Consider the following 57,671-nt stretch of genomic DNA (forward strand, 5'->3'; position numbering starts at 1 on the left):
GCCATCTTAAACCACCTTCACTTTCATATATACTTTTTCAACGGAATCCACAGGTTGGACCTGAATCTCGATCAGAATACTGTCAGTTTCATTGCCCTGAGCAACAGTGATATCTGTTTTGGAATCGAAATTTTGAATCGCCCCAATATCCTGAAGCTGCTTCAGATAAGTGACACATTGGGATCGGAACAGGCTACGCCCATCTTCGTTATTGTTCACTTTGCCGATATAATAGGACTCGAAAATCCGTTTCATATCGTTAGCGATACCATCGAGAACACGGACAACACGGTTTTTGGCAAAATGACGTGCTTTATCCGGTGTCACCGAACGGAACGTATTTACATCCTGCTCCACCACCGCGCGGTTGCTACTCGCCGTAAAGACAAACTCGCCATTACGCAATGCTGCTTCTGTCTCGCTATGTGTCAATCTGCCATTCACATCCACGGCATCGTCATACGCACGGAACGTCAGGGATTCATTCAGGTTAGCACCCGCTGTTGCACCGGCAGTCCATGCTACGGTTTGTTTCGGCGTAAGGACGGTACCGTCTGCGAGCACAACACCATTTTTGACACTGATAATGCCTTCATGGTCTGCAGCCGGATAATCCGACAGAACCAGTTGCACCTTCTTGCCCTCGGTATCACGCAAACGCTTGATGTAGGCTGTGTAGACTGACTTGAGTGTGGCATCATCTGAAATCAGTCCAACGGTGTTGAAATCAAGTACCTCCAGTTTGCTCAGGAAATCGGCATGCTCCTGGTTCGTAGATGTACCATCCTCTCCATTTGTTAGTGGAAGTGAAGCTGTAGCTGTGAGTGCACCTTCACCAGTAAATGTGACGTATGCGTTGGATTCCAGAGCTTCGATGGTGGATGAAGTTTGTTTGTGCACTTCTTTACCCGCAAGCAAAGTGGAGACATCCAATTGTTCCGGTTCGTTGATATTCGCGGAGATTACAACAGCCAGATCGTTACCGCGTACGCCGCCGTGTTGGGCTGTTACTGTCAGTTTGTCCAAGGTTGCCTTGGCTTTGGTACCTGCATTGGGTCGGTAAAGAAGCAAGGTCTGCGCCCGTTTCAATGCCTCGCGAATCAGCAGTAATTGCGGTGCTGTCCAGTCATAGCCCAACTTTGCTTGTACATCTTCACCTGCTTGTACCGTCAGGATTGTGCCAGCTTGTCCCCATGACAATGGAAGGGCCAATGCCACCGTTCCCCGCTCCCCTACCGTACCCGGCAATGAGCCCTCTGATGCAAAATTCATATATACGCCGGGGCGTACCTTGTTTTGTGTCGTCCATGTTCCTCCAGCCATTATTGTGCCTCCCCATTCATAAATTGTTGGATATGTTGCTGTGCTTCTTGCAAGGTATATGTTTGTTGTTCCAGCAAAACTGCTGCCAAAATATCTTTCTCGATCCGGCTAAGTTGCCGGGATTCGGCGAACTGTGCTTTGCTGTATTTCTGGTTGTTTTTCTGTTGAGTTTCCGTTTTTTTAGGGTCCGGTTCTTTTTTCGTAAACATCGCCAATGCGCCTCCTATTCCATTCATACAATCCCCTCATTCAGTTAGTTAAGTTCAACAAAGAATAGCTATATTGACTCCTCCAAGGACAGGATAACCATCGTTACATTGAACTCATATCGTTATTCTCTTGTAGCTTTAAGTGCGGTAGGTCGATGTTCCAGTTGTTGCATGGTAGCGGCGGACTCCGACACTTTGGTGGTTCGCATGGTATAGTACACCAGCATTCGCGGAGTATCGTTCTCCGTCTCCCAACGCATCTCCGTTGCACGATAGGGTGTGCCTTCCACGTCGATGGTTTCCAAAGCTTCGAACAACTCGTCCGGTAGGGTGGCTGGGATATTCTTTGGATCGAGCCACCGGATTTCAAAGGCGTGAGATTGCACGAAGCGATCGCTGCGTTCCCGGGTGAGTTGAGCGGACAGCAAGCGGTAGGAGATGCCTTTTTCGGCAGGAGTCGAGTTACCACCTACTGATGCTGGGTGGATCGGAATGTTAGGGAAATGTTGTGTGAGCGTGTTTGCGATGGCAGTGGTTAGTTGGTTTGTGGTCATGGTTCACCTCCTTCTACTTTTTAATAAATACTAGCTATTCAAGAGGGCAGAAAAACAGCGCTCCATATTGGGAACGCTTGCTACAAAATAATTTGATAAGTTCATGCAGCTTCCAAAGCTTCCGCACTTTCTCATGACTCTCAGCCAGTGAATGTTACTTGACGTCTTGTGATCAGCATCTACTAACATTTGCTTCGACATCGCAAGTCGGTTTAGGAAGTTGGTATCGCCTTCACACTTTACCTAGCGTTCATTAACACCTATTATCTTTTTAAATTAACCTCTCCAATGAAATATGTCTTAATCCCTTACACCGTCAACGTTTGGAAATAGACATGATTAACGATGAAGTTATGTTGTGGTTCCCCAAATAACGTATGGTCCATTTAATGATCACAAACTGTAAGCACTTTTCCATCATCTTTAATGGCTGTAGGGGACGCTTTGTTAAACTTGTCAGGAGCAGAACCTACCACTTTTAGCAGTTTAAACTCCAGTGCAGGAAGCATCGTAAACCTAATTCAGACTGTCTTCCATAAAATCAACCGTTACTCTTCAACAGTTTGAAGGATTGCACGTCTTACTCGGACACCTCGTTAGAAACAATCCTAGTTACTGCATTAATGTATAATTCCGTTTGTAACTGTGTATGACGTCCTCAGAAGGTTTTGATAGACATAGGTATCCAATCAGCAGCAAAAGGGCAACGAACAGTAAGTTAAACAAAGACGTGCCGCTTCCAGTTAAAAATCCTTGGTTACGCCAGTGCAGCCAGAGCCCCTAATCTCATTTTCATCAATTCACCCACCACATCTCCTTACTCCTTTTTCTATTTATCAGTCTAATCATTATGCAAGCAACAACCTACCACCAACGTTATAAGCTGGTCTTACGTCTTCTCCGCTGTAAAGTCTTGAGCATCTAATAGCAAATACGACCGTCCCGCCTATATCGAAGTTAGACGGGATGGAAATTAATGTGTTTGTAGCAGAGGTTGAATCTGCAATGTATGTGATTGACCTGTTGGTAAAGTCTATATAAACAGACTTAATGTATGTTGTAAAATTATTCGTTGCAGAAGTAATCTCGACAACAACCCCGGCTTTATCCTTAATAATTAAAGCTGTTCTCCAGTTTTGATACGCATATAAAGTTGTTGCGTAAGAAAATGACACAGTGGTTGCGTTTGTTGCAAACATTGCATATTTTGTTCCAGCCCTAATGGTTGCTAAAGGATAATCAATAACCTGACCCACATTTAAAGTAATACTGCCTCTTGATTCTTGCAAAGATAAAGAAGTTGGAGTGCTAAATGCTTGTATCTTAGCGGCCAACTGCGCCCATGTATCAGATGTGGATGCACTTCCACCCCTAGCGTTAATGGCATCCACGACACTCTGCTTTGCATTAACGCCAGATTGAAAAACGTCAGGACTCCACGCTGTCCATGCTGTACCATTATTTGTACGTTGCTGATACGTGTTACCGAAAAGATCCATGGCTATTTGTTTGATATGGCTTCCACTCATCGATATTACTTGAATATACCACCATGCACCTACTGCAGTTGTGGGTGCATTAGTAATATTCTCACCTGCATAAAACCCTGTAACTATAAGGTTGTTAATATTCTGATTTGAGATATTTAATGTTACCCCATTATCATTTGTTAGTTTGTGTTTTTGCCACGAATCTCCATTATTAACAATATTGTATAAAACCGGAGTAAAAGTTGCTCCAGCCGTAGTGGCTACAGCTCCTGTATCAAACATGTAAACTTCCGGTCCAGCACCACCTGTGTAACGCATATAAATTCCTCGTGCACCCAAATTAGTGTGATCATTCTCATATTTAAAATTTGAACCATCAAGAAAACAATTACTCCCATATAAGACCGAACCATTTGAAGAGCCAGAAATCGTTCCCCACTGATTCATAATCAATCGTCCTGTCATAGCTCCGCCTGTACGCGACAAGCTTGCTGCTTTAGCTGCTGTCAAAGCATCCCTTACTGCCTTCTCCGTCGCCGCCACCGTCTCGGACGTACCGTCCGTCTTACTGGACAACTGCACCTTCCCTTTCTGCGTCAAAGACGCATCGGGAATATCCATCTGACTCACAGCTTCACGAAGCATATCCAAATCCGCCTGCGTCGCAACACCAGCATCAATCTTTTCAAAAATTCCATTAATACTCTCCCGGGTCACATTCTCGTTCCCCAAAGGTAGAGGTAACTTCAATCGATCCGTTTCTTGTGGCATTACGCCCACACCTCCAGTTCATTCCACGTCAAGGACGCGGCATCCAGTTCATCCCACGTTTTTTGTCTTTTGTCCAGATCGTCCCAGATCAGATAGCGATACTCATATTCCACGGACATATGGGCCGGTTTCAATTCTTCGATTGCCCGTTTCAGGTCATCGATATTGGGCGGGATGCCCATCGTATCCACAAAGCTCACCGTAAAACTCCACGCTTCCGGTTGAAAAGTCACATCCACCTTGCCCCCGGCATACGCCTCAGCCACATTTGCAACCAGCCTGCCAGAGAACTTCCCGGCACCACGCAGCTTCGATTCCACCACCGCACGCCTCTGTTCCACAGGTTTGAGACGATCCGTCTCAATGCCAAGCTCCTGCTCCCAGAAGTCCAGCCCCCATGTCGCTGTACGGACAAAAAACTGCTCCAACGTCTCATCCAGCGCCTGGTACAGTAGATCCATCTCGTTGCCTTTGGCCTGCATATCTGCCTGCATCACGCGTGAAGTCTCATAATACCTTGGCAAATACGAGAACAACTCCCGCCCTTTCTCACTCGTCAGTCCAACATCTACAATAGAAGGAGCACTCATGCCCTGTCCCCTCCCTTCCTTGCACATCAACATGGAGCGTCTCGCTTACCAGATCCAACCCGGATCGGCGCATTTCTCCCAATCTTTCTTGGTCTCCGCACTCCAAAACTGCTTCCTCATCCACCATTTGCCCAACACTACTCATACACATCCACCGTCCCCAGCACGGCGACCTGACTCGCGGTCATCTCAATATTCCGGTCGCTCACACCGTTCACGGTAAGCTCCGAATAGTCGATAATCGGTGGAATGTCCAGCAGAATCGCGGCAATGCGGGTATAACGAACGAGTGGATCTGCAAAAGCCAACTGCTTCAAATACGCGGTCACCCCGCGTTCGATCAATGCCCGCACATCAGCCAGTGTCGCATCACTTGCCAGCGTCAGCTTCACCTGAATGTTCATCGGCACTTCCTCGGCTGGCATCACTGCTACCACCGGCCCTGCCGGCGCAACACCTTCACCCTGTCCATCCTGCGTAGGATCTACGTACTTCTGCACGGCCGCTACCAAATCGGTACCCGCAGCGCGCTTTTCCGTGTCCAGCAGATACAGTCCCACCGTGCCTGGCCCCTGCCATAAAGGAATGACACGCGTTGCACCTACACCTGGTACTTCACTGGCCCATTGCACATATTGCGACTTGTTGCCACTGGTCCCCTGATTGCGGACTTTGGCATAAAAACGTTCCAACAACGCCGTGTCTGCCTCAATATCCGCACCGCCTTTAATCACCTCAACATTGGTAACAGAAGTCACGCCACTTACAGGTGTAGACAGCACAGTTATCGTGCCCACAGGCACATTGCTCTCTTTTCCGGCAACAAGCGCTCGTACACTTACCACCCCGGAGCCCTCTGCATCCAGTTCCAAACGTCCCACTGTCTCATATTCGAGCGAAGCTTCAGCAGACACTTCATCCGCGAGCGTAGCCACGACAGTTCCCGCAGGTACCACTTTCCCCGGCGTACCCGTAAACCTCACCGCACCTTGTGCCGCCACCCCAGCCCGCCGAGTAATGCCGTGCTCTCCCGCCCGCAGATCCAGCTCTTCCGAACGAAAATTCGGATCACTGCTCGCAGCCGTACTTGCAAACCCCCGCCGCAATAATTCCTGCGCCCACAATGCTGCCTCCGAGAGCATAAACGCAACCGGAGCCTCCGCATCCCACAAGAACGAACCCTCCGACTTATCCAGATCCGCGGGCAGACGATCCAGCATGCGCTGCATAATCTCTTCCTCCGTCTGGTCCTCCAAATAACGCGGAATCTCAGCCATCCCGTCAGATCACCTCACTTTCCAGAATAAACATCTCTTCCTGCACACTCGCCACCCGACACGAGAACATGCACTGCTCCCGATTCCAATCAAACGTAAACTGGTCTACTGAATCCGTGCGTGGATCAGCCAGCAACGTCTCCGTCACCATCCGGCTAATCTCACTTTCCATCACTCCCCGGCTGTCACCCTGCCCCACCAGATCCTCCAGCTCCGAACCATAGTTTCTAGAATAGATCACATGTCTGTAACGTGGCGTTTTCACGGCCTTAATGCACCACTGCACCCAGGCTTCGTGTGCACCCGCCGCAGCTACTTTGCCACTCGGGGTCAATACAAAATCCCCTGCATCGTAATCAAATCGCCAGCTCCGTCCAAAGCGTACCTCTTCCGAAGCCGCCCCCGACAGATCGTCCTCATCTCCCCAGACCACGCCCGTTTCCGGGAACAAACTAGGCATGTGCACTCACCACCTTACACAGCACCACAATGTCGTTACCGCCATTCACGCGCATCGCCAGCACACGATCTCCCGCTTTCAGACCTTTGCCAAGAGACAACACCGTTTCTTCCACTTCCTCTTCTTGCAAAAGAAACCGTCCCGTGCCCGTCGTTCCGCCGTTTGCCACGTCAGGTATACCGGAAATCGCGCCAGCAGCCTCGCGCTCCGGCAGTCCAAGCGTGCCCGGCAACTCAGCCACGAGATAATCCTGCACTTCGTGCTTGAAATCATCCAGCTTCACGCCGGATGAGGTCATCGTACCCAGTACCGCGCCCAGCCCGCTCACGGCCTGACGAGAATGTGTACTCATCGCACCCCGCATGACGTCGGCAAAATGCCCATACGGATCATCTTTATTCAAGGTAATACCTCCTTTTCACCAGCTCGGCTGTCCCCAGTTCCAACGTCATCATTCCAGGTCCGGCAGACAGATCACGGCTAACCGACATGACGATTAGCTTCAGTCCTTCTAACAACACTGCGTCCCCAGCGCGGATCGTATTTACATCCGGTGCGGATATCGTAAAGGTCTCCTGAATGCCCGTCAGATGACTTTTCGCCAGTTTTTTCGCGGCGGTTGTCGATTTCACCTGATCGTCCTCTACCAGCTTTTGTAATGTGCCCAGTTCTTCCACACGATCCTGCTCAATCGCAAGCACTTTGGAAGGAACTTCTTTGCCACTCGGTGACTCCGACGCCGCCATGACTTTAACTTTGGTAACCGCCCCTTCGAGCGTACGCATCTGGGTCAGATCAATCAGTCGATCCAGCTCATACACCTTCGCATTACTTCCGACCTTGAAGAGCTGCAACCCACCGGGCGTCATCCGTGGATGGTACATGTCCCCGCCGGACTTTGCCGTTTCTTTCAGATCAGCAAACATCATCGAAAAGATCGTCTGTGACCGATACACGGCTTTGCCCAGCTTTGTCTTGGTTTCCGGCAATGTAGCGTATGGAATCTTCCACTCTTTGGCGTAGGTTTTGAGTCGTTGCGTAGCCGTCTGATCTTTGGGCAGCAGGAACTCATCCTCCGACTTTTCCAGATAAATCATCCGGTCGTACACCGTGAGAGACAGCCGCTTGGTGCCGCTGTTCGAACTTTCCACCTCCCAGATGACCGCAGGATGCAACAGATGAACCATGGATTTTTCGCCAAAAGGAATCCCGCTAATCCGCACCGCCATACCCGGTGAGATTGAAGGCAGACCGGAAGATGCAGACACCGCCAGCCGGATGTTCGCCTGATAGGCGATCTGGTCGAGCGAATCCTTCAGCGTAATCGTCTCAACCAACTTGGTAATATCATATTTATCATCGACAATGACCTTGTAGGTCATGGCATCACCAGCTTTTGCCCCGGCTTGATCCGGTTTGGATCACTGCCAATGATTTTCGTATTGAGCTTGTAAATCTCGTTCCATTTGGAACTATTTCCGAGTTCAAGCTTAGCTATTTTGGACAAAGAATCCCCGGCTTTGACGGTGTACGTCTTGCTACTTTTTTTCAGATCGGTACGTGAACCGGACTTGCTCGCGGCTGCCCCTGAACCCACCTTCTCCACTTTGGAATCCCGCCAGGTTCGCAGGGTCAGGTCGAAATAAATATCTCCCGTCTCCCCGCCGCGAAAGCTCGAATTAAGCGAAACAAGAAATACAGGAACGTTCACTCCGGTTTCGGAGATGATGAAACGCAGTGGCTTTTTGGAGATGAGAAAAGTGTTCAACACATTCATCGCCACGCGTGGATCCAGAAAATATTTTTCATCCATGCAATAGGACGGATCATATCGTTTCGGAAAAAAAGAAGAGAAGGTGATCTCCTTCACCTTCTCCCCTTGTGCAAAATCAAACTCGCCATGCTCCAACATATTGACCGTTTCATATCCCTTAGATCTGGAAATATTAACTTCTTCAGGGTTTACCGGAAATTGAAATGGAGTATTGCCATCCTTCAACGTAAATGACATTTTGTTAGGACCAACTTTATCTTCAAGTACAGACATATCTGCAGCCTCCTTTCTGCTTAGGCCATAATTGTTTTGCGATTTTGCATCGCGCGGCGGAACTCATCAGAGATACGTTGCCCCACCTGATGAGAAACTGCGTCATAATCAATAGCGTTCTCCCGAACGGTCACTTGTACCGTACCCGGTGCAATATTCACAGCAATCTGGTTCGTCGTTTCCGTTTTGAAATCCTTAAGGTAACCTGCCAGACTGCTCATCTGTTCTTCGGAAATACGCACTGTGAGCGGCGAAGCTTTCTCATTGGGTTGACCCGCGTTATTCATTGCTACCGCTTGGGATTGCATCATACTTGTTCCCATAAGACCCGCAGCCGTCGGTGAACCAAATCGATTGTTCATGTAGGCTTCTGGACCGGTGATCGATAGAACTGCCGGCCTGTATGGAGGCGGCATCTGAGGTGCTATCGGTGGAGGGGGTGGTGTCTGCGTTGCTACAGGTGTTGAGGGTGACGTTATGACCGCTGCGGCTGGGGCGGTCTGCTCTTCCTTTTTAGAACCGAAACCAAAAAAACCTGCAACCCCATTGAACAAATTCGCCGTTTTCTCCGCCACGTAACTCGCTCCCTCAGAAGCAAATTTTGCTACTTTTGAGATATCTTCCGCGTTGTTTTTTAGGAATCCACCTACCTTGTCACCCAGCCAACCGCCTGCCTTTTCACCCAGCCAACCGCCTATTGAACCGCCCAGCATGTTCCCAACCACCGGAATTGGAATTACACTGCCAAGTACGGTACCAATAGCTGTTCCTACTGCATTACCAGCAACCGAACCCACCGCACGAGCACGATCCTCAGGTGGGGCGCTTGCAAGTTCTTTAATATTGTTATACATACGGAGTGGTGCGAACAATTTTCCCGCTCCTTTAACGAGGTTGCCACCAAGCTTGCTTATGATGCCAGACCCACTACTGCCTCCTGCCCCACTTCCGCTTCCACCTCCACCAAAGAGACCTTTTACATCGCCCCACAATCCATCGAATCCACCGATCAAATCGGACCCTGCGGACGAGAAATCATTCACAAACTTTGCCCCACGTTTTGTAACCTTGAACGCCTTTTTCAATTTATTCCCCGGTGTGGCAGGTGTTGTGATTTCTTTCCATAGCTTCTTCCCACTATTTCTTGCATCAAAGACTTTCCCCACACCAGATGAGATTGATTTCCCACGATCAAACATACCTTTCATCTTCTGCAAAAAAGTTTTCGGTTTCTCCTCTTTTCCTCCTGCTGCAATATTAAGAGAATCCAGTTTGGCACTAAGCTTAAGAATTGATATCGTATTCGTATTTAAAGCATCCATCAGTGGCTGAGAATTTACATTAACGGATACTCCTGAGATTTGATGTCTGACTTTAAACTGTACTTTGGCTGTAGCGTGCAACAGCTTAGAACGAATCTGTTTCATTTTCCCAATCAAACCATGGAGTACTGGAGTAGCTTGATCATTAAGACCAATCGTTGGTGTGATTCTCAATCGACTCAAGCGTACAGCGGTACTATAGATACTTTCCAGTCTGCGCCCAGTCATTCTCAGCTCATTGTTTACTTTGATCAGTCCCTGATAGCGAACCCGGTTTAATCGGTCAGTGGATCGCTGGATCTGATCCAGATAACGAAGGGTTGTCCGCATTTCTGCATTAGATTTGGATAGACCTACAATCATTTCTGCCATTTCTTCACCTCCTGCCCTTTTTCGTTATCGATTCATTTGCGAAGTTATCGCTGACATTTCCTCTTCCGAGAACGCAATTAACAGCGAGCGCTCCCCGCGTGGCAAAGACCAGAACTCTCCGGGCCGGAGATGATGACGGACCCACATGTGATACAGGAACGTGGTCATCCCGCCGGAGTGAATCAGTTTTTTAGGTCTTCAATCTCCACACCAAAGCCGGACAGCTCCAGCACTTTATCCCCTACAGCATCCAGTTCACCAGCCAGCAACATACGACGTACTGCCTGTTCGCCACCAGACAGCTTCATACGGCCAGTAATGCGGGTGTCTCCCCAGCCGGACAATTCCAGGCTGCGGACTTTTAATTTCACGGTTGCTTCGGAAATGAGTAGCGCGTTAAATGTTTCGGTATCCACCTTTTCCTCGGTGCGGCCTTTGGTCGTTTTACGAATCGTACAGCGTTCGCGAATGTGGTCCACTTTGGAGGACGTCAGTCCACGCAAGGTCAACAGCAGATCCAGACGCTGAATGCGCACATTCTCCTCTGGCAAACGTTCTGCTGCTTCAAACAACTGATCCAAAATCTGTTCTTCGGACATATTTTCATTCATACTCATCGGGGGTAATCTCCTTCTCATTTCACAAATGGGTTTAACTATGCAAGCTTCCAAGCCTGTAGAGACAACAAAGAGACCGAGATCAGCTCGGCCCGCATTGGTATCCATATGATATGAAGTAACTATGCAATCACGCTTGAGCAAACTAGCTCAATCACGTGCCTATTTCAAAGTTTAGTTCGCTACAATTGGATTCAGCAATTCAAATCCTTCAAATGTAAAGCCCGTTTCCTCCGGTACTTCCTCACCCGCTGTCCAGTTGGCAAGCTGGATTTTGTCCACCATGCAACCTCTCAGCAATACACTCTCATGTCCATATGATTCTGGGTCGTTCAGCTTGGAAATGATCTCGAATTTGGTGAAGCCGCGCTGGATCATATCGGAAGTGACTTTGTAGCCCGTCATCGTGCCTGTTCCTTTTTTCGCGCCGTTTTTGTGCACCTTCCAGTCGTTACCGACCAGGTTCAGCTCACGCTTTTCAATCTCCACACTCGCTTCCAACTTGTTAATGTTCGTCTGCCACACACCATCGATATGCAACTGACCATGGGTACCGAGAATTACTCTTGACGCATCCAACATATATTTTCCTCCTTGGGTTCGTTGAACTAATAAATATTACACGGTATAACTCCGCAGTCAGAACAATCTTCCGATCGCTGTTATCCCCAGATTTTTTTGATTCCTTTTCATAATAAAGGGAAAATCCGGTGGATAAAGGCGAGCGCTTCGCTTCTTCAGATTTTTTCTGCCCTCTCCGTTATCGTGTAAACCATCAGTTCAACGTGTAGTAATTATTCTAGAAAACGGTTCTTTCCTTTCACACAACCTTATTGCACGTAAAATGTACCAAACAACTGCTCCATCACATCCGTCAGCTTCACATTCCATTGCAGGAATACTTGATCTGCTTCCGGTTTGAGAACTGGTGCAGCACCGTAATAAGCCGGGTCGAGAATGACATCATAACCGTCAGCTTCAATCACATTACTCTGTGCGAGCAACGCCAAATAGGCCTTCATGGCACTAATCAGTGCCTGACGACCCTCTTCAGTATTGTTCACTTTACCGATATACGTATCTTCCGCGGAGCGCTGCAAATCCGTGTTGATCGCGTCCAACACACGAATGGAACGGATTTTTTTCCAAGCATTATTCTGTCCAGCGGCCGGAGTTACCAGTGTGTTTACACCGCGAAGTGCTTTCACCTGACGTCCATCATGGAAGAAAATAAATACGCCATTCTGTACTGCCTGCTCCTGTTCTGCACGCGTCCAGCGACGTGTCACATCATCGAACGGAGTAGCTGCATAGGTTGTGGATTGGTTCAGACGTTGTCCGGCGATCAGTCCCGCAACATAGGCGGATGTTTCCGCCGAGCTGTAGAATGCATCTCCAAGGCGAACGCCTGTACCAACATTAATCACACCTTCATGATTGAGCGTAAGCGAACGTGCTGCCGCTTTTTGTGCTGCTGTAGCAGAGGTATCGTCCGCTGCGGAACCGCCAAATACCGCTACCACCGGTTTACCTTCACTACGCACACGTTTCACCCATGCCGCAAAACTCGCAAGCAGGGGTGCATCAGCCGCCTGATCCAAAGCCAAGACGTCGAATTGCTCTCCTTCCAGCGCACCTTGTACAGCAATGTATTCTGCATTGGTCAGGTCATCGTTGCCACTTACGCCACCTTTGAATGCCGCACCCGCAACGGTAGCAACAACGCCAGTACCATCGCCAATCGCCTGAGCCGTTACCCAGACATTTTGTTCATCTGCGTTAATCTCTTTTGCCAGAGAAGCTGCCGTAATATCCGCTGTCAGGAGCGCATACAACATCCGATTACCTTCGAAGAGACGCACTTCATGCTTCGTATTATCAATCACACCTGGCTGGATGGTGACGTAGAATCCATTTGCACGATCCCCCGGATACTTCGCATCCAGTTGCAGCACATTGGCATCACTGCTGTCCTTCAAGGTAAGCGTGGCTACTTTGGCCGCGGCACTTGCTACCCGATAAGCGAGCAACTTCTTCGGCCCACCCAACAGGGCGAGCTTCAAGGACGTATAAACCGTACCGTTGTCCAGCACATTCGACGCATAAATACGTTCAATCGCCGCTTCGCTCCCTACTTCAACAAAAGTCCCCACAGGACCCCAGTTGGCCTTGACTGGCACAACGACGGTTCCCCGCGTACCCGCTTGAATGGCCGAAGATGCTGCCGCCTGAAAATTCATATATAAGCCCGGAAGGACCGGACGATTCGTTTGCTCCCAATTTCCGCCTGCCATTATCCCTTCACCTTCACTTTCATAAATTGGTTAATTCGTTCCTGCGTTTCTTCAATGGAAAACGTCTCTTGCGCCGCTTCGTACAGCGCACCGTACAGCACCTCTGCCTTAACGGCAAAGAGGGCTTCTGCATGATTCATCAATTCTGCCCGTGTATACCGCGGGGCTGTCTGTTTACTTTTTTTCACTGAGCTTGCCATTGCCATCTCACCTCATTTGTTGGACTACTAATTTCGTGAAACGATGATCTTTAAGCTTGATCTATGAATTTTTGATCCTATGAACCTATGAATTTGAAGCTATAATGTTGAAGCTATATCAATCATCTCAAAGCTATAATCTGGAACCACTCTTAAAAGTGCATGTTCAAAAAGATCGGTTTTCAGTACCGAGAAGATGGGATGAAGTTAGAAATGGAGTAGCAGAGCGTAGGGAAAACTACGTGAGCAACTACAATGTTTCCAAAGGAAACATACTTCGTAAGCTTATGCTTATTTCTCTGAATTCCATATTCGATGCTGATGATGCCGTTAGGCATCCTTTGTAATCAAAAGCGGGCTTTTTGAACAACCTCTAATAGAAGGTTCCTCTCGACTAACGTTTACTCCATACCTTTGCTATGGTGAATCTCACGAATGAAAGGTACATTCGTACCCGGACGACGAATCCGCTGTTGCAACGTCAGGCGAATCTGACCATTCAAATACGCATCCGTCTGTAAATCTGCCGTGACTTCATCCACTGTGATATATCGCGTGTTACCTTGGTGCTCTTCGCCACCCGTTTCAGTGATGGCAAGACGAGATTGCACTGCAAGTTGCCGGACCAACCGAGTAACGGTCTGGTGTGTTAACATCGAATGATCGGTGAGCACATGCCCAATCCACTGTTGTCGAACCTCCAATGCCGAAGTGCCCGCCACAGACGTGCTGCATCCGGCCAATCGCCATAACACAGACGGCATCTCATATCCTCCAGGCCAGACATCACCATATACCGACCAGTTCGAACCAAGTTCCGACTGTGTCCAGTCTTGAAGCGCAGCTAACCACGCGTCCCCTGTTTCAGCGAGGACAACTCCCGAGTCTTCGGGAATATACACTCCGAACCGCAGACTGCGCGTAAACATTCCAGACCCTGCATCCACCCGGTCACTATCTGAAGAACCCAAATAGATGCAAGTGAAGGCCTCACCTGCTTCATCCACCAGTCTTACCTGGTGCAACCCTTCGATTAGAAGGGCTGACCAAGCTTCCACCTGTTCAGCGCCACCATCTTCCGGACGAGCGTATGGGGAGATTTTGATGATCCGTCGGTATCCCGCCCAGGCAGACTTCGGCACTTCTTCGGCAAACGCAACCACGGCACAAGGCCCGGCCAACACTTCTCCTGACGCAGGTACATCTAGCACACGATCGTTCCAATCTGGAACAAGTACCGCAAGCTTCTGTTTCAGCGTTTTTTTAATGAACTTACTCATTTTACTGGTGCTCATGGCAGTGCTAATCTCATTTCTCATAGACACATTCATTTCGCCCCCTTTGGCTGCAAGTTTGAGATCTGCCCACACCGTGCAGCGACAATGCAGCAGCAGTAGACTCCCCCTTTTAACTCAGAGTCGTATTCCGACCGAACCAGTACCGGGACTAATTCACCGCATCAAAAAGACCGGCCACCTGGCCGGTCTGTACATTAGCGTATGTGCTTTCGGTGCGTCCCTTGTTATTGATCCGATAATACAATCTTACACCCTTTCATTCCTAGCGCGGATGGTGTTCCGTACGACTTCGGTTCGATTAAGGGAGACGTTCGGGTGGAAAAAAGACGATTCTGGAATCATCATTTTAAAGAATACCTAAGTAAGCTTTAAGATCAAATAATTGATAAATTTATCCAAATATATTAATATTTTATTATCAAATTCATTGTCTCTTACGTAAAAGAAGGAGAAATACCTATGAGTAAAACATTCAAGATCACTTCACTTGTCATCTTAGCATTTATACTCGGGATATCCTGCTGGGCTTACTTCGCACTGCTTGGTAATCCGCTCAAGAAAAATGATGCTGAACAACAGGTAACCACTTACCTGATTGAACAGAAAGGTTACTCACCCGAACAGCTTATCAAAGTACAAGGTACTTACTCCTCAAAAAGTTCTGAAGCACCTTACGGTGCCTCAGTAACATTCGCGGATGAACTCGAAGCGAAGTACCAATATATCATTTTTAACAACGGCAAGATTAAGCAGTACAGTCATACCAGTGATGATCCCAAACATGAGGAGCCCATGGTGAGATAACAGTTTAGTTCAGCGTAACCTGCGGGTTCAACGTAATCTCAAATGCACGGCCCCAGATGAAATCGGGATTCCCATATTCCAGCAGCGCATTGCTATACGTCGCATAGGACAATTCCTCATCACAGATCTGCTTAATCGCCACATTGCCTGTCTGGAAGGCTGTTTTATTCGCAAGTGCCGTTGTGTAAGTTTGCATCAAATCACGGAGCAATGTTTGCAAATGAACATAGTCTTCCTCTGAGTTGAACAGCAACATATTTTGATCCGAAAGTGTAGCCACGTTGGTATACAACGCATGTGCTCGGGAATACGTGCGGATGTCCGCAATCGCTACCGCTTTGTAGTAATAATCCTTCAGGAAACGCTTAAACAACAGCGAGCCATGCGCATTCATAGCATCTCGCAACTTATGCTCATGCTTCTCTGTTGTGATCAATGCGTACCTCGACTGCCCCATACCTACAGCAATACCGATCTTGTTACCTGGTGTATTCCATGCACTATAACCCAGAACCCGTCCGGTATATGGACTGTTGAGCAATGCTTCGGCAACATCAACATTGGCTGGTCCTTTACCCACAAAATCAATCAATACCGAAGGCAGACCTTGCTCACTATTCAGCGTCAATCGCTCCAACGCAGCCTGCACCTGATCCAGAGCCGTAATGGCAATAATCTCAATGTCGATGCTTGTGTTCTCTCCAGAATTTCCCGGATGACCCTTGGTCATACGATCCAGTTCGGAGGTCATGTCAAACGGGACAACTTGATCGGCTGCTACAGCCACTAGCTGTTCATTTTCCAAGCCAGCACCCGCATCCGTCACCACCTCCGGTTCAGGATATGCCGAATCCGCTACAAGCACACCACCTACAATATCCACATGACGAACCACATTCTCGTGTACATCCATGTATTCATACGTGTTAATGATGGAGTTTCCGTGAGGACCAAAATATTTCACTGCGTAACGTGTCCTCGCCCCGCCTCGGAACAACTGGTTAGCCATGCGAGCAACCAAAGCGTGCCCCAGACCATCCGCATCCGGCAAGACGATAGCACGATCCGGATTTTGTCCATTGGTTCCACCCAGCCATTCATTGATCCGCGCTTCTACATATTTGATTTCATTGATCTGAACACCCTGCGTGTTAGCATCGTCGACTCCAACTGCAAGGAAATCGATATAACCTGTGCGAGCCAGCTGATCCAGAATGTACAGATTTGTTTTGAATTTATGCTGTCTTGTATTGTAATACTGTTCTTTATCAAAATAGGTCGTTGTCCCATATTCCACTCCATCCGGGGACAGGTTATAACCTTCGATAATATCCTCAAACTCAGTGTATGTCTGACGTGGCTGCTGCATCAATGCACGGGACTCATTATATGCATCAAGCGCCAAGCCATCTGCAAACGAGGTTGTAGCCAAACGCATGATGGTGTCCATTACAAATACGGGTTTGCGTGGATATTTCTGCTTGATCACGCGAATCACATCCAACAAACGCGTAGTCTCATCATCGTATTCTGGATAGGCGCCTCCTCCATCTTCACGGAGTTGACGACTGCCAATCAGACCGCCATAAGCGAGCATATCGGATGAGATAATGAATCCGTCGACCTTGGCAGCATGTTTCAGAATAAAGTCGTGAATCTTGGACGGTTTGCCATAAACCGGCGTGGAGGTGCCGAGCAGCGTTGTGCCATCTACGGTTTTCTCCGAGTCCAGACGATTCTTAATATCACTCAGGTTCGGTGTAACGATATGGATACCGGCTGCTTTCCCTTGCACAATCACATCATCCAGATTCGCTGGACGATCATCCAGTGGAACATACAATACTGTTTTCATATCACGTAGCCTCCTGTTATCTATATAAGTTGAACTACAGAATATTTACACTTGCCACTTCGATGACAGAACAACCTTCCGATCGCTGTTATCCCCGGATTTTCTTGATCCACTTATATAAAGGTAGAAATCCGTGGATAAAGGCGCAGTGTATGCTTACGAAGTAGCTTTCTTGCAGAAAGCTTTTAGCTCCGCTTCTTCAGGTTATTTCTGTCCTCTTCGTTCTCGTGTAAATCGTTAGTTCAACTTATATATCTAGTCTTTAATACCCGATCAGGGCAAGGATGCAATCACCGAATTAAAAAACCGGCACCCTGGCCGGCTGTACGTTAGCGTATGAGCTGTCGGTGTGTCTTCCTTGCTGCTGATCCGATAATACCATTTTACCGCCTTTCCCCACTCGTGCTGATGGTAATCGGGATGAATTACGCCTGAATGTAGTCGTGTCCGGGGCGGACAATTGTCGGTTTTAATCTGGATAAAACTAATGTGTGCATTTCAATTCAAGCGAGCTATACGATGATGGATTTTAGAATGATGGGTGGCAGTGTCCAAAAAGCTTGAAGTCCCAGCCCGCTAATTCCGGCGAATGGATAGATGATTTTCTAAAGAACACAGGACGTCTTATTTGGCATTCAGGTCCTCTTTTTAAATGATAAGGAACATCAGACACGTTATTTCCTAAATGCCCTGACAAAACCGCCGAAAACAGCTGTTTATTCTAATATAGCGTGTATCAGGTTCCTCAGATTTCTGTAGACGCTTCAAATCCTAGAATAAGACGCCTCCGATTCGTTAGCTCTCACGCCTCTAGGCTTTGCTCCAGTAGCTTGGAATATTAACGCTAGGACACCAAAAAGCACCTGCCAGCTTTGGCAAGTGCTCTTCATTTTGATTCTATATCGTTGGTTCCATATCCTTCGTTTTATATCGTTTGTTCCATATTGTTGGCTACATCTCACGCGATGATATAACGAAAGTTCTCCCACGTTTCCGGTACGGGCTCCCCGTTCTTGGCATGATGATAGAAGCTGAACGGAAATTTAAATACATGACCTCCGTACCAGTCACGAGAGCGTCTATCGGTGAGCCAGTATTCCAGTTCATGAGGGAGCGCCACTGATCGTTCCGCCCGTTCTAGTGGCAGCAGGTCTACGGGTGATTGCAATGTCGGCATCTCCTGTTCAATATCCACATCTCGGCTTAAGCGTAATGCCTTCACCATGGTAAGGAAAGGCGGAATGCCTTTGTGGAATAATGCCGGATAACCCAGTTCATATAATATGTTAAGCGCATGTCCGTAGGTGAGCATATGACCAATCAGGTCATGATGCGCCTCCGCGTGATAGATAGTCTGGAAAGCCCCAAGTTCATCCAGAATCAAACGTGACAACTGAACTGGATCCTCAATCTCGGGGAAACCATCGCTTTTTTCAAGCTTAAGACTGCGAATTTCTTTCATCGTTGTGTTCATCCAGGATCTTCCCGGGATGGTTCGATCGAATGAATCGATCAGTTCAACCAGCCGACCAATATCCTCCGTAGTGCCCCATCCATCCAGTTCACGAATGGCTTTCAGACTGATTGCCCCGTAGATGGCCTGGTGTCCAACCCAGTGCAGTTCTCCAATCGTTCGATCCAATGCGTCCGTAATACACGCTTCGGCATTTTCCCTGGGCATCATCTCACCAATCGGAGAAGTCTGACCAGGGCTGATTCCATGCTGGCGAAGCATGGCTTTTGCTTCGGCGGTAACACTGCCGGCGGCGAGGGCAGTGAGACGATTTTCCCGCAACCAAAAATATGCCGCAATCGCACCCGCCCCATAATGGGCGTGCCACAGATCTCCTGTACGTTCCCGACTGGAAACGATAATCGCTAGTCCTTCTTCCAACAAACGTCGATCCAAGCTTGCCACCACCCTTCATCATCTGTAAGCCTGACAGAACAACCTTCCAATCACTGTTATCCCCAGATTTTTTTTCGATCCCCTTTCCTAAGGGAAAATCCGGTGATAAATGTGAGATTATGCTTACGAAGTAGCTTTCTTTCAGAAAGCTTTCAGCTTCGCTTTTTCAGGTTTTTTCTGTCCTCTCCGTTATTGTGTAATTTAGTTCAACTTATATATCCTAATTAATAAATAAAGCGTTTACTTCTATAACATGATGGAAATGCTCCACATATGCCCGTTTTGCCCCGGAATACAAACTTTAGCCAATTCGAAGCTTGCCCACGCCATGGATGGATACTTCCAGCGGATAGATCTCTGCTTTTTGCGTAGAGAAAAACCACGTCCGATCCTTCTTCACCACAATAAATAGTCCATGTACATCTCCTACAGGAGCAAAAGTTTCACTAACCTCACCCCAGCGAGTGAGTCCAATCTGTTGAAGCTCATTCACCACAGACAGAACATCATCCGTCACTAGGCCAATCTCACACACCTGTAATATATCTTGAGTCGAGAAGTCATGGTCACTCTCGTTCTGAATACGATGATGAGCAATCAGCTCAATAATATTGCCTGCCGGATCTTCAAAATAGAGAGAATGAGAGTTCCAGTTAGTAGAGTACGTCTCATCCCGATCTCCTTCTCTGCTTAAAACAACACGTGATGCAGCCCACTGCTTCGCTTGCTTGAACCGATTCGTTGGAATCGACCAGGCCACATGATAAAAGGGCTCACGACCTGTTTCACACGGTTTGAAAATCATCTTTGTCCCTCCAACCTCTAGGTTGAAGGCCTGATCTGTCGCATTGGACACCTCCATTCCCAACGTATCACGATAAAAATGCTTGAGGTCCTCCAGCCGTGTTGTATATAACTGTAATTCTTCAATCATCATACGGTCTTCTCCTGCATCTCCTCCCACTGACTCCACGGCACCATGCCGAGTTCAGGCTTCGCTTCATCCGGGAGCATGGCGATCAATTCAAGCAAATGACCATCCGGATCGTTAAAATATACAGATACCGCAGGCATCCAGCCGAAGACGTACAGTTCACCGATATCATCATTCAGGAAGTTCTGTGTCTTGATCCCTTTGTTCTCCAAGTGAGCCACGGCATGTTTCATATCCTCCAGAGATACATGAAAAGCAAAGTGCTGACGCTGCACCTCGGAAGGTTCCTTTTGCCACAATCCCAGCATGGCATTGCCTTTTCCACCAATCCAGTAGAAGGAGTTCCCGCGTTCTTTCTGCCCATAGGCATGGGGTAAACCCAGGACCGTTTCATAGAAATGATGGGATCTCTCCAGATCCGTCACGTTTAGATGTGTTTCAAATATGCCTTTAATCATAATGCTCAACCTCTTTTCCTTTTCCCATTTTATCTTCCTTGGTTCTCAACTCATGGATGAATTCCGCGCATTCGTTAACGTCTGGGCCAGATTTAAAAACGATCCAATGACCCGCTGCACCCGGTCCTCTATATCCTGACTGCCTTCGTACTCCTCATATCCGTCAAATGTCGCTTCGAATCGTCTGCGCTGCGCACCCCCAATGGATATCCACTCTTGGGCATTGATACCATGCAGATTGCGAACAATCGCTTGCAGTTGTAAAAGCGAACTTACTCCCACCGCTCCGCCAGAGGAGCTGATGGACAGGACGGGCTTGCCGCTGAAATGAGCCTGACTCAGGTGATCCAGCGCATTTTTGAGCACACCACTTATACTGCCATGATACTCTGGTGTAGACAGGATGATCGCATCAGCCGCGAGCATACGTGTATTCAGGTCTGCCAGATGTTCATGATCCGCTTGTTTTTCATCTGGTGCATAGAATGGAAGTGGTGTCTGATACAGATCAAACAGGCTGGCCTGATGTCCCTGACCTCGAATAATCTCCACAGCATACTCTCCCAGACGTGTACTGGTTGCATTGTTCCGATTACTGCCTGCCAAAATAACGATATTCATAAAGTCACTCTCCTTGGTTTTCAAATAATTTAAACTCTCATGTTTCAACCGATCTGTTATTTCTACTCTTATCTTACCTTTCTTTTGCATCCAAATCGTCAGCAGATAGACTTAACTTGAAATACCAAAAAACTCAACCTTTAGGTTGAGTTTATACGACTTAAGTATGAACATATGTCGGAATTGGTCAGATGACCCAGCCATTTCTTACGGCATGAAGAGCCGCTTGTGTCCGATCCGCCAGTCCCAGTTTGTCGAGCAGATGACTGACATGTGTTTTGACCGTTTTTTCGGTGATGACCAATTGAACTGCAATTTCCTTGTTGCTCAATCCTTGAGCAATCAGCCCCAAAACCTCTTGTTCACGGCGAGTGAGCATATCCAGACCACCTAGGGATGCTTCAGTGGATTTCTTCGTCTGCTTAAGCTCTTGGAATTGACTGTCTGTTGACCGATCTGTCTGTATATGCTGTGGTTGGTGTTCATTTATAGACCAATCGGATGAAGCCATCACATGCATCAATTGACCTGCTGCGGCGGGATGCAATTCTACCTGACCTGCATACACATTGCGAATGGCTACAGCCAGATCCTCCGGTTCAATATCCTTGAGCAGATATCCTTTAACTCCTGCACGCACAGCAGGAACGACATGATCCTGATCGGAAAACGATGTGAGCACAATGATTCGCGTTGCTGGCAATAACGTGCGCAGCCGTCTTGCTGTTTCAATTCCGTCCATGACCGGCATATGCAGATCCATTAGTACCACGTCAGGTTTTAACGCTTCCGCCTGAGCCAGTGCTTCCTGTCCGTTCGATGCTTCGCCCACAACCTTCATGTCTTGCTGTGTCGTCAAAAAAACGTGCAGCCCCCGTCTCACCATCGCATGATCATCTGCGAGCAAAATCGTAATCGGCATCTCTTCTTCCCCCTGACTTTATACAGATTCGAACGGAAGTGGAATGACTGCCGTTACTGTCGTTCCCTTGCGGGAAGAACTCACTATTTCTAAGCTGCCTCCGAGCGATTGAGCCCGTTCCTTCATAATGGACAGGCCAAGGGAGCTTCCAGACGACGCTTTTGGCCTGTTCGCACCACCTTTTCCCTGATCTGTGACGGTGAACACCACTTCATGATTACTTAACTTGAGGGTGACCTCAGCAGAAGGAACATCCGCGTGTTTCCGTACATTATTCAGCGCTTCCTGTCCGATTCGCCACAATGCTTCTTCTATTTTACGTGGTAAAGACCGCATTCCCGTCCGATTCATCACCACTTGAAGACCCTGGCTGGTGCCATATTCCTGTAGCGCATGGAGCAGCCCTGCTTCCAGTCCCGCGGGACGGAGCTGCATAATCAATGCGCGCATTTCCTTGAGAGCCTCCTGAGACAAAGCCCGAATATCCTTCATCGCTTCCGCTGCTGGGTGCAACTGCTCGGAGCCGGATAACATACTTTCCGCGCCTTTAGCAGTTAACGATAGTGAAAATAAAATCTGATTAACCGAATCATGCAGATCGCGAGCCAACCGGTTTCTCTCTTCCATTCGTGCAAGTTCGCGGCGATTCTCCGCCAGCTTCAGACTCTCCCATGAGGCCGCAATATGTTCGGCCAATGCCTCCAGCACTTCACGGTCTGCCTGCGCAGGACCTGATGTTCCTATTCCGATCACCAGAATTCCCGTTTCCCCTGGCGTATGGTACGGAAGTGGAGCAGCAATTCCCGAGGCAATGGAATTCGTAGTCTGGTCAGGCTTGCACAGGGTAAATATCTCAGCGATCTCTGTCCCAGACAGAGATGTTACACGATGACTATTGATTACATGGTTTATGTGGCTCGTCACTTCGGAAGATAACGGAGTACTTGATAACGTTCGAACCGTATCATTTGCATAGGCTGCCTGCAAAACGAACATTCCGCTTTTCTGCTGAATGATTGTAGCAAAAGGCCAATCATAATGCTGCCCAAGCAGCTGTACAACTTTTAAACAAAAAGCATCCGAATTGCTGCACTCGTTCACTGCAAGACCCAAAGCCGTGCTGAACTCTCCCAGCTTGGCATACAGATCAGCTCGTCGCTGCTCCGCACGATACAATCTCATCCGTTCTACCGCACTACCAATCTGGTACGCCACGCCCTGTAAAAGTGCCAGTTCACTGTCGCTGAAATGTTCCTTGGCTGGCGCAGCCACGTTGAGCAGGCCGAGCATCTTCTCACCTGACCTTAACGGAACGGTTGCATGGTGGGTAATATCATGAGTATCTCCCCATCGGAATTCCACCGCATCCTCCAGCCGTTTACAGTTAATGATGTTGACCGCATGATTGAGCTGACCGTCCTTGAAGCGGTTCACACACCAGCAGGTACCCGTTCGCATGGGCTCTTTATCTTCACGCAGTAATGCCGGTGGCAGATTGTAATCCGAAACACAGGTATAGTCTCCACGTTCATTAATCAGAAACATCCAGCCTGCCGTTAATCCGGTCAACTCCAGTAATTTGCCGACCACGGTATCCAGCATTAAGTTCAGATCATTGGACGTATTGAGCGTTTCCGCGATTGTCTTCAACGTGACCATTTCCTGCATTCCGACTTCTTCCGACATGGCAGACTTCTCTCCTTTGGGTAGGGCGAGTCTGGAAACTCCGAAGGAGGCAGATTTTGCCGAATTTTCGTTCCAAGCAAGGAAATTTTTCGCAGGGCGTGCCGGGGCACGTCAAGGAAAAGTGACGCAGCAGGGGGCGAAAAGGCGGTAAAAGATGCACTTCAGCGAGTTTTCAGACACGACCTAATGCCAACTGTGGTTTGTTCAACTATTGTAACCAATCCACCTTGGATATTAAAGGATCAACTTCTTCAATCGCTCACTCAGCCCAGCTTCTGTCGCTCTTTGCGGGACACAGACAAAGGCTCCATATTAATCAGACCTCGATCTGACAGAGCCAACGCCATTTTGTAGAAAGCACGTGTACGAATCTTCGTATACGTATCCTTGCTGACAGGTGGATCAAACACATGGTTATACACTTTATAATCAAACACATCATCGTCTTTCAGATATCGTTCACAGACGAGTACACGTTCCTTTTCACTCAGCCGGGACACAACAAAATCAATCGTATCGCAGTATGCCTGACGCGCGCGCTGCACGTCCACATTGTAGATTGCCGTTCTCGCCGTGGAATCCCCCGTCACATTGGTTGCACCGTGGAAACGCTCGGCATAACTTGCCGTCACCATAACCTCTCGTTCTTCAAATGCAATCGTTTTATAGATTCGGTATTTTTCCAGCGCAGCTTCAACAGCTGTTTGCGTTTTGCGTCGGTCCAATTCGGGCAGCATCAATTCCATATTTATCTTCCTCCTTTAGTATTCTTTATAAAATAAATTTCTAATAGTTTCGCATGATCACTCCGATGACAGAACAACCTTGTTAAACATGCAACCACTTCATCTTTAACACTTTCATTTCTCAACTCATATCACTCATTCAATGGTTCACATGAAATTGTTTTGCAATCGTAAACGATGACAAAACGCTCTTATTCATAGAGTTGTCCAGTTTCCTAAAAAAGTAACGACATTTTTTTCAATTTCCCCCTGTTGCCTTTTGGAATCACTCCAAACCGCTATAATCCGGGGAATTCCACTTTTCAGAAGGTGATTACAAAACACACGCTCTGCCTCAACTTTACATTTTGTTCGTATAGTGTTCGTATTTCTATTTGAGGATACCACTTTCTGGAGATCGGAGTAAACCTTCATTTTGGTTCATTTTGACGATAAAATAAAACCTTCGCTCTCATTTCCTATGCCTTTTGGCATAATTGTTTCATATCTCTTTACCTAATGGTATATATACGGTATAGTACTGTTTAATTAATGAACTTCCGTATAAGTCATTTGATTTTTATAAAGAAGCTACCGAGATTTTTAGGGAAGGGACTTAGGTGTGTATCACGCGCATACGCAGTGAAGGAGACGGAATCGATTCTGAAGAAGCGAAGCGTTCGCCTTTATCCCCGGATTTCTCCCTTTAGAGAGGGAAATAGGAAATCTGGGGATAACAGCGATCAAAAGAACGATCCGAATCCGAAACGGGCATTGAACGCACACCTACCTCCCCCATCCAACTGTCTTCTTTATAACTCAAGCACTTGTACGAATCGAAGGAGTTGGCATAATTGTGGAGCACGCTTTTGGTCCTTATATGAAACAACTGCGCGAGCAACAGGGATACAGCATCAATCAGCTCGCCGAAGCAGCCGGAATAAGCAACTCACAGATATCACGTATTGAGAACGGGGTCCGGGGTGTACCGAAACCAGCGACCATCCGCAAGATTTCAGATGCACTCTCGGTGCCTTATACAGAGATGATGAAGCAAGCCGGTTATATTGAACCAGGGAGTGCTGCTGAACTTCAGGACGTACCGGGATGGGCTACATACAAAGACCGTCGTGATTTCAAAAAGATGCTGGAGGACGATGATGATCTGATGTTTGACGGCATTCCACTCGATGAAGAGGACAAGAAACGAATCAAGGATGTGCTGACAGGTCTGTTCTGGGAAGCCAAACAGATGAACAAACGCAAAAAGACAGACGAATCGGACAATCGCCCATGAGGCACGACCCACTGAATTTAATGAGGCAGCAGGTGAGATCATATGGATGACATCGTAACAAAGCTGATTCGAAAACACCGGACCAACTGCCCGTTCAGCATTGCCCGCGCGGTTGGAATACAGATTCGTTTCACCAATTTGGGGAAGTCCACCAAGGGAATGTACTTTTGTAAGCTCCGGCGCAGGTTTATCGTCATACACAATGATTTGCCGCCGGAGTGGCAACGGTTCGTGTGCGCCCATGAGCTTGGACACGACCGACTTCATAAAGGGATTAATCGATTCTTTCTGGAGGAACATTCCTATTTTGCTCCAGGCAAGCTGGAAAGACAGGCTAACCGTTTTGCCATTCAATTGCTGACCTCCGGAGTGATGCCTGAACCGGATGAATCTTTGGAGAAATTTTGTTTGCGTACCGGACTGCCGCGTGAAGCGCAGCATTTTTTTTACACTCTTTAAGAACATACGTTCTTTCCGAAGATTATATTTTCCATCAGCAGATTTACATGTCACTTTCAGGTTACTTATTTTTACGTAATTCGCGAGATTTCCTAATAATAGTCTGTTAAAATACTATTTGAGCTGTGTAAACGCTCAAGTAGATTATTATTTTGGGAGGTTTCGGAATCATATGAAAATCTGGAAGAATTACGTTTCACTTCTGCTAACGGTCTGTTTGCTGTTTGGCAGTGTAGGTATTGCCGCAGCTGCAACGGACACCACTCCGGGCACAGGTAAACACATTACCATTCTACATACGAATGATACGCATGCCCGTGCAGTTGAGTCTTCACCTGCTATGGGTTTTGCCAAAGTAGCTGGAATCGCTGACAAATATCGTAGCGAAAACCCGAACACACTCTTGCTTGATGCTGGAGATGCTGTGCATGGTACAACATTTGCCACTCTTGTGAATGGTGAGAGCATCGTGAAAGTCATGAATGAAATGGGATACCAAGCCATCGTACCGGGTAACCACGAATTCAACTACGGTTCAGATCGCCTGATCGAACTGGCAGACATGATGAACTTCCCCATGCTGAGTGCCAACGTGAAGAAAAAAGACGGAACACGTCTCTTCGATCCTTACCTCATTAAAGAGGTGGATGGCGTTAAAATTGGTATCATCGCTTTGACTACACCGGAAACGTTGTACAAAACGAATCCAAAAAACGTAGAAGGTCTTGATATTACAGATCCATCTGCAGAAGCCAAAGTTCTGGTAAACGAAATCCGCAGCAAAGTAGATGTTGTTGTGGTATTGGGACACCTTGGACAAGACGCGTCCAGCACGGATACTAGCTTTAAAGTTGTTAAAGAAGTTCCTGGCATCGACGTATTCATCGATGGTCACAGCCACACTGTACTGCAAGATGGCCTTGTATCCGATAACGGAACATTGATTGCAAGCGCAGGAGAATACACCAACTATGTAGGTGTCATCGATCTATGGGTAGATGGTGGTAAAGTAACAAAGAAACAAGCAACATTAATTGATGAAACGGAAGCAAAAGACATCAAACCAAATGAGAAAGTCGCGACTCTCGTGAACTCCATTCAAAAAGAACAAGAACCTATTTTGAAAGAAGAAGTAGCCAATACAGCTATTCTGCTGGATGGTAAACGTGAACAGGTACGTGCAGGTGAAACTAACCTGGGTGACCTGCTTGCAGATGCCATTCGTGATGTCAGCAAAGCCGATATTGCACTGACTAACGGTGGTGGTATCCGTGCTTCCATCGAAAAAGGGATCGTAACCAAAGGTGATATCATCACAGTGCTTCCTTTTGGTAACCAAGTAGTAACCCTTGAAGTGAAAGGGTCCGATATTCTGGCAGCCCTTGAAGTCGGTGTAGCTTCCTACCCTGAACCAAGCGGTGGATTCCCGCAAGTATCTGGTATCAAGTTCAAAATCGACACTTCCGCTGCAGAAGGTAGCCTCGTACATTCCGTAACTGTTGGCGATAAAGCCCTTGATCCGGAAGCAACGTATACACTGGCAACGAATGATTTCACAGCTGTTGGTGGTGACGAATACACCATGTTTGCGAAATATCCAACTACGGGTATGTATGGCGCGCTGGACGAAGCGTTGATCAATTACATGCAGAAGCTTGGCGCTGTAGACATCAAAACAGATGGTCGGATCAGTGAAGCGGTAAAACCTGCAGTAGAGCCGGAAACTCCGGCAACAGAAACACCAGCTCCAACCAAGCCAAAACCAGAAACACCAAAACCGGAAAAACCGTCTAAACCAACACCAAGCAAACCAGCTCCAGCCAAACTGCATGTTGTGAAATCCGGAGATTCCCTGTACTCTATCTCCAAACAATACGGCACTACTTGGCAGGCATTGCAAAAGCTGAACAATATCAAAAATCCACACTGGATTTATCCAGGTCAACAATTGAAATTGCCTGCAGCTTCTTAAGCTCAGCAAAGCAAAGTGCATATAGTCATGATCGCTTATAAGGCGCAACAACATAACGAATCTATCTTGTCATAACCAAAAGGGTGTTCCCAAAGCCAGATTACTGGTTAAGGGGACACCCTTTTGTATCTCCGTTCTTTAACATCAATCCACATCAGATACTTGAACATTTCCTGTGGACATATCCTGCTGATCCTGACAATCATCTGAGGCAAAAATAAACCCCAGCCAGGCCTTTACGGACCAACTTCATCATGTACCTTCCACACCGAACTATATAAAAACTCTCCGGAATTACCGTTTTCATGCGGTTATTGTACTTTTATTTCGACATCTCTATCTTCTCAAAATTGCATACTTGCACATAGATCCGCCTGCGTATGATCATCTTCAAATCCTTAATCATAAAATCATTTGTATACTAAATACGTATGTCCAAATATAGTTATTTCGTATGATATCACTCATAAAATCCTACCAAATTGCATGCCTATAGCCCTCTTTTTCATGCTCACATTGGAATCTCAGCAATCAAAATCATCTACCGCATCATATTCGGTACTATTATATGAACTCATATAATTAGCGAATCCCTTAGGAAGTGAGCTGTTCCTTCACGTAACGCACAGCCTCCTGTGCAGTCAACCCGATTCGTTTCGATTCACCTGATGCTGCAAGTGCGTGTGATCCCAGTTCGACCTGTCCTTCGGCTGCTCCTCGGCCAATAACGATCTGCACAGGCAATCCGATCAGCTCCGCATCCTTGAATTTCACACCCGGACGTTCATCCCGGTCATCAACCAGTACAGAGTAACCGCCATCGATCAATTGTTGTTCCAGTTCAAGGGTAAGCTGGCGTTGCTGCTCATCCTTCCAACTTACTGTAATCAGATGCACATCATATGGCGCCACAGCGGCCGGCCAACGAATGCCATCATCTCCTGCATACTGCTCAGCTATAGCGGCCATCAGGCGGGATACGCCAATGCCGTAACATCCCATGACTGGCGCACACTGGCGACCATTACGATCCAGGAATGAAGCGCCCATGGCATCACTATATTTCGTCCCCAATTTGAAAATATGTCCAACCTCAATACCTTTGGTAAACACAAGTGGAGATCCACATGTTGGACAAGCATCCCCTTCCGCAGCAAAGCGGATTCGTTCTACTCGCTCCAATGCAAAATCAATGCCTGGGCGTACACCGGAAACATGCACATCCACCTCATTGGCTCCTGTAATTGCACTCTTCATCACTGCCACGTCAGCGTCCACCACCATCGGCAGATTTAGTCCAATCGGACCCAGGAATCCTACCTTCAGATTTGGATGTGCCGCAATGACTGCATCGTCTGCAAGGATCAGTTCCTCTGCCCCCAACACCTGTTTCAATGCGATGTCATTCAATTCATGATCTCCACGCACAAGGGCAGCGACGAGCTGACCATCCGCCACATAAAGCAGCGTTTTGATCATATGTTCAGCACCTTTGCCCACAAAAACAGTTAACTCTGCGATCGTACGAACGCCAGGTGTGGAGATGCGTACTACCTTTTCCGCTCCTGAATGTTCATCCGTTTGAAGCGCGGAGTCTGCACTCGCAGAGTCGGCTGGAACTTCCAAACTTCCTTCTTTTTTCTCAATATCTCCAGAAGTCTGATAATCAGCTTTCTCCAGATTTGCAGCATATCCACAATGTTTGCAGGTTACAATCGTATCCTCACCCACGTCAGCTAGAGCCATGAACTCGTGTGTTTCCCCTTGACCGCCAATCGTTCCTGCGTCCGCCTCAACACGGATATAGTCCAGACCACAACGCTCCAGAATGCGACTATACGCCGTGTTCATCGCCTGATAAGTACGATCAAGCTCTTCCCAGTCTGAAGCAAAAGAGTACGCATCCTTCATGATGAACTCACGTCCACGTAGCAATCCAAATCGAGGACGGCGTTCATCCCGGAACTTGGTTCCGATCTGGTACAGGGTGAATGGCAGCTTACGATACGAACTCACCTCGTCCCGCGCTAAAGCGGTTACGACTTCCTCATGTGTTGGTCCAAGAGCAAATTCCCGTGCATGACGATCCTTCAGACGCATCAATTCGGGACCATACTGTGTGTATCTTCCGGATTCTTCCCACAACTCCGCAGGCTGCATAATCGGCAGCAACACTTCCTGACATCCAGCACGATCCATCTCTTCACGAACGATCCGTTCAACATTTAACAATATACGCCGTCCGAGGGGCAGATAACTGTAAATTCCCGCAGCAAGTTGGCGAATCATACCGGAACGCAGTAACCAGCGATGTCCCGCTGCATCTGCCTCCGCTGGCGCTTCACGTAAGGTTGGGACAAGCATTTCACTTTGACGCATCATAACACACTCCTAATCTTCCTTTTTGTTATCAAATACGGCGCATAAACAGCAAAAAGACACATCCGTCAAGGGACGAATGTGTCGTGGTACCACCCTTATTTAACTGCAAATTAATCCGTTCGCAACCTATGCGATCTGTAACATGCAGTCCTACGGGGCATAACGGGCCCTGCCGGCGGAGGTTGCAACCCTGTATGGGCATTCTCTTCCGCAGCTCGCGAGGTAGGAATTTATGAAGCAGCTACAGGAACCTTGCACCACACTGTTCCCTCTCTGTTGAAGCTGGCTTGCACAATCATGTCCTCGTTATAACGCTGTTATCATTTTTGACCACATTAGTTCATTTACAAGTAATTGTCAACCAATTAGTCGAATACATCTCCAGAATAATACTCTACTACATCACGAATGAGCATAAACGCATCCCCATTGGTAAGATTGTTCTTGTCAGCAATGCCAGCAAGCGTGTCGTCACTTATAAAGTTTTGCGTTTGTAATTGAGCAAGTGCCTGTTCAAGTGATGTTTCCGTTTCTGAAGATCCCATTGCCAGACATAACATATACGCAGCCTGATCCAACGTTAAAGGTAGGGTTACGGCATTCTCCATATTTGCTAGAGCTTGGTCGGCACTGCCTGTGTAGGCTTCTGGAAACATCGCTTGCATTCTTTTCAATTTACTTAAAAATCGTTCTGGATTCATTCCTTTATCCAGTTCCCAACCATCGTTATTATAATTGCCTGAAGTCATATACATACTCGCTGCAGCCAATAATCCCCTGTAATCCTTATGCTCCATATAATCAGGCTGCTCGAAACGATGTACTTTCAGATCCATCCCCTGATTCTCCAGCATCTTACGTAGTTCAGATGCTCGCTCTTCGGAAGTTGAGAGTTCGCGGAAGGACTCCTTATGGATATATGCCAGCTTGACCGCCGCTCCTGCTGCTTCTCCCTCTGCCATTCCCATTGGGACAACTCTTGCACTACCGTGTGGGATTGTATCAAAACTTGCTGCACGTCCAACGACGAGCAAACCATCAACCTTTAGCGGTACAAGCGAGCGAAAAGGTACACCATATTGAATCGGACTCAACATAATCGTGCCGGGATTTCCAACACTCGTGCTCTGAATATCAATATCGTATGAGCCGTATCCAATGGCATCCCAATGATCACGATTTTCCATGACATCAGCTAATGTTAATCGGTACTCGCCATAGATATGACGTGACTCCCTCACGTAAAGTTCGTTCGCTGTTCCAGCATATTGTAGCCCTGCAAATTCATCATAATTTTTCTTCAGAAACTCAACAATTAGTGGAGCTTCTTTACGCCCGATTTCCAGACCTTTTTTCACAGATATCGGATCTAACGGATCTACCCCAAAGATTTGCATCGTATTAATCAAGATTGTATCATCATTTTGTCTTCCGATGTTCAGACTTCGAATCTTAATATGTTGTGGATTGGAGGATTCATATTTTCTAGCATCACCGTACCCCCAAGCACTCATCTTATCAACCCCGGTTCCATCCCTTTCCCTAAACTTTTGCCATACCTCATCAGTAACACCGCTTAACTTGAATACAAGCGTAGAGACCATTTTGGATTTACCATCTCCAATATCTTGTCTACCTATGGAATATGGAACTCCTGCAGCGGCTGCAATATCCGCATCTTGCGTTGCATCAATGATAGAGCGGGTTGAAATCTGAACAGTTGTTCCATCTTCTTTAGTTATGCTCATACCCGTTATTGTCGTGTGATCTCCCGTAGATTGTTCAGTAAGGGGGACTAATTCCTTAGCATTCATCAACAGGTCAATATCAGGTTCAGAACGAACCATCCGATAGAAAATGTTAGCCGCTGTATTGGTATCAAATGAACTACCCTCGATCTGGTCAAACCATTCTTGGAAGATGCCTTTGTTCAGAAAGTCAGGCTGCCGCAAACTACTCAATAACTGCGGTTGTTCAGGGGAATAATTTAGATCCAGCGTATTAAGGCCTCCCTCGGTCAACAATCCTCCCAACATGTTGCGATCTCTTGCTTCCACCAGCAATACACGCATCCCATTACGAGCAGCTGATAAGGCAGCAGTAATACCTTCCGGATCCGTTCCAGCTACAATAACGTTATAGGAATCTTTCAGGTTTAGTGTAGATTGCACGTCCTCCAAAGGCTGCCATACATAATTATTATTAAATTTATAATTCTTGTTCCAGATATAAAATGCACCATATGCAGCGCTCATTAAAACAATAAACACACTGGCTATAATTGCTGTTATTTTCAATTTTCTACTAATCAAAGAAACAAACCTCCATATGTACTTTAAATTCAACAATGCTAACTCGTGAGTAGTTTTCCTATGTTATACCAACAACCGACTAACTTTTTCTCCTTTCCTACATGAGTATGCTATACATAATAAAAAACTCCCCAACACTTCAAACCGTGTTAGGAAGTTTTGATAATAAGACGGAAAATTCTACTTTTATGTTGCCATAAATACAAACTAAAACATAGGAAAGTCCCTAACTTTCCTCATTATAACGACCACTTTTGGCGAAGTAAAGACTTACCAAAACCGGAAATGGATCAGAAAGATCATTAAACACTCAGACTGTCCGTTCATCCTGACTACAATGAATTCTCTGGCGATGGCTGACATGGCAGCACGTTCCCTGTAATATAGAGAAATAGAAATCTATCACAGGTATTAATCGATAAAGGAGCTTGTCCTATGCCATATATCATATATGATCTTGAATTCACGGTAAGCCGCAATACTCGCTATTCTTCTGAAATTATTGATATCGGTGCCGTCAAAGTTACGGAAAGTGCGGATGGATTGGTCGTAACGGATACGTTCCATACGTATGTTCGTCCTTCCAATAAGTCTGTTCTGTCCACTGACACGATTCAGTTTACAGGTATCACGCAGAAAGATATTGATGCAGCCCCCCTTTTTCCGGCAGCACTGAATCAATTCATCGCCTGGATGGGAAGTGACCCCTATTACATGTGTTCCTGGGGACCCGATGACCGCAGCAAACTGATCTCTCATTGTCGCACCCATCAACTTGATGTGGCCTGGATCACCAATCATAACGATCTCCAGCAACAATGGTCCCGCACCGTTCGTAAAGAAGGTAAGTTCCGTCAACTCGGACTCGCTCAGGCTCTTGAAATCTGCGGAATTGAATTTGATGGTACCCAGCACCGTGCCTTGGATGATGCCATCAATACAGCCAAGGTGTTTATGCACCAATTTGATCGCTTCACTCTGGAAAACAACTGTGCAGCCGATGATGAGGGCATTACATCCAAGGTTGTCTATTCCAGCTCCACAGAAGATGAAGAAAAAGAATCTCCATTTGGCAATCTGGCAAGCCTTTTCAAAACCAAAGAGTAGCCGTCCACAGCACGGTACTTATTGGTGTTTTAGCATCTTTGTTCTTGCTTCAGATGGCATTCTAATTTCAACTTTTATTGTACATTTGTTGCCAATAGTTTAGGCGTTCTTTCATCTTGATGCGGCAGACCTCCGGTTCGAGAATTTCCGCATCAGGTCCATATTTAGATATCCATATGATAAATTCGTCAACATCACTTAATATGGCTTCAAATAACAGGCTACCTTCCGGTTCAATGGTTAGGATGGGTCGTATAATTAATTGCTCCTGCATCACACGCTCCACAGCATGGGGGGCAAATCGAATTTTGAACGCAGTCCACTCCGTACTTCCCTCGTATGCCCAAGGAATGCGGAAGTGCGATTGCATCAGATAATCCTCTTTGCGAAACGTGCGTGGCAATATACGTATCCTTTGCAGCCGGCTCACCTGAAATATTCGAAGTTTCTCCGACAGGTGACAATACCCTAACAGCTCAAATCTGTATTCACGAGGGATAAGACAGTAAGGATCTATACGTACGATCCCTTTTTTACCTTGAGACAGATACTCCCCTTCAATGGTGTTCTGTGAAATGCCAGCCTGAAGCAGGGTAATCAGGGATTGATTCTGCGAATCGTTGTTTTCATTTTGCCATGCGGGCAATCCCGCTTTGAACAATCCACTAATTTGCTCCGACCATTCCACTCGTTCTGTTTTGTTTTTCTGACTCGCAGCAACCACTTTCTCATAAGCGCTCTCAAAAGCAGGTTTCAGCAAAGGACGAATATTCTCCATAACTTCAGCAAGATGCATGAAAGCTTGGGCTTCTTCATCAGACCAATTTAGCGGATACATGGCAAATTGGCTGATAAACATGTACCCTTGTCCGTGTCCCATATTGGCGATCGGGATATGCATTGCACTGAGGGCCTCCATGTCGCGGTATATCGTCCTTTCCGTCGTCTCGCATCGCTGGGCGAGCTCACGTGCCAGTATGCCTGGCTTCGCCTGCACCAGCGTTATAATGCGCATTAATCGGATTAGTCGGTCTGTCATTTTGCCGGACCCTCCACGATGTTGTTTCAATAAATTTGATACAACTCCATCCATTGTTTAATATGATATTGATACATACATTCGACCTTCTCCTAAACTTCACCTTCAAATATGTAGACTCTCTCTATACCGTTACCATCTGAAATCAACCCTATTCCCCTAATATCTTTTTTTCACGATCATGATATCCTGTTGTAAACGTTATCTCATAGTGATAACGCAACTTTTCAACGATCTCGGCTTCCGCGTAATAGTCCAGATCTTGCTTCCGCGCAGCTTCAATTAACAACGCATCAGCATGACGACGCAACATATTACTTCCCACTTGAACCCGGCCTCTTTCGTAGGCGCGCAGGGCTTGTTTGATCAGGGGTACGGTTTCACTTAATTTGATCGTCTTCTCCACCTTGGGATCTTCCGGCTGACGCAGCATGCCCAGATGACTGGTGTACTGAATATACAACTGTTCTCTTCGTAACAATACACGTTGACTTTGCTTCAACTTCCTTGTGCTCCAGTAGGCTGAACATACGGCAGCTTTTCCTGATACATGGGGTCCCATGACGAATTCAAGCAAAATTTGTTTACTTTCTCCCTTGTACATATCCCCAAGCCTCAATAACCAGCCAATATCCGTTTCCTTGGAACGACATCCATAGATGCCTTTTAGCTGTACTCCATATTCCGGTTTGAGCAAAAGTTCCAAATCTCTTGATACAATTTTGGGTGCTATTTTCCTAAGTCTTTTGGCAGGGGCACCGTTACGCCACTCTACCATCATATATACGGGGTCGGCTCCCCCTGTCGGTATGGCCTCTTTATTCCACGAATAAGATACTTCAAAGACTGAGTTCACTGGTAGTCTCTCCCCCGATTTATGTGTATTATCTTCTAAGTTATCAGGGTGAATGGACACTATATTGTCACGGAACACATGTTCTCATTAAATTTTTCCAATATATTAGTTTTATATCCCTAAATCCGTCTCAATACGACAATAAACGACGAAAAAGCCTGGCACTATGCCAAGCTTATCAATCACTTATCTATGACAAGTCCCAAATTAAACAGTAGGATGATTAATTCCCATTTTGTGTAAATATTGCGCTCCATCTGCTTCGTTTACCGGTGCATAGGTGACACTGTCAATGACCAGCTTACGCCCTACTGGCTCTCCATTAACAGTGATCATAATCGTTTTGGTTGATGTGTTCTGATCTGCTGTATACATATGTTTCTACTCCTTCATGTTCACGATCTTATATTCAATCGGATATATTGGTATCGTTCATTAAATTGCGCATTTGTGAATAGCATGCACCCGGAACTGAAGTAAAAGATCTGTAAAACGGTCCGGTATGCTTGCCTATCGTTCTATTACCCCGCAGATTTGTAAGCTAAACAGCCCTGTTCCTAAATAATTTTAGATATTTCGGGTAATAAAACGATATCATCTTGAACCCATCGTCCCGGTTTTGACGTATAATGTAAGAGCCGTATTTCAACAATAGACGACGAATTCGGCGATTGATCTATCTAACCGAAGAAAGAGGTGTTAACGATGCCAAAATCCATTCAGGGTTATTTCATTCGGGTGTTATTCACCACATGCATTCTATTTACCGTTTCGATCGCTTCGACAGTAAGTGCAGCCAGTGCCAATATTTTTACGGATATATACAGTGGATGGGAGCGAGTCTCCGAACTGCCCGGAGAAGTGAACGCTCTGCAGGAAAGTTATAAGCAAACGATAGAGCAATTAAATCAAACGTCTACTCAGTTGGGACAAGCCCAGGCCAATGTCGAAGCATTTAAGACCCAGAACGAACAACTGCTGGCTCAGAACCAGAAACTCACTGAAATGGTAAGTAAATTACAGGATGACCAGAATGCCAAAGCAGCTACCACCAAACGAATTCAGACGATGGTCATCACTGTCGTTTCTCTCATATTGGGTTACTTTGTTCTGATTCGTGTGATGCGCTGGGGAATGCGTCGCCGTTCAGGCCGAGTATAAAAGAACAGGAGCAACTGCATGAACATACACCTGAACAATGCTGAAGCAGGCGGAGCAGGACAAGTCGTCACATTTTCACTGATTCAAGATGACCGCCTTCATATTTTGCATCCGCAGCAAATTGTGGCCTTCCGCGGTCCAAGTGGGAGTCGCAATGACAAATTCATGAATATCACGGGCATATATCGCAAAAAAAAGCTGATTAAATCCGAAATCACCGGACCTTGCCAATTTGTGGCTGCCCTGCCTCCCGGATTCACGATGAAGGAAGTGGAGCTCACGGAGGACAGTGATCTGCTCTATGACTTCCGCCACCTGTTCTTCTACTCTGATGGTGTAACCATGCATACCAAAATTCAGAAAATCAAAAACATGCTGATCACCCGTGATGCAGTGAAAATGAAATTTTCCGGCAAAGGCAAAATCGGATTGCTCACTCAAGGTCAGGTCTGCCAACAGGAACTTCATCCAACAGCGCCGCTCTATGTGGATGCTGGCAGCATTATTGCCTATCCCGAAAATGCACATCTGGAACTCACGGTATATGGTAACAACCTTGCCAGTCAGCATATGAATTATCATTGGAAGATGACAGGACATGGATCTGTACTCTTTCAGGCTGGACGTGAGAATCACCGCTTGGAACAGGATCTTAACGATGAGGGACTGTTCAAACGAATTCTGAAAGAAGTTATCCCCTTTGGCAATGTACTAATCAAATAAGCTGTTAGTTGATGAAGCCGACCGATCAGCTGCCACTATGCTCCAGTGGGGTGGTCACCACACCTTTTCATGTTATAATGGTTCAGACAATTGAAGAAGAAAGTCCATGCCTGTGGCATGGGAGAGGTTCGCGAACTCCCTCTATAAGACTTGACCATGTGATGGTCAGTATAAGTCTTGCGTACACGTTGCGGTCACCATGCAATCATGTACGTAAAAAACTAAGGACGCTTACTCTTACCTGCTTTTTTGAAGCGGTTATCGAGAAAGTGTGTTTTTTGATGGATGCCAGTTCATGAACTTCTCTGTTCTTCCGACACTCTATGCCTATGTGCATGGTTTGATCTCAAGAAGATAGAGAGGTTTTTTTATGTTGAACGAAGAAAAAGCAGTCGTTGTATTCAGCGGCGGTCAGGATAGTACCACGTGTCTGTTCTGGGCCAAACAACAGTTTGCCGAAGTTGAGGTCGTTACGTTTGATTATGGTCAACGCCACAAGCTGGAGATTGAATGTGCAGCCGAGATCGCTCGTGATCTGGGCGTACAGCAAACGATACTGGATATGAGCCTGTTAAATCAGCTTGCCCCCAATGCGCTCACTCGCACGGATGTGGAGATTACGCATGAAGAAGGCGAACTGCCGAGCACATTTGTAGATGGACGAAATCTTCTGTTCCTCAGTTTTGCGGCCATTATGGCAAAGCAAAAAGGAGCACGTCACCTGGTTACAGGTGTATGCGAGACGGATTTCAGCGGATACCCGGATTGCCGGGATTCATTTGTGAAATCGATGAATGTGACGCTTAACCTGTCGATGGACTATCCATTTGTCATCCACACCCCACTCATGTGGCTGGACAAAGCCCAAACGTGGAAGATGGCCGATGATCTCGGTGCCTTTGATTATGTCCGTGAGCGTACTCTGACCTGTTATAACGGTGTGATCGGCGATGGATGCGGAGAATGCCCTGCTTGCAAACTACGCAAAGCCGGACTGGATCGTTATGTACAGCAACGTTCTGCTGCTGAATCGGCGGGAGTGGATGTACGATGAGAGAACCTGGAACATTCCGTATTGTAGAGCATCTGCAACGCATCGGAGAAGATATTCTACCCACCCAGCTGCGCTATCATCGCAAACGTGTGCTTGTAAGCAAAGAATTCACCTTTGACGCAGCACATCACCTGCATTGTTATGAAGGCAAGTGCAAGAACCTGCATGGTCATACGTATAAAGTTATTTTTGGCATCAGCGGTTATCCGGGTGAAACCGGGCTGACGGTTGATTTTGGACATATCAAAGATATATGGAAAACTCAGATTGAGGGATATCTGGATCATCAGTACCTCAACGAGACACTTCCTTTAATGAATACAACGGCTGAAAATATGGTCGTTTGGCTGTTCGAACAGATGGAACAAGCGCTCCAGACGGAGCCCTATGCCGGGCTGACCGATGGTGGGCGGACGGAGTTTGTCCGACTCTTTGAGACACCCACCAGTTACGCGGAAGCGAGACGGGAGTGGATGATCGATGAGTAGTGTGACACAGCAGGTGAATGAGACGGGATCTCGTAAAGAGGCTCGTATTCCCGTGATGGAGATTTTTGGTCCGACGGTTCAAGGCGAAGGCATGGTCATCGGACAAAAAACGATGTTTGTTCGTACCGCCGGCTGCGATTATCGCTGCTCCTGGTGCGACTCGGCCTTTACCTGGGACGGCAGTGGCAAGGACCAGATTCGGATGATTACGCCGGAGGATGTATGGGAAGAATTGCGCCGCGTTGGCGGCACGCGTTTCTCCCATGTCACCATCTCCGGCGGTAATCCCGCCCTGCTCGCTTCGCTGGGCGGATTGGTTGCCCTGCTGCAGGAGAACGGCATCCGCACCGCGGTGGAGACACAGGGCTCCCGCTGGCAGCCTTGGCTGACGGACATTGACGAAGTCACTGTCTCGCCTAAGCCACCCAGCTCCGGCATGGACACCGATTGGGCCGTGCTGGATGATCTGATCGAACGGCTGGCCGCTGGCCCGGTAGAACGAAGCCATAGTCTGAAGATCGTGATCTTCGATGAGACAGACCTGGACTATGCCCGCCGTGTGCATGCACGGTATTCGGGCACGGATTTATTTTTACAAACCGGGAACCCGGATGTGACTTCCGCTGAGACGCCAGATCTGGCGTCCTCGCTGCTCGCTCGTTATGAGTGGCTGATCGACCAAGTCAGTGCCTCCGATGACCTGAACAACGTTCGTGTGCTTCCACAGCTTCATACGCTGGTATGGGGCAACAAACGCGGCGTTTGATGGGCAGTATGGGTGGAATGGGCGGCATGATGTAAGGATGAGGGCGAAATGTCCTTCGAAAATAAGAGAATTATACAGGCAAAATTGCCTATTTATATATACCGCGAGGCTTCGGGCTTTGACGGAAACAAGGAGTGTTTAATAACCGATGAGACAACCTGATGAGATGCAAGATGTAACGTTGCTGGGTAACCAGAACGTAAAATATACGTTTGAATATGATCCGGGAATTCTGGAGAGCTTTGATAACAAACATCCGTACCGCGATTATTTTGTGAAATTCAACTGCCCGGAGTTCACTAGCCTGTGCCCGATTACGGGTCAGCCGGATTTTGCAACGATTTATATCAGCTACATTCCGGATGTGAAAATGGTCGAAAGCAAATCACTCAAGCTGTACCTGTTCAGCTTCCGCAACCATGGTGATTTCCACGAGGATTGTGTGAATATCATCATGAACGACCTGATCAAGCTGATGGACCCGCGATACATCGAAGTATGGGGCAAATTCACACCGCGCGGCGGCATCTCCATTGACCCGTATACGAACTATGGTAAGCCGGGAACGAAGTACGAGCAGATGGCCGACCACCGTATGATGAATCATGATATGTACCCGGAGACGATTGATAATCGTTAATTCGTCAGGTTCATCCATTCTGTATAAGATAGAATCATAGAAAGCCAAAAGCCGAACTCTGCTATATAAGTTGAACTAAAGATTATTTACACTGACACTACGATGACAGAACAACCTTCCAATCGCTGTTATCCCCAGATTTTTTTCCATTCCCTTTCCTAAAGGGGAAAATCCGGGGATAAAGGCGAACGCTTCGCTTTTTCAGGTTTTTTCTGTCCTCTCCGTTATCGTGTAAATGATTAATTCAGCTTATATAGCTTAAGAAGTTCTGCTTTTTAATATAAACTTTTAGAACCTCAGTCTCTCGATACAATGGGATCGCAGCGCATTCAAGTAGATTGATCTTTCTTTAGTTCTTTGACTTTTCTAATGTAATGTCTCAACATCAGCACACCAATCGATTGAAAGATAATAAATATAACGATAGCCACAGACAAAGATGCTGGGGCAACATAGATAGCCTGGAACGTTATTACAGCCATATACAAAATAGTCATCACCAACTCACGTTTGGCGGATTCATAAGGTGATAAGGATTTCATATCCATCCCTCCTCTATCCTTCTTACACATAAATATGGGTCTTCTTACAGTAGATGCTAAAGTAATACGTTTATTTTGTAAATGTAATGCTATAAAAAACATCTATTGAATTCGTCAACGTTTTCTCTTGTTCCCCTTGTCGGTCCACTCAATCTATCCTATTATGTAACAATATGCTTACACGCATATATTACAACATCAGGCGCTGATCCCTCGTGACCGCGACCAAAGGAGAATTGTACATGTCTACGCAATCCACATTAACCAAGGACGCCACAGCGCGTTCGAAAGCCCCACCCGGATCGGATGCCCAAAGCACCGTTTACCGGATACTTATTGCCATCAGTCTGGTCCATCTTTTCAATGATTCGATCCAGTCGGTTATTCCAGCCATTTTTCCGATTCTGAAAGACTCTATGCATCTCACGTATACTCAGATCGGATGGATCTCATTTGCTATCAACTTTACCGCATCCATTATGCAGCCTGTCGTAGGCTGGTTTGCTGATAAAAAACCGACGCCATCCATTCTACCTATAGGCATGGGTTTTACATTTACCGGCATGTTGCTGTTGGCCTTCGCCGACAGTTATATGGCTGTCCTGATCTCCGTTATTTTTGTTGGTCTGGGTTCCGCTGCTTTCCATCCGGAAGGTTCGCGGGTATCACACATGGCTGCCGGTCAACGCCGTGGACTGGCACAGTCCATCTTCCAGGTTGGTGGTAACGCTGGGCAATCCCTTGCCCCATTGCTTACACGCTGGATCTTTATCCCGTTTGGACTGTTCGGTGCCATTGGATTTACAGGCATTGCTGCCATGGGAATTGCAGTTCAAATCTACATAGCCCGTTGGTATGGACGCATGCTGCAATCGGGAGGATATCTGCGTAGACAGGCTGCTGCTCGTCGTGCACCCAATCCTGCTTTACGCAAAAAGATTACTGCCGCCATCACACTATTGATCTTGCTCGTCTTTGTTCGTTCTTGGTATATCGCTTCCATTGGCAGCTTCTATGCGTTTAATCTGAAAGATACTTTTGGATTGTCCACAGAAGACGCGCAGATCTATATCTTCTTGTTCCTGGCTGCTGGAGCACTGGGTACGTTCTTCGGAGGCCCCTTGGCGGACCGATTCGGCAAACGTAACCTGATCTTCCTGTCCATGGCTGGAGCTGCTCCACTGGCTCTGTTGCTGCCCTATGCGAATCTGTTCTGGACAGGTGTACTGCTAACCATTATTGGTTTTATCATGTTATCCAGCTTCTCGGTTACGGTTGTATACGCGCAAATGCTGATTCCAGGCAAAATCGGAACGGTCTCGGGCCTGATCACAGGTCTGGCATTTGGTATGGGAGGTCTAGGCGCACTCGTGCTGGGCAACTGGATTGACGTCTTCGGCGTATCACCGGTAATGCAGATGTGCAGCTTCCTGCCACTGCTCGGGATTTTCACATTCCTGCTTCCATCCGATAAATTACTCAATATCTGGGCCAAAGAAAACGGTAGTGAAGAGTAATCTACATTTGCAGCCTGAATAAAAATTGAACCATAACAAAAAGGTTCCCGCCAACTCTGTATTTACAGACCGGCAGGAACCTTTTTTGTTATATATGTTGTTCTCGTATTTAGCTTCAACCGTTTATTCCACGTCACACATGACAACGCTGCTACCTTGAGCTGTAATTAGTTCCTTCACATCTTCAAATTCAAGAAATACCGTCGCCGTATTTTCCATCGGATGAATTCCGATCTTCTGACCAACTAGATCCTTGTCAAAAACTACGGTCACGTTTTTCTGTATATTATTAAACACTCCCATTGGATTTACATGGCCCTTTTCCAATCCGAGGAATTCCAACAAATCCTTTTCACTGGCAAAACTTAATTTGCGGCTCGGTATCTTTTCGCTTAAACTTCTCAAATCAACGGACTTTGTCCCAGCAATCGTCACCAGATAATAGTTGCGCTTCTTGTCATCACGCAGAAACAGATTTTTAACGATACGTTCTGTATGTGGAATCTGATAAGAGAATATTTCCTCCATCGTGTATACTGCGGGATGTTCAATACTTTCGTAAACGATATTATTGCGATCTAAAAGATCATAGAAACCCTGTTTGTTTAACATATCAAATTCAACTCTTTCAATATAAATATTCTTTTCTAATATTACTTCTTCTGTAATATTACTTCAAACGCTGAAGGATCAGCCGTTTTTTGTACAGCATTTTACCTGCTTCGGCGACATCTCGAATTGTATTTTTGTTGCTCACGGAACCAAACACCATGCCTGCAATCGGCACGAGTTGGAACAGCTTCTTCCAGCCAAAGGATTCACTGTAGGAGTTAAACACTTCCCGCCATCCCTGCATTTGCGATACCACTTCAATGGGCTTGTCCGGATCATCGTAAGCTGCGAGTTCTTCAATGATCGCTTTCTTGCCTACAATATCAGCGGAAGAGAATTGCAGACATTTGACAATAAAGATGCGCTCCAGCGGTTCATCCGGATCATAACCATAACATAGAGCCATCTCTTGCAGTACCTTCAGAGAAAGCCCCATCACCATCGGAATATCTGCCGCTATGGTTACGATGCCTCCAAAACCTGTAGCTGCTCCCTGAGCCGCGGCAAACTTGGTTCGACTGTCAGTAATGTTATCGGCCACCCGGTCCAGCACCTGAAGTGGCAGATTCTCTACACTATGAATCTTTGCTGTCCCCTCCGCTTCAGGTTCCTGCTCCAGACGATAGGTCGTATCCATCATGGAATAACCGGACCTCCCGGCTTCCTCTTGCAACAGCTTGGCTACTTTTTTCTTCTGTACGAGGAACTTGCCCCCATTCTGCACATACTGACCCACGTCGTTCAGGGAATCTCCGATCTTCTGTTTCAGCGCTTTAGGCATCACTTTATCCAACATCGCAAAGGGCAAACGCCCGATTTTATCCCAAATAAACAAGTCTTTCTGTTGTTTCTCCCATTTCAAAATCTGTTCAAGTTCCTTGTCCAACGTCTCGCGTGAATCCATATGTGATCCTCCTAATAGGTTCTGCATCGTAATCTGTATCTTTCTCATACGCAGAAATCATCGTTGTGGTTGCTTTGTTTTGTGTCCATGACACATATGTTCAGGCCATTCTATCTTATCGTTCACATACAGAAGAGCCCTTAATCAGCATCACTCGCTAACTAAGGGCTCTCGTATGAAAGGTTACACGACCTCTTATTTTGCTTCCGCTACTGCGCTGCCATCCGGTGCCGGAACACCGAAGTCAGGTGTGCCATCTTCACGCCAACGAATCACCTGAGCACGGGCGTGACGGTTTGGATCATACAAGGGATCACCCTCAATGTCTTTGTAATTACGCGCATGATAAATCAGAATATCGGTCTTGCCATCCGGTGACACCGTAAAGCTATTATGACCCGGGCCGTATTGGCCGTTCGCTTCACAAGTCTGGAATACCGGCTCGGGTGATTTCACCCAGCTGGCCGGATCAAGCAAGTCGGCATTTTCATCTGCAGTGAGCAGACCCATACAATAATTGTAATCAGTCGCGCTGGCCGAGTAGCCGATGAACAAACGCCCATTCCGATGCATCACGGCTGCTCCTTCATTGACCTTAAAGCCGATGATCTCCCAATCATACTCTGGCGTAGAGATCATAACCTGTTCGCCGCGTAGCGTCCATGGGTTCTCCATTTCGGCAATGTACAGGTTGGAGTTGCCCACAATATCGGGATCTTTCTGTGCCCAGACCAGATAGCGGATTCCCTTATGTTCAAAGGTCGTTGCATCCAGCGCAAATGATTCCCACCGGGTGTGAATCTGCCCTTTCTCTACCCACTCTCCTTCGAGTGGATTCGCGGAATCGTTCTCCAGGACATACATCCGATGATCGAACAGACCTTCGTTAGTCTCACTGGTGTGAGCGGCAGCGTAGTGTATGTACCATTTGCCATCGATAAAATGAATCTCCGGTGCCCAAATGTTGGCACTCATTGGCCCTGTGTCACGCTTCGTCCAAGCCGTTACCGGCTCAGCATCTCTTAACTCTTCCAACGTCTCTGCTCTTCGGATTTCAATCCGGTCAAAGGCTGGCACGGAAGCGGAGAAATAATAGTAACCGTCTGTATGACGGTACACCCACGGATCAGCACGCTGCTCCAGGATAGGATTAGTAAATGTAATGGAATCAGTCATGGGAATGCTCCCCTTTCAAATGTTGTTTGGCTCGAAGTTTGAGGATGTAACCCAATTGCGAAAAAGCGAAAACCCTTTTGGGGTGGTGCACAGCGGACGTTCGGGGGTGGTAGGGCCTTGGTGCTCTCTTGTCCTCCGATTTCTTTTCCCCACCGCTCCTGGCGGTTGAAATCGGATGCCAAACTCGCTCCTGCGGCTCCTTCCTCCCCCTCACTGCTTGTGCACCATCGAAGCGACAGCTCGCTCTTACCGGGCTCGCTGGGTTACAACCTCACTTCGAGCCTTTTTTTGTTGGCTCGGTCTTATGGGGTCGACCGCTTCACAGGGTCAACTCTCCCCATATTTAGTACATTATTGGCCTCAGACATAGGCCAACTTTGTTGTGCACAGCGGACGTTCGGGGGTGGTAGGGCCTTGGTGCTCTCTTGTCCTCCGATTTCTCTTTCCACCGCTTTTGGCGGTTGAAATCGGATGCCAAACTCGCTCCTGCGGCTCCTTCCTCCCCCTCACTGCTTGTGCACCATCGGAGCGGCAGCTCGCTCTCACCGCGCTCACTGGGTTACAACCTCACTTCGAGCCATTGTGTGGCTCGGTCTTATGGGGTTGACCGCTTCGCAGGGTCAACTCGAAATCGGATGCCAAACTCGCTCCTGCGGCTCCTTCCTCCCCCTCACTGCTTGTGCACCTTGGCGCAGCAGCTCGCTCTTACCGCGCTCGCTGCTCGCCCCCTACTCCTCCGCTGCGCTGATCTGCTTGCCCCAGACCGCTACACCGCGGTCATTGAAGCCTGTTACCACCAGCGCGGGCTGGCTTCGCTCCCAGTCCCAGGACGGCAGTAGTTTCAGCTCTTCCGTGGATGCTCCGCCCCATGGGCTTTCTTTCCACTTCAACGTCAGTGTTTGTTTGTCATCAAATGTCCAGGTTCCTGAACCTTTTTCACTTTTAATTTTACCGTTGCTTGTTAGGGTATAAGGCACGACTTGAATCTGCCCGTCTACGGACGGATCAAGCGCCATGCCTTCCCACTCCCCGGCAATCATGGATTTCGGAATGTCCTGTGCTGTCTCACCTGCATAACGTTCAGGTGAAACGACAGGCCAGCCGTCCTTGGTCCATAACATTCTGCGTACATGCAGATATGGCCAGTTTTTATCTATCTCGCCCCGTGCATGATGCACGATGTAATAATTGTCTCCGTCCTTTAGAACCGAGTTATGTCCGGGCGCAACCCAGCCCTCGCCTTCTGTGAAGCGATAACCGCCGAGAATTTTGGTGCCAATCTCATATTGCGGCAGATGATCCGTATCCAGCATGTTATTGCCGTTTATGTCCGTGTACGGTCCTGTGATTGAATCAGCACGCGCAACCCGCACGTTATAATCTTCGAATAAGGAATCATAAGAGACGAATAGATAATACTTTTTGAACTCCGGGTTATACACAATGTATGGACCTTCAACTGCACCTTCTTCGGTAGCACGATCACGAGCGGCAATACGAGTACCATAACCCTCGTCCTTGAATTTCCCGGTGTCGGGATTAAGTGGCGCAATGTAGATTCCGTCAAAGAATGAACCATATACCATCCACGAATTGCCCTCGGCATCCACAATGGGATTGGCATCAATGGCATTTAATTTGTCTTGTTCATTCGCAGAAGTTTTCACAACCAGTCCTTCATCTGTCCAAGGACCTTCGGGAGATGAGGATGTCTGAAGACCAATAGCCGACTGGGTACTGCCAAAAGAAGAAGCCGAATAATACATCCGATAGGTATCACCAGCCTGAATCACATCCGGTGCCCACAGATTGACCGCACCTGTCCAGTCCAGCGCTTCTTGAGGAATACCCGGCAGAGCTTGACCTACCCATGTCCAGTGGATCAGATCATCTGATTTGCGTACCATGACGCCGGGTTTCGCTTCTCCTGCTACACGAACGTCTGTGGAGTAGACGTAGTATCCCTGGTCTGTTTTGATAATGACCGGATCATGCGCATTGTTCACCGTCCAGCGTATTCATCGTCCAAAATGGAAGTGTCATACAACTGAGTATCTTGAGGAGCTTCAGGAAAGACGGGACGGGACACCGTTTCTCCTGCTCCTTCTCCGGAACAACCCGTAGCTCCAACAACCAACAATAACAACATGGAAGCAACCACTCCTTTTCCTGAATTCGACCACCGTCGGAATTTCTTCCGCTGGGTCATCCCTTCACTCCCGAAATCGCAACCGACTCAATAATCTGTTTCTGGAAGATCAGGAAGATGATTAATACAGGTAACAGAGCCACAATCGACGCCGCCATAATAAGCGGGTAATCGGTTTGAATCGCATACGTGGCATTGAAGTTCGCTATAACGAGCTGTAACGTCTGCTTCTCCGGTGAATTCAGATAAATAATCGGTGCCAGATAATCGTTCCAGATACCCATGAACCAGAGAATCAGCTGTGCAGCAATCGCCGGTTTGATGAGCGGAAACGTAATACTGGAGTACAACCGGAAGTAGGAACTTCCATCGATTTTGGCCGCCTCAATAATTGCATCTGGCACACTAAGCAGGTATTGGCGCAGGAAGAAGATCATAATTACGTTACCGAACAGTCCTGGAACGATCAGTGGCAACAGCGTATCCACCCAGCCCAGCTTTGCAAACATGATGAATTGTGGGATCATGACTGTTGGATAAGGAATCATCATGGATGCCAGCAACGCGAGAAACAGTTTGTTTTTGTGCGGGAATCTTAATTTGGCAAAAGCAAAGGCAGCGATACTGGACGTAAACGTACCCACCACCGTTACACTCACCGCAACAATGAGGCTGTTTTTGATCCCGCTGAGCAGCGGACCAGCTTCCCAGATTTCTTTATACTTACCAAATTGGAATACTTCAGGTATCCACACAGGCGGAAGCGCGAACACATCTTGCTTCTCCTTCAATGAAGTGGACAGCATCCAGATCAGTGGTGCAATCATCGCAATCGCACCGATCGCGAGTACGATAAAGATGATAGAGTTCGTTAATTTCCTCTTTTGACTGTAAGACATCTCCGGTTCACTCCTTTCCTTGACAATCAATCCCCATCATAGGCTGATTTTTCGTTCATTTTGAATTGCACCAGGGTAATGACAAAAATGAAAATACCAAGAATCATGGCCATCGCTGAGGCATAACCCATCTGCAAGTTACTGAAGGCTTTCTGCCAAATGTAGAAGACGATTGATGCCGAAGAATATTCAGGACCACCCGTAGGTGTCATAATGTTCATCTCGGTGAAGATCTGGGAACCACCAATGATATTCGTAACAATGAGGAAAAAAGTAACCGGCTTCACCATAGGCCAGGTGATGTTGCGGAAGATCTGGAACCCATTGGCTCCATCCAGCTCAGCCGCTTCGTAGTATGTACGTGATACACTTTGCAGTGCTGCCAGATACAACAACATCGTGTATCCCAAGCCTTTCCACACCGTCATAATAATCAGAGCGGGTTTGACTGTGTCTTTGTTCGCGAGCCAGTTAGGTCCTTTAATCCCAAACAGGTCAAGGAACTGGTTTACCAGACCGTAATCCCCGTTGTACGCCCAGTTCCACATGATGGACACCGCAGCGAGGGAAGAAATAACCGGAATGTAATAGATCACTCGGAATGTCGTTGTGCCGGGAATTTTACGATTCAGACCCATTGCCAGCAACAGCGCCAACAACAGACCAATCGGGATACCGAGCATCAGGAAAAATGTATTAAACATCGCTTTGTAGAAGAGGTCATCCGTGAGCAAATCCTTGAAGTTGGCCAAACCGATAAAGTTCATCTGTCCCAGTCCGTCCCAATCCGTAAAGGAACCATAAAGGGAGTAGAGGAACGGGAACATGACAAAGATCAGCAATCCAAGAATCGGAGGTAAAATAAACAGATATCCGTACAGCATCTCTTTGCGATACAAACTCGATTTCGTAATCACGGCGTTCACCCCTGTTCTAGTATCAGCATGTGGCATTCTTCGATAGAACTTTGCCGATCAACGAATGCCACATGCCCGTATGGAATCCAATAAGTTCCAATACGAATGATGCCAGCAGCATGATTGCAGGCTGCCGGCATCACCCTTTCCTATCTACTATTTCTGAGATTTCTTTTCTTGTTCAACCGCTTTATCGAGCAGTTTTTGCATTTTCGGTTGTTGCTGCTTCACATAGTCTGCGGCTGTAATCTTGCCATCCAATACCGGCTGGATGTCCGTGAAGAACAGGTCATACCATTCCGCATTGTACGTGTAGTTACCTGGCAGAGCCCGGCCGTAATCCTCAACGATATCAATGAATTCCTGTTTGTTGGCTGGTTTCGTGGATGTATCTTTGGCCCACTCGTCTGCCATATCAAGCAAGTTCGGAATCTGTACCTTGGCATCTACCAGTTGTTGCATGCCTTCCTTCGAAGCTGTAAGGTAGTTCACCAATGCTGCCGCTTCTTCTGGATGTTTCGTTTTCGCGGATACTCCGATTCCCAGAGATCCGATCCACGTTGCCGATTTGCCAGTCGATCCCGCAGGGAATGGCAGCAAATCATAATCGAAAGGTAATTTCTCAAATGTACTCATATCCCATGGACCTACAGGGAAGAAAGCCATTTCACCTTTCATCCAGCGTTGGTACGTATCCAATGTTTGCGCTTCCTCAATGGAAGGTGTAATTTTGTATACATTCTGCATATCCGCGAAGAACTGCAGTGCTTCAGCGAATTTTGGATCATCAATCGTTACTTTTGTTTTGGTCTCATCCAACCAATCTCCACCGTTGCTCCATACAAAGGATTGCAGTGCCCACTGTACGTTGAATCCAGTACCGTATACATCCGGTTTACCATCTCCATTGGTATCCTTGGTCGCTTGCTGGTTCACCTTGATGAACTCTTCCCATGTGTATGGTTTATCCTTGTCAGGAAGTGGGATGCCCTCTTTTTCAAACAACGTTTTGTTGTAGCCCAGTGCAAATGGCCCCAGATCCTTCGGCATACCGTAGATATCGCCCTGTCCTGCCATTTGGCCGTCATAACGATACAGGTCCACGCCGTATTTCCAGATATTATCGAGATCAACATCCGGATTGTTTTCAATATACGAAGTGAGGTTCATCAGCACATTGCTGTTCACATACGCTTTCACGTCACCCGGATTGATATAAAATACGTCAGGCAAGCTGTTGCCTGTAATTGCCGCTCTCAGCTTGGTTGCATATTGATCCGCAGCCGTTACGATAATTTTGACTTTCACACCCGGATGATCTTCTTCGAATTTCTTGACCACCGCTTGGTATGCTTTCTGCTCGTCTGTACCGCCGCGGAACATAAACGTTAACTCCTTGTCCCCACTTGCACTGCTGCCTCCTCCGCAGCCCGCAAGTACCAGTGCACTTACCAGCATAAGAAGCATAAATGTGACCCAACTCTTTTTCTTTACCATCTGAACCCCTCCTGATCTGGACTTGTAACCGTATTCAATTGGATGAAATAAGATTTCTGTTGTTAAATTTATCAAATCCAGATCACTTTAGTCAACACTTTTGTAAAACATTTTATATTTATATAAAATAAATCAGTATTTCGGCCAGCCACTCGAGTCCCAAAGCAAGTCATTAATCAGCAATTTTGGATTGCCATTATCCTCTGCATCATAGGCATGTCTTGCGATGACATTACCGTTGTACACGTCCTGACCACCTGGACCTTTCCATTTCACATTGCCTGTATCCAATATCGTTCCGCCACCATTCAGCATATTAACTCCGTTTTTGTCCACATAAGGGCCTGTTATACTGGTCGAACGTCCATAGACCATTTTGTAGGTACTGTTCACCCCTTGGCAGCAAGAATCGATGGAAGCAAACAGGTAATAGTAGCCGCCACGATATACAATACTTGGTCCTTCAATAGCACCTCCGTTATTCGGGCGCGCAGCAATGGAAGTTATACTTCCCGTCGGTTTCATCGTGTTTTTGTCCAGCTTGACAATCTTCAGACCACTCCAGAAAGAACCAAAGGCCAGCCATGGATTGCCTGAAGCATCAATGACCAGATTTGGATCAATGGCATTATAATTATTGGCGGTCGTGGTTTGAAGCACCAATCCTTCGTCCTTCCACTGCCCTGCTCCAATGCTGTTCGCAGAAGCAAGACCAATCGCAGACCGATTGGAGCCAAAGGTGGAGATTGAATAATAGAGCCATACTTTTCCGTTATACTGCTCTACATCCGGTGCCCATACATCCAATCCGCTTTGTCCCGGAACGGCAGAAGCCCACCAGGATGGCTTACTTAAGAAAATTTGTGGAACACGATACCAGGACGAACCATTATCGGATTTCAATACTTGAATGCCCGGGCCAGTTGAGAAGGTGTACCAGGAACTACCCTCTTTGATAATCGATGGATCATGAACAGCCGTATCTCCGGTCAGATTCCAGAATGCCGCCAAAGCTTTTGACTGACCTGCCAGCAGTAATACCATCACAAGTAATGCCGGTAAAGCCAACCGTTTCCACTTAAACCTCTTCACATTGCTTAACTTTTCCAAACCAAACTCCACCTTTCCTGTTCAAATGGTTAATTAGGTTCATGAAGTATTGAATCAATTTAGGTATAATAGGATTATAAAAGCGGTTACATTACATTTCAATGGTATATTTCAAATATATGTGAACTGATTAACACTTATTTTAACCGGAATAGTGGACAAAATATAGATTATATTTTCGTATTTGCGCTATATACAAGGGTTTTGGCTTCTATTTCTCCACCCTTCCCTTCCATGAGGGAATGATTTATAATTATCTGAAATAAAACATATAAATGTGCAAATGTCTGTGTCGAAGACTTTGTTCAGAACGGGGAAAGGAAATCCACCTATGATTTATATTAAAGATCTGATGTCGGGTGTGAATATCTTCAAAGCGCTCAGTTCGGAAATCCGGATTCAGATCATCGAGCTGCTGGCCAAGAACCAAAGTCTTAATCTCAATGATCTTGCAACCAAGCTTGGACTGAGCAATGGCGCTATCACCATGCATATCAAGAAGCTTGAAGAGAGCGGATTGATCGAGATCAACACCGCCGTTGGCAAACATGGAATTCAGAAGATATGTTATCTCAATGAGGAAAAATTGATGGTTGATCTGCGTTCACAGGAGATTAACAATCGTTATGAGGTGGAAATTCAGGTCGGTCATTACAGCGATTATCAGGCTGCACCTACATGTGGTCTCGCTACCCGGGACAGCATTGTTGGAGAGTTCGATGATCCGCGGTACTTTGCTGATCCACTGCGAATTGATGCGGAGATGATCTGGCTGGCTGAAGGTTATCTCGAGTATCGGATTCCCAACTATCTCAAACCTAATCAGTCCTTTAGCGAAATTCAGTTGTCGATGGAACTGGGATCGGAGGCACCTGGCTTTTGTGACAATTACCCTTCGGATATTTACTTCTATGTCAATGGGATTGAGATTGGCTGCTGGACAAGTCCGGGGGATTTTGGCAATACACGCGGTACCTTCAACCCGGAATGGTGGCCTCCACACTTGAATCAGTACGGCATGCTGAAGCTGATCCGGATTACACAGGAAGGCAGCTATATCGACGGATGCCGCATCTCGGACGTAACGCTAGACCAGATTGGGCTGGATTACAAAAGCGATATTCACTTCCGCATTGCGGTTACGGACGGACCTTTGAACAAACGGGGCTTAACGATCTTTGGTAAAAACTTCGGAAACTATGGACAGAATCTGCTCGCTCGGGTTCTCTATAACGTGCAAGAAGAATAGTGCCCACGCTGGCTATTCACTCGATATTAATTAAGTTCGACCGATCTGCTAACGTAACTGTTCAACACAACAACAATCCTGTGTCTTCGAAAGGGTGCTATCCAGCACTCTTTTTTTCATGTGATATACTAATGGCCTGTAATGACAAAATGGAATAACGGGCGGGGATACCTTTTGAAATTGGAGCGATTAATCTCAATCATATACAAACTGCTGAACCACGAAGTATTGTCTGCTTCCACCTTGGCTGAAGAGTTTCAGGTGTCCCCAAGAACGATCTATCGGGATATTGATGTAATCTGTGCCGCCGGCTTCCCGGTCGTCTCCCATCAGGGACTCAAAGGCGGCTACGGCATGATGGACGGATACAAGATGGATAAAAGCTTGCTCGGTTCTTATGATGTGGATTCCCTGATCACGGTCCTGAGCAGTCTATCCACAGTGTTCGAAGATGCACGTGCACAAGGCACGATTGAACGTCTGCAAACGATTGGACCGGAGCATCAAACCTCAAGTCTCTCGGTGGATCTGGAGACACGCCGAACAGAACCTGATGCCCTTCCTCATCTGCGTAAAGGGATTACGGATCATCAGGTTGTCCGTTTTGACTACATCAATACAAAAAATGAACATACACCCCGCCATCTGGAACCGGTAAAATTACATTATAAATATCGTAATTGGTACGTATATGGATTTTGCCAGACACGGCAGGATTATCGCGAGTTCCGACTGTCCCGGATGATGAACGTGCAACTGACATCGGAACACTTCCAGCCCCACCTTGAGCTTCCCCAAGAGGCGGTTGTGTCAGATCCGTCATGGCAAGATCAGGTAAGTGATGTGGTATTTCGGGTGAGCCCGGAAGCGCTCGCGGAAGCCATGGATCATTTTCAACAGGCAGATAAGCGATTTCACGAGGATGGAAGTATGACGATGCGTATCTCGGTTCATCAACCGTTACAAGCCAGATGGCTTTGGTCTTTTCTGCTTAGTTTGGGTAGTGGCGCTGAGGTACTTGAACCGATTGAATTACGAGGCATTCTGAAAGAACAACTTCGAAACGCACTTAAGCTCTATGAAGAAGTATGACACGCTGTTGTCATACTTCTTTTTTTATAATCATCTCAGTAAGTTCATCCAATCCATCGCCAAATTAAAGGAGACGATCATCAATGAATCATCCGGAACAAATGTATAACTACCACGCATGGGCCAACCAAACGATCCTGGGCAGAATCAAGGAACTGCCCTCTTCTGTACTGAGTCAGGAAGTGAACAGTTCGTTTCCAACCATTGCTCACGCACTCAGCCATATCTACGCAGTAGATAAAATGTGGTACGCGGTATTGAATGGCACCGGGATGCCCGAGGCACTGCAAGCATGCATACCACTCAATAGTGAAATTCACGGTTCTGTGGATGAGTACATCCAATGTTTTACTTACCTGTCGGCACAGTACAGTGAGTGGTTACGAGGCCAAGCTGATCTGGAGCAAACCATTCTACTCGATAATCCATTTGCAGGAGTTCGTGAAACCAGCTTATCGGATATCGTCATCCATGTGGTTAACCACGGAACCTATCATCGAGGTAATGTTTCTACCATGCTGCGTCAATTGGGGTATGCCTCCATCATGAATGACTATTCACTCTTTTGGTATCAGGAACCGGCTCAGGTATAGTTGACAATCGGATGGAAAATGTACATTGTATCCCCGTGACGTCGAGGGATGAATTGAGAAATTGGTTGCAGACACATGGAAAAGTCGAGAAATCTTGCTGGGTAATGATAAGCATAAAACCCGTGCCAAATACCCTGCTGTATTTGGACGTGGTTGAGGAGTCGCTGTGCTTTGGCTGGATCGATGGAGTCAAAAAGAAAATATCCGAAACTCAATTAGCACAGAGATTATCTCCTAGGAGTAAACGCAGCTCATGGACTGAATTGAACAAGGAACGTGTCCGTCGTCTTGAAAAGTTGGGCTTCATGCATGACGAGGGGAGAAAGGTTCTTCCTGTTATGGACCCGAGTGCTTTCATTATTGATGGTGTGATCGAACAAAGGCTGAAAGAAGACCATCAGGTTTATGCAAATTTTATGGCCTTTCCTACCCTGTATCAGAACGTTCGGATCGATACGATCCAAAGTGTTAAGAATCAGCCAGCATTATTCCAGAGCAGATTGGATAAGTTCATAACCAACACAAAGGAAAATAAAATGTACGGTCAGTGGCATGACAACAGACGGCTATTGGACTATTGAATTTTCCCTGAGACAGCAGACAGGACCTCCATATGAGGAGGCCCTGTTTTGGTTTTTTTTATTCAGTCATGTATTAATGAGTCTGCCTGTATGTTTTGGGAGACTTGCCAAAGGTTTTCTTAAACTGGCGGGTGAAATAATTACTGTCGTTAAATCCACATTCATACGAAATTTCCGTAATGGACAGGTTCCCATTTTTCAACAAATGACATGCCTTCTCCAGACGCAACTTTTGCAGATAAGAGATCGGGGTCATCTGATAATAGGATCGAAAAATCCGATTCAGATGCCTTATTGAGATATTCGACTTCCCCGCAATATCCTCTAGCGACAGTGGCTCCAGATAATGATCTTCAATAAATGAAATGGCATTTGCCAGATGCATCAGATTATTACCTTCGATCCCTTTCTCCTGCGTATCATATTGCCTCGACAAATAAACAACCATCTCCGTAAGACGTGAGATCAACATCGTCTGATACCCTTGCTGTTTACTCTGATACTCCTCAATCATGAACGATATCAGTGATTCTACATACTCCAGACTGGAAATGGATAACGCCAATTTACTTGGAAAGGAGTGAATATTACGATAAAACGGTTCCAAAACAAACAGCGCCTGGAAGCCGTTAGATTTTCTCAGATCGGGCCCAGCCGAAGCAAGCATCTCGGGACTGAACATAATGTTACAGATCCTAAAATCATGAGGGTCTTTATACGCATGATGGGTGTCGCCATTAATCACAAATGCGTTCCCTTTTTTAATAAAAAATTCTTCGGTGTTCACCACATGGGTTGCATGACCATTCAGAACAATCACAAGTTCCGTAAAATCCATATGATTATGAAGCTCCATGTCCTCAACATGTCCACCGTACTGAATAAAAAACGGAAATTGTTGATGGTCCGAGGTAAACCATCTCAAATATGCATTACTCAAAAGCATTCCCCTCCGCGAACATAGTTGGGTTGAATGTCTATATCATGCTATTCCAAGACCGAAAGATCAAGGTTCCATATACTTATAAGCGTTATAATTCGCCTTGTAGCAGGGATTTTCAATGTGTCCAGATTCATACTAAACTCTCACAATGAATAGGAGCATAAATGATGAAATATACCAATCCGGTCATTCCGGGGTTTTACCCAGATCCAAGTATCTGCCGTGTAGATGAAGACTATTATCTGGTAACCAGTACCTTTGAATATTTCCCTGGTGTGCCCATCTTCCACAGCAAAGACCTTGTGAACTGGCGACAGATCGGCCATGTCCTCACAACAACTGAGCAACTCCCTCTAGCGAACGCAGGCAGCTCTGGCGGCATTTTTGCCCCAACACTCCGGTACCATGATGGCTGGTTCTACATGACAACAACCAATGTCAGCGGCGGCGGAAATTTTTATGTACGTAGTGCCCAGCCCGAGGGACCATGGTCTGCTCCGATTTTTGTTGATCAGGGCGGCATTGATCCCTCTTTTCTCTTCGATGAAGATGGACATGTGTATTTTCAAACGGCCTGTAACGGCGGTGAAGGTGAGGGCATCTATCAATGCGAGATAGACATCACGACCGGAGCCAGACTAACCGATAGCCGATTGATCTGGACTGGAACCGGAGGAGCAGCCCCCGAAGCTCCCCACATGTATAAAATAAACGGCCTCTACTATCTGATGATCGCCGAAGGTGGAACCGAGTATGGCCATATGGAGACCATCGCTCGGAGCACAGAGCCATACGGTCCATTTGATCCGTGTCCTCATAATCCGATTCTGTCCAATCGGAGCATAAAATCCAGCATTCACGCAACCGGTCATGCAGACCTTGTCCAGATCCAGGAT

56 protein-coding genes and 1 pseudogene (2 of these 57 only partly in view) are annotated in these 57,671 nt (G+C 46.9%); 17 read left to right on the top strand and 40 right to left on the bottom strand.

Translation table 11 applies throughout. The features are described from left to right. From ACDJ59_RS19680 to ACDJ59_RS19760, 17 genes are all read right to left on the bottom strand, one after another. Positions 1-5 carry the 5' portion of a phage tail tube protein gene (locus tag ACDJ59_RS19680; RefSeq protein WP_017690162.1) on the bottom strand. It extends 454 nt beyond the left edge of the window, so 5 of the gene's 459 nt are visible here — the first part of the coding sequence; its start codon is at positions 3-5; the stop codon falls past the left edge of the window. Position 6: 1 nt separating this feature from the next. Continuing rightward, on the bottom strand, positions 7-1,323 hold the full coding sequence (locus ACDJ59_RS19685) for a phage tail sheath family protein (RefSeq protein ID WP_413405094.1): 1,317 nt from the start codon (positions 1,321-1,323) through the stop codon (positions 7-9). Further along, the gene (locus ACDJ59_RS19690; RefSeq protein ID WP_413405096.1) at positions 1,323-1,532 is read right to left on the bottom strand and encodes a hypothetical protein; all 210 of its coding nucleotides are present in this window, start codon (positions 1,530-1,532) and stop codon (positions 1,323-1,325) included. The genes ACDJ59_RS19685 and ACDJ59_RS19690 overlap by 1 nt, the downstream gene beginning before the upstream one ends. 122 nt (positions 1,533-1,654) lie before the next feature. Continuing rightward, positions 1,655-2,086 (bottom strand): DUF6838 family protein, encoded by a 432-nt coding sequence (locus ACDJ59_RS19695; protein WP_413405098.1) that lies wholly within the window; start codon positions 2,084-2,086, stop codon positions 1,655-1,657. Positions 2,087-2,934: 848 nt separating this feature from the next. After that, positions 2,935-4,347 (bottom strand): pyocin knob domain-containing protein, encoded by a 1,413-nt coding sequence (locus tag ACDJ59_RS19700; RefSeq protein WP_413405100.1) that lies wholly within the window; start codon positions 4,345-4,347, stop codon positions 2,935-2,937. Further along, positions 4,347-4,937, bottom strand: coding sequence for a YmfQ family protein (locus ACDJ59_RS19705; protein WP_413405102.1), 591 nt, complete (start codon positions 4,935-4,937; stop codon positions 4,347-4,349). Before ACDJ59_RS19705 ends, ACDJ59_RS19700 begins: the two co-directional genes overlap by 1 nt. 137 nt (positions 4,938-5,074) lie before the next feature. Further along, complete coding sequence (locus ACDJ59_RS19710) at positions 5,075-6,214, bottom strand: baseplate J/gp47 family protein (RefSeq protein ID WP_413405104.1); 1,140 nt, start codon at positions 6,212-6,214, stop codon at positions 5,075-5,077. A 4-nt stretch (positions 6,215-6,218) separates the two neighbouring features. Beyond that, entirely contained in the window at positions 6,219-6,674 is a 456-nt protein-coding gene (locus ACDJ59_RS19715) for a DUF2634 domain-containing protein (protein WP_340983218.1), read from the bottom strand. Next, positions 6,667-7,077 (bottom strand): hypothetical protein, encoded by a 411-nt coding sequence (locus ACDJ59_RS19720; protein ID WP_036668841.1) that lies wholly within the window; start codon positions 7,075-7,077, stop codon positions 6,667-6,669. The genes ACDJ59_RS19715 and ACDJ59_RS19720 overlap by 8 nt, the downstream gene beginning before the upstream one ends. Then, positions 7,070-8,056 carry a phage portal protein gene (locus ACDJ59_RS19725; RefSeq protein WP_413405106.1) on the bottom strand — a complete coding sequence of 329 codons (987 nt, stop codon included), beginning with the start codon at positions 8,054-8,056 and terminating at the stop codon, positions 7,070-7,072. The genes ACDJ59_RS19720 and ACDJ59_RS19725 overlap by 8 nt, the downstream gene beginning before the upstream one ends. Then, on the bottom strand, positions 8,053-8,685 hold the full coding sequence (locus ACDJ59_RS19730; protein WP_413409860.1) for a LysM peptidoglycan-binding domain-containing protein: 633 nt from the start codon (positions 8,683-8,685) through the stop codon (positions 8,053-8,055). Before ACDJ59_RS19730 ends, ACDJ59_RS19725 begins: the two co-directional genes overlap by 4 nt. A gap of 56 nt (positions 8,686-8,741) precedes the next feature. After that, positions 8,742-10,415 (bottom strand): hypothetical protein, encoded by a 1,674-nt coding sequence (locus tag ACDJ59_RS19735; RefSeq protein ID WP_413405108.1) that lies wholly within the window; start codon positions 10,413-10,415, stop codon positions 8,742-8,744. A 182-nt stretch (positions 10,416-10,597) separates the two neighbouring features. Next, positions 10,598-11,032, bottom strand: a complete 435-nt coding sequence (locus ACDJ59_RS19740) for a phage tail assembly chaperone (RefSeq protein WP_017690174.1) — start codon at positions 11,030-11,032, stop codon at positions 10,598-10,600. Between the two features lie 174 nt (positions 11,033-11,206). Then, positions 11,207-11,614 carry a phage tail tube protein gene (locus ACDJ59_RS19745; protein WP_036611426.1) on the bottom strand — a complete coding sequence of 136 codons (408 nt, stop codon included), beginning with the start codon at positions 11,612-11,614 and terminating at the stop codon, positions 11,207-11,209. 248 nt (positions 11,615-11,862) lie between these two features. Continuing rightward, the gene (locus ACDJ59_RS19750) at positions 11,863-13,326 is read right to left on the bottom strand and encodes a phage tail sheath subtilisin-like domain-containing protein (protein ID WP_413405111.1); all 1,464 of its coding nucleotides are present in this window, start codon (positions 13,324-13,326) and stop codon (positions 11,863-11,865) included. Continuing rightward, the gene (locus tag ACDJ59_RS19755; RefSeq protein WP_264931714.1) at positions 13,326-13,526 is read right to left on the bottom strand and encodes a hypothetical protein; all 201 of its coding nucleotides are present in this window, start codon (positions 13,524-13,526) and stop codon (positions 13,326-13,328) included. The genes ACDJ59_RS19750 and ACDJ59_RS19755 overlap by 1 nt, the downstream gene beginning before the upstream one ends. A 401-nt stretch (positions 13,527-13,927) precedes the next feature. Next, entirely contained in the window at positions 13,928-14,851 is a 924-nt protein-coding gene (locus tag ACDJ59_RS19760) for a hypothetical protein (protein ID WP_413405114.1), read from the bottom strand. A gap of 432 nt (positions 14,852-15,283) precedes the next feature. Between ACDJ59_RS19760 and ACDJ59_RS19765 the strand changes: the two genes are divergently transcribed. Next, complete coding sequence (locus ACDJ59_RS19765; RefSeq protein ID WP_413405116.1) at positions 15,284-15,628, top strand: DUF3139 domain-containing protein; 345 nt, start codon at positions 15,284-15,286, stop codon at positions 15,626-15,628. Between the two features lie 4 nt (positions 15,629-15,632). Here the strand turns inward: ACDJ59_RS19765 and ACDJ59_RS19770 are convergent, their stop codons facing one another. The 8 genes from ACDJ59_RS19770 to ACDJ59_RS19805 all read right to left on the bottom strand — a co-directional run bounded on the left by ACDJ59_RS19770 (position 15,633) and on the right by ACDJ59_RS19805 (position 24,759). Continuing rightward, the gene (locus tag ACDJ59_RS19770; protein WP_413405118.1) at positions 15,633-17,483 is read right to left on the bottom strand and encodes a DUF4127 family protein; all 1,851 of its coding nucleotides are present in this window, start codon (positions 17,481-17,483) and stop codon (positions 15,633-15,635) included. A 958-nt stretch (positions 17,484-18,441) separates the two neighbouring features. Beyond that, the gene (locus ACDJ59_RS19775) at positions 18,442-19,401 is read right to left on the bottom strand and encodes a hypothetical protein (RefSeq protein ID WP_413409861.1); all 960 of its coding nucleotides are present in this window, start codon (positions 19,399-19,401) and stop codon (positions 18,442-18,444) included. Positions 19,402-19,693: 292 nt separating this feature from the next. Beyond that, on the bottom strand, positions 19,694-20,329 hold the full coding sequence (locus tag ACDJ59_RS19780) for a VOC family protein (protein ID WP_413405120.1): 636 nt from the start codon (positions 20,327-20,329) through the stop codon (positions 19,694-19,696). Next, positions 20,326-20,784 (bottom strand): VOC family protein, encoded by a 459-nt coding sequence (locus ACDJ59_RS19785; protein WP_413405122.1) that lies wholly within the window; start codon positions 20,782-20,784, stop codon positions 20,326-20,328. Before ACDJ59_RS19785 ends, ACDJ59_RS19780 begins: the two co-directional genes overlap by 4 nt. A 45-nt stretch (positions 20,785-20,829) precedes the next feature. After that, positions 20,830-21,405, bottom strand: coding sequence for an NADPH-dependent FMN reductase (locus ACDJ59_RS19790; protein WP_215080022.1), 576 nt, complete (start codon positions 21,403-21,405; stop codon positions 20,830-20,832). 187 nt (positions 21,406-21,592) lie between these two features. After that, positions 21,593-22,327 (bottom strand): response regulator, encoded by a 735-nt coding sequence (locus ACDJ59_RS19795; RefSeq protein WP_413405124.1) that lies wholly within the window; start codon positions 22,325-22,327, stop codon positions 21,593-21,595. Between the two features lie 18 nt (positions 22,328-22,345). Then, complete coding sequence (locus ACDJ59_RS19800) at positions 22,346-24,013, bottom strand: GAF domain-containing sensor histidine kinase (RefSeq protein WP_413405126.1); 1,668 nt, start codon at positions 24,011-24,013, stop codon at positions 22,346-22,348. Between the two features lie 263 nt (positions 24,014-24,276). Continuing rightward, positions 24,277-24,759, bottom strand: a complete 483-nt coding sequence (locus tag ACDJ59_RS19805) for an ArpU family phage packaging/lysis transcriptional regulator (protein ID WP_017690187.1) — start codon at positions 24,757-24,759, stop codon at positions 24,277-24,279. Between the two features lie 832 nt (positions 24,760-25,591). On the opposite strand from ACDJ59_RS19805, the gene ACDJ59_RS19810 reads away from it, so the two are divergent. The 3 genes from ACDJ59_RS19810 to ACDJ59_RS19820 all read left to right on the top strand — a co-directional run bounded on the left by ACDJ59_RS19810 (position 25,592) and on the right by ACDJ59_RS19820 (position 28,466). After that, positions 25,592-26,035, top strand: a complete 444-nt coding sequence (locus ACDJ59_RS19810; protein WP_413409862.1) for a helix-turn-helix domain-containing protein — start codon at positions 25,592-25,594, stop codon at positions 26,033-26,035. 42 nt (positions 26,036-26,077) lie between these two features. Continuing rightward, positions 26,078-26,494, top strand: a complete 417-nt coding sequence (locus ACDJ59_RS19815) for an ImmA/IrrE family metallo-endopeptidase (protein ID WP_413405128.1) — start codon at positions 26,078-26,080, stop codon at positions 26,492-26,494. A 172-nt stretch (positions 26,495-26,666) separates the two neighbouring features. Next, a complete protein-coding gene (locus tag ACDJ59_RS19820) occupies positions 26,667-28,466 on the top strand; it encodes a 5'-nucleotidase C-terminal domain-containing protein (RefSeq protein WP_413405130.1) in 1,800 nt (599 codons plus the stop codon). A gap of 594 nt (positions 28,467-29,060) precedes the next feature. Here ACDJ59_RS19820 and ACDJ59_RS19825 read toward each other — a convergent pair. After that, positions 29,061-30,845, bottom strand: coding sequence for a proline--tRNA ligase (locus tag ACDJ59_RS19825; protein WP_413409863.1), 1,785 nt, complete (start codon positions 30,843-30,845; stop codon positions 29,061-29,063). 368 nt (positions 30,846-31,213) lie between these two features. Next, positions 31,214-33,160, bottom strand: a complete 1,947-nt coding sequence (locus tag ACDJ59_RS19830) for an FAD-dependent oxidoreductase (protein ID WP_413405132.1) — start codon at positions 33,158-33,160, stop codon at positions 31,214-31,216. A 435-nt stretch (positions 33,161-33,595) separates the two neighbouring features. On the opposite strand from ACDJ59_RS19830, the gene ACDJ59_RS19835 reads away from it, so the two are divergent. Further along, positions 33,596-34,267, top strand: coding sequence for a 3'-5' exonuclease (locus tag ACDJ59_RS19835; protein WP_017690193.1), 672 nt, complete (start codon positions 33,596-33,598; stop codon positions 34,265-34,267). 67 nt (positions 34,268-34,334) lie between these two features. On the opposite strand, the gene ACDJ59_RS19840 is transcribed toward ACDJ59_RS19835, so the two are convergent. The 3 genes from ACDJ59_RS19840 to ACDJ59_RS19850 form a co-directional block, all read right to left on the bottom strand. Continuing rightward, the gene (locus ACDJ59_RS19840) at positions 34,335-35,306 is read right to left on the bottom strand and encodes a helix-turn-helix transcriptional regulator (protein WP_413405135.1); all 972 of its coding nucleotides are present in this window, start codon (positions 35,304-35,306) and stop codon (positions 34,335-34,337) included. 151 nt (positions 35,307-35,457) lie between these two features. Next, positions 35,458-36,162 carry a hypothetical protein gene (locus ACDJ59_RS19845; RefSeq protein ID WP_413405137.1) on the bottom strand — a complete coding sequence of 235 codons (705 nt, stop codon included), beginning with the start codon at positions 36,160-36,162 and terminating at the stop codon, positions 35,458-35,460. Between the two features lie 207 nt (positions 36,163-36,369). Further along, complete coding sequence (locus ACDJ59_RS19850) at positions 36,370-36,537, bottom strand: hypothetical protein (RefSeq protein ID WP_413405139.1); 168 nt, start codon at positions 36,535-36,537, stop codon at positions 36,370-36,372. A gap of 330 nt (positions 36,538-36,867) precedes the next feature. Here ACDJ59_RS19850 and ACDJ59_RS19855 point away from each other — a divergent pair, with 330 nt between their 5' ends. The 6 genes from ACDJ59_RS19855 to queF all read left to right on the top strand — a co-directional run bounded on the left by ACDJ59_RS19855 (position 36,868) and on the right by queF (position 40,994). Then, positions 36,868-37,323 (top strand): hypothetical protein, encoded by a 456-nt coding sequence (locus tag ACDJ59_RS19855; RefSeq protein ID WP_413405141.1) that lies wholly within the window; start codon positions 36,868-36,870, stop codon positions 37,321-37,323. Positions 37,324-37,341: 18 nt separating this feature from the next. Further along, entirely contained in the window at positions 37,342-38,046 is a 705-nt protein-coding gene (locus ACDJ59_RS19860) for an AIM24 family protein (RefSeq protein WP_145320704.1), read from the top strand. Positions 38,047-38,419: 373 nt separating this feature from the next. Then, positions 38,420-39,100 carry a 7-cyano-7-deazaguanine synthase QueC gene (gene queC / locus ACDJ59_RS19865; RefSeq protein WP_413409864.1) on the top strand — a complete coding sequence of 227 codons (681 nt, stop codon included), beginning with the start codon at positions 38,420-38,422 and terminating at the stop codon, positions 39,098-39,100. Next, positions 39,097-39,588, top strand: coding sequence for a 6-carboxytetrahydropterin synthase QueD (queD, locus tag ACDJ59_RS19870; RefSeq protein ID WP_413405143.1), 492 nt, complete (start codon positions 39,097-39,099; stop codon positions 39,586-39,588). The genes queC and queD overlap by 4 nt, the downstream gene beginning before the upstream one ends. Further along, entirely contained in the window at positions 39,581-40,354 is a 774-nt protein-coding gene (gene queE / locus ACDJ59_RS19875; protein ID WP_413405145.1) for a 7-carboxy-7-deazaguanine synthase QueE, read from the top strand. Before queD ends, queE begins: the two co-directional genes overlap by 8 nt. A 148-nt stretch (positions 40,355-40,502) precedes the next feature. Then, positions 40,503-40,994: a preQ(1) synthase gene (gene queF, locus ACDJ59_RS19880; RefSeq protein WP_076319044.1), complete on the top strand. Its 492-nt coding sequence runs from the start codon at positions 40,503-40,505 to the stop codon at positions 40,992-40,994. A gap of 329 nt (positions 40,995-41,323) precedes the next feature. Here queF and ACDJ59_RS19885 read toward each other — a convergent pair whose 3' ends face one another. Next, the gene (locus ACDJ59_RS19885; protein ID WP_413405147.1) at positions 41,324-41,536 is read right to left on the bottom strand and encodes a hypothetical protein; all 213 of its coding nucleotides are present in this window, start codon (positions 41,534-41,536) and stop codon (positions 41,324-41,326) included. A gap of 242 nt (positions 41,537-41,778) precedes the next feature. Here ACDJ59_RS19885 and ACDJ59_RS19890 point away from each other — a divergent pair, with 242 nt between their 5' ends. Continuing rightward, positions 41,779-43,053 (top strand): MFS transporter, encoded by a 1,275-nt coding sequence (locus tag ACDJ59_RS19890; protein ID WP_036668794.1) that lies wholly within the window; start codon positions 41,779-41,781, stop codon positions 43,051-43,053. Between the two features lie 123 nt (positions 43,054-43,176). On the opposite strand, the gene ACDJ59_RS19895 is transcribed toward ACDJ59_RS19890, so the two are convergent. The 8 genes and pseudogenes from ACDJ59_RS19895 to ACDJ59_RS19930 form a co-directional block, all read right to left on the bottom strand. After that, entirely contained in the window at positions 43,177-43,665 is a 489-nt protein-coding gene (locus tag ACDJ59_RS19895) for a prolyl-tRNA synthetase associated domain-containing protein (protein ID WP_413405150.1), read from the bottom strand. Positions 43,666-43,723: 58 nt separating this feature from the next. Next, entirely contained in the window at positions 43,724-44,569 is an 846-nt protein-coding gene (locus tag ACDJ59_RS19900; RefSeq protein ID WP_413405152.1) for an EcsC family protein, read from the bottom strand. 195 nt (positions 44,570-44,764) lie between these two features. Then, positions 44,765-45,745: a family 43 glycosylhydrolase gene (locus ACDJ59_RS19905; protein WP_211085727.1), complete on the bottom strand. Its 981-nt coding sequence runs from the start codon at positions 45,743-45,745 to the stop codon at positions 44,765-44,767. 728 nt (positions 45,746-46,473) lie between these two features. Beyond that, positions 46,474-47,894, bottom strand: a pseudogene (locus tag ACDJ59_RS19910) (arabinan endo-1,5-alpha-L-arabinosidase). A gap of 56 nt (positions 47,895-47,950) precedes the next feature. Next, the gene (locus ACDJ59_RS19915) at positions 47,951-48,793 is read right to left on the bottom strand and encodes a carbohydrate ABC transporter permease (protein WP_036611483.1); all 843 of its coding nucleotides are present in this window, start codon (positions 48,791-48,793) and stop codon (positions 47,951-47,953) included. A gap of 26 nt (positions 48,794-48,819) precedes the next feature. Beyond that, the gene (locus ACDJ59_RS19920) at positions 48,820-49,710 is read right to left on the bottom strand and encodes a carbohydrate ABC transporter permease (protein WP_036611613.1); all 891 of its coding nucleotides are present in this window, start codon (positions 49,708-49,710) and stop codon (positions 48,820-48,822) included. Between the two features lie 156 nt (positions 49,711-49,866). Next, positions 49,867-51,207 carry a sugar ABC transporter substrate-binding protein gene (locus tag ACDJ59_RS19925; RefSeq protein ID WP_341010244.1) on the bottom strand — a complete coding sequence of 447 codons (1,341 nt, stop codon included), beginning with the start codon at positions 51,205-51,207 and terminating at the stop codon, positions 49,867-49,869. 132 nt (positions 51,208-51,339) lie between these two features. Next, complete coding sequence (locus tag ACDJ59_RS19930; RefSeq protein WP_051154000.1) at positions 51,340-52,251, bottom strand: glycoside hydrolase family 43 protein; 912 nt, start codon at positions 52,249-52,251, stop codon at positions 51,340-51,342. Between the two features lie 397 nt (positions 52,252-52,648). On the opposite strand from ACDJ59_RS19930, the gene ACDJ59_RS19935 reads away from it, so the two are divergent. The 4 genes from ACDJ59_RS19935 (at position 52,649) to ACDJ59_RS19950 (ending at position 55,832) form a co-directional block, all read left to right on the top strand. Next, complete coding sequence (locus tag ACDJ59_RS19935) at positions 52,649-53,566, top strand: ArsR/SmtB family transcription factor (RefSeq protein WP_017690213.1); 918 nt, start codon at positions 52,649-52,651, stop codon at positions 53,564-53,566. Positions 53,567-53,740: 174 nt separating this feature from the next. After that, positions 53,741-54,658 (top strand): helix-turn-helix transcriptional regulator, encoded by a 918-nt coding sequence (locus ACDJ59_RS19940; protein ID WP_413409865.1) that lies wholly within the window; start codon positions 53,741-53,743, stop codon positions 54,656-54,658. Between the two features lie 83 nt (positions 54,659-54,741). Beyond that, positions 54,742-55,251 carry a DinB family protein gene (locus tag ACDJ59_RS19945; protein ID WP_413405156.1) on the top strand — a complete coding sequence of 170 codons (510 nt, stop codon included), beginning with the start codon at positions 54,742-54,744 and terminating at the stop codon, positions 55,249-55,251. Between the two features lie 11 nt (positions 55,252-55,262). Beyond that, entirely contained in the window at positions 55,263-55,832 is a 570-nt protein-coding gene (locus tag ACDJ59_RS19950) for a YdeI/OmpD-associated family protein (protein WP_413405158.1), read from the top strand. 73 nt (positions 55,833-55,905) lie between these two features. Here ACDJ59_RS19950 and ACDJ59_RS19955 read toward each other — a convergent pair whose 3' ends face one another. Further along, entirely contained in the window at positions 55,906-56,772 is an 867-nt protein-coding gene (locus ACDJ59_RS19955; protein ID WP_413405160.1) for a helix-turn-helix domain-containing protein, read from the bottom strand. A gap of 170 nt (positions 56,773-56,942) precedes the next feature. On the opposite strand from ACDJ59_RS19955, the gene ACDJ59_RS19960 reads away from it, so the two are divergent. After that, positions 56,943-57,671, top strand: the 5' portion of a protein-coding gene (locus tag ACDJ59_RS19960) for a glycoside hydrolase family 43 protein (protein ID WP_413409866.1). It continues 786 nt past the right edge of the window; the window shows 729 of its 1,515 coding nt (coding positions 1-729); the start codon lies at positions 56,943-56,945; its stop codon lies beyond the right edge, outside the window.

It is taken from the genome of Paenibacillus amylolyticus, from assembly GCF_047302515.1.
GTDB classification, from domain to species: Bacteria; Bacillota; Bacilli; order Paenibacillales; family Paenibacillaceae; genus Paenibacillus; species Paenibacillus amylolyticus_G.

Coding starts and splice junctions, on each gene's coding strand:
- ACDJ59_RS19895 (WP_413405150.1), bottom strand. CDS start 43,665: ATGTTAAACAAACAGGGTTTCTATGATCTTTTAGATCGCAATAATATC.
- ACDJ59_RS19755 (WP_264931714.1), bottom strand. CDS start 13,526: ATGGCAAGCTCAGTGAAAAAAAGTAAACAGACAGCCCCGCGGTATACA.
- ACDJ59_RS19730 (WP_413409860.1), bottom strand. CDS start 8,685: ATGTCATTTACGTTGAAGGATGGCAATACTCCATTTCAATTTCCGGTA.
- ACDJ59_RS19945 (WP_413405156.1), top strand. CDS start 54,742: ATGAATCATCCGGAACAAATGTATAACTACCACGCATGGGCCAACCAA.
- ACDJ59_RS19855 (WP_413405141.1), top strand. CDS start 36,868: ATGCCAAAATCCATTCAGGGTTATTTCATTCGGGTGTTATTCACCACA.
- ACDJ59_RS19785 (WP_413405122.1), bottom strand. CDS start 20,784: ATGATTAAAGGCATATTTGAAACACATCTAAACGTGACGGATCTGGAG.
- ACDJ59_RS19700 (WP_413405100.1), bottom strand. CDS start 4,347: ATGCCACAAGAAACGGATCGATTGAAGTTACCTCTACCTTTGGGGAAC.
- ACDJ59_RS19770 (WP_413405118.1), bottom strand. CDS start 17,483: ATGAAAACAGTATTGTATGTTCCACTGGATGATCGTCCAGCGAATCTG.
- ACDJ59_RS19885 (WP_413405147.1), bottom strand. CDS start 41,536: ATGAAATCCTTATCACCTTATGAATCCGCCAAACGTGAGTTGGTGATG.
- ACDJ59_RS19815 (WP_413405128.1), top strand. CDS start 26,078: ATGGATGACATCGTAACAAAGCTGATTCGAAAACACCGGACCAACTGC.
- ACDJ59_RS19900 (WP_413405152.1), bottom strand. CDS start 44,569: ATGGATTCACGCGAGACGTTGGACAAGGAACTTGAACAGATTTTGAAA.
- ACDJ59_RS19905 (WP_211085727.1), bottom strand. CDS start 45,745: ATGACTGATTCCATTACATTTACTAATCCTATCCTGGAGCAGCGTGCT.
- ACDJ59_RS19690 (WP_413405096.1), bottom strand. CDS start 1,532: ATGTTTACGAAAAAAGAACCGGACCCTAAAAAAACGGAAACTCAACAG.
- ACDJ59_RS19800 (WP_413405126.1), bottom strand. CDS start 24,013: ATGTCGGAAGAAGTCGGAATGCAGGAAATGGTCACGTTGAAGACAATC.
- queD (WP_413405143.1), top strand. CDS start 39,097: ATGAGAGAACCTGGAACATTCCGTATTGTAGAGCATCTGCAACGCATC.
- ACDJ59_RS19750 (WP_413405111.1), bottom strand. CDS start 13,326: ATGGCAGGCGGAAATTGGGAGCAAACGAATCGTCCGGTCCTTCCGGGC.
- ACDJ59_RS19735 (WP_413405108.1), bottom strand. CDS start 10,415: ATGGCAGAAATGATTGTAGGTCTATCCAAATCTAATGCAGAAATGCGG.
- ACDJ59_RS19930 (WP_051154000.1), bottom strand. CDS start 52,251: ATGGTATTACTGCTGGCAGGTCAGTCAAAAGCTTTGGCGGCATTCTGG.
- ACDJ59_RS19825 (WP_413409863.1), bottom strand. CDS start 30,845: ATGCGTCAAAGTGAAATGCTTGTCCCAACCTTACGTGAAGCGCCAGCG.
- ACDJ59_RS19950 (WP_413405158.1), top strand. CDS start 55,263: ATGGAAAATGTACATTGTATCCCCGTGACGTCGAGGGATGAATTGAGA.
- ACDJ59_RS19715 (WP_340983218.1), bottom strand. CDS start 6,674: ATGCCTAGTTTGTTCCCGGAAACGGGCGTGGTCTGGGGAGATGAGGAC.
- ACDJ59_RS19850 (WP_413405139.1), bottom strand. CDS start 36,537: ATGTATACAGCAGATCAGAACACATCAACCAAAACGATTATGATCACT.
- ACDJ59_RS19740 (WP_017690174.1), bottom strand. CDS start 11,032: ATGAGTATGAATGAAAATATGTCCGAAGAACAGATTTTGGATCAGTTG.
- ACDJ59_RS19695 (WP_413405098.1), bottom strand. CDS start 2,086: ATGACCACAAACCAACTAACCACTGCCATCGCAAACACGCTCACACAA.
- ACDJ59_RS19795 (WP_413405124.1), bottom strand. CDS start 22,327: ATGCCGATTACGATTTTGCTCGCAGATGATCATGCGATGGTGAGACGG.
- ACDJ59_RS19745 (WP_036611426.1), bottom strand. CDS start 11,614: ATGTTGGATGCGTCAAGAGTAATTCTCGGTACCCATGGTCAGTTGCAT.
- ACDJ59_RS19765 (WP_413405116.1), top strand. CDS start 15,284: ATGAGTAAAACATTCAAGATCACTTCACTTGTCATCTTAGCATTTATA.
- ACDJ59_RS19935 (WP_017690213.1), top strand. CDS start 52,649: ATGATTTATATTAAAGATCTGATGTCGGGTGTGAATATCTTCAAAGCG.
- ACDJ59_RS19915 (WP_036611483.1), bottom strand. CDS start 48,793: ATGTCTTACAGTCAAAAGAGGAAATTAACGAACTCTATCATCTTTATC.
- ACDJ59_RS19725 (WP_413405106.1), bottom strand. CDS start 8,056: ATGACCTACAAGGTCATTGTCGATGATAAATATGATATTACCAAGTTG.
- ACDJ59_RS19835 (WP_017690193.1), top strand. CDS start 33,596: ATGCCATATATCATATATGATCTTGAATTCACGGTAAGCCGCAATACT.
- queE (WP_413405145.1), top strand. CDS start 39,581: ATGAGTAGTGTGACACAGCAGGTGAATGAGACGGGATCTCGTAAAGAG.
- ACDJ59_RS19925 (WP_341010244.1), bottom strand. CDS start 51,207: ATGGTAAAGAAAAAGAGTTGGGTCACATTTATGCTTCTTATGCTGGTA.
- ACDJ59_RS19790 (WP_215080022.1), bottom strand. CDS start 21,405: ATGAATATCGTTATTTTGGCAGGCAGTAATCGGAACAATGCAACCAGT.
- ACDJ59_RS19710 (WP_413405104.1), bottom strand. CDS start 6,214: ATGGCTGAGATTCCGCGTTATTTGGAGGACCAGACGGAGGAAGAGATT.
- queF (WP_076319044.1), top strand. CDS start 40,503: ATGAGACAACCTGATGAGATGCAAGATGTAACGTTGCTGGGTAACCAG.
- ACDJ59_RS19805 (WP_017690187.1), bottom strand. CDS start 24,759: ATGGAATTGATGCTGCCCGAATTGGACCGACGCAAAACGCAAACAGCT.
- ACDJ59_RS19890 (WP_036668794.1), top strand. CDS start 41,779: ATGTCTACGCAATCCACATTAACCAAGGACGCCACAGCGCGTTCGAAA.
- ACDJ59_RS19860 (WP_145320704.1), top strand. CDS start 37,342: ATGAACATACACCTGAACAATGCTGAAGCAGGCGGAGCAGGACAAGTC.
- ACDJ59_RS19840 (WP_413405135.1), bottom strand. CDS start 35,306: ATGACAGACCGACTAATCCGATTAATGCGCATTATAACGCTGGTGCAG.
- ACDJ59_RS19820 (WP_413405130.1), top strand. CDS start 26,667: ATGAAAATCTGGAAGAATTACGTTTCACTTCTGCTAACGGTCTGTTTG.
- ACDJ59_RS19705 (WP_413405102.1), bottom strand. CDS start 4,937: ATGAGTGCTCCTTCTATTGTAGATGTTGGACTGACGAGTGAGAAAGGG.
- ACDJ59_RS19685 (WP_413405094.1), bottom strand. CDS start 1,323: ATGGCTGGAGGAACATGGACGACACAAAACAAGGTACGCCCCGGCGTA.
- ACDJ59_RS19780 (WP_413405120.1), bottom strand. CDS start 20,329: ATGATGATTGAAGAATTACAGTTATATACAACACGGCTGGAGGACCTC.